Source organism: Chitinophaga sp. HK235, assembly GCF_018255755.1.
Lineage (GTDB): Bacteria > Bacteroidota > Bacteroidia > Chitinophagales > Chitinophagaceae > Chitinophaga.
In genome coordinates, this window is record NZ_CP073766.1 from 4,750,857 (window position 1) to 4,808,527 (window position 57,671).

The 57,671-nt window shown below is 43.1% G+C and carries 48 protein-coding genes and 1 tRNA gene (2 of these 49 cut by a window edge); 8 read left to right on the top strand and 41 right to left on the bottom strand.

Annotation, left to right across the window (positions count from 1 at the left end):
• Window positions 1–686, bottom strand: the 5' portion of a protein-coding gene (locus tag KD145_RS17490) for a SusC/RagA family TonB-linked outer membrane protein (protein ID WP_212000311.1). 2,524 nt of this gene lie to the left of the window's left edge; only the first 686 of its 3,210 coding nucleotides appear in the window; it begins with the start codon at window positions 684–686; the stop codon falls past the left edge of the window.
• A gap of 122 nt (window positions 687–808) precedes the next feature.
• Window positions 809–1,393 carry a helix-turn-helix domain-containing protein gene (locus KD145_RS17495; protein WP_212000312.1) on the bottom strand — a complete coding sequence of 195 codons (585 nt, stop codon included), beginning with the start codon at window positions 1,391–1,393 and terminating at the stop codon, window positions 809–811.
• A gap of 38 nt (window positions 1,394–1,431) precedes the next feature.
• Between KD145_RS17495 and KD145_RS17500 the strand changes: the two genes are divergently transcribed.
• From KD145_RS17500 to KD145_RS17510, 3 genes are all read left to right on the top strand, one after another.
• Window positions 1,432–1,998 carry a MarC family protein gene (locus KD145_RS17500; protein WP_113616409.1) on the top strand — a complete coding sequence of 189 codons (567 nt, stop codon included), beginning with the start codon at window positions 1,432–1,434 and terminating at the stop codon, window positions 1,996–1,998.
• 48 nt (window positions 1,999–2,046) lie between these two features.
• Window positions 2,047–2,121, top strand: a tRNA-Arg gene (locus tag KD145_RS17505).
• A gap of 756 nt (window positions 2,122–2,877) precedes the next feature.
• The gene (locus KD145_RS17510; RefSeq protein ID WP_212000313.1) at window positions 2,878–4,218 is read left to right on the top strand and encodes a reverse transcriptase domain-containing protein; all 1,341 of its coding nucleotides are present in this window, start codon (window positions 2,878–2,880) and stop codon (window positions 4,216–4,218) included.
• A gap of 178 nt (window positions 4,219–4,396) precedes the next feature.
• On the opposite strand, the gene KD145_RS17515 is transcribed toward KD145_RS17510, so the two are convergent.
• Window positions 4,397–4,651, bottom strand: a complete 255-nt coding sequence (locus tag KD145_RS17515) for a helix-turn-helix domain-containing protein (RefSeq protein ID WP_212000315.1) — start codon at window positions 4,649–4,651, stop codon at window positions 4,397–4,399.
• Window positions 4,652–4,971: 320 nt separating this feature from the next.
• Here KD145_RS17515 and KD145_RS17520 point away from each other — a divergent pair, with 320 nt between their 5' ends.
• Together KD145_RS17520 and KD145_RS17525 are read left to right on the top strand one after the other, a co-directional pair.
• On the top strand, window positions 4,972–5,181 hold the full coding sequence (locus KD145_RS17520; RefSeq protein WP_212000316.1) for a hypothetical protein: 210 nt from the start codon (window positions 4,972–4,974) through the stop codon (window positions 5,179–5,181).
• Window positions 5,178–5,588 carry a hypothetical protein gene (locus KD145_RS17525; protein ID WP_212000319.1) on the top strand — a complete coding sequence of 137 codons (411 nt, stop codon included), beginning with the start codon at window positions 5,178–5,180 and terminating at the stop codon, window positions 5,586–5,588. The genes KD145_RS17520 and KD145_RS17525 overlap by 4 nt, the downstream gene beginning before the upstream one ends.
• 1 nt (window position 5,589) lies before the next feature.
• Here KD145_RS17525 and KD145_RS17530 read toward each other — a convergent pair whose 3' ends face one another.
• From KD145_RS17530 to KD145_RS17565, 8 genes are all read right to left on the bottom strand, one after another.
• Window positions 5,590–5,895, bottom strand: coding sequence for a helix-turn-helix domain-containing protein (locus KD145_RS17530; protein WP_212000321.1), 306 nt, complete (start codon window positions 5,893–5,895; stop codon window positions 5,590–5,592).
• A 137-nt stretch (window positions 5,896–6,032) separates the two neighbouring features.
• Entirely contained in the window at window positions 6,033–6,518 is a 486-nt protein-coding gene (locus tag KD145_RS17535) for an antA/AntB antirepressor family protein (protein ID WP_212000323.1), read from the bottom strand.
• Between the two features lie 31 nt (window positions 6,519–6,549).
• Window positions 6,550–7,605: a hypothetical protein gene (locus KD145_RS17540; RefSeq protein WP_212000324.1), complete on the bottom strand. Its 1,056-nt coding sequence runs from the start codon at window positions 7,603–7,605 to the stop codon at window positions 6,550–6,552.
• Window positions 7,606–8,007: 402 nt separating this feature from the next.
• Complete coding sequence (locus KD145_RS17545; protein WP_212000327.1) at window positions 8,008–8,349, bottom strand: hypothetical protein; 342 nt, start codon at window positions 8,347–8,349, stop codon at window positions 8,008–8,010.
• Complete coding sequence (locus tag KD145_RS17550; protein WP_212000331.1) at window positions 8,342–8,635, bottom strand: helix-turn-helix domain-containing protein; 294 nt, start codon at window positions 8,633–8,635, stop codon at window positions 8,342–8,344. Before KD145_RS17550 ends, KD145_RS17545 begins: the two co-directional genes overlap by 8 nt.
• Before the next feature lie 70 nt (window positions 8,636–8,705).
• Window positions 8,706–9,656 (bottom strand): hypothetical protein, encoded by a 951-nt coding sequence (locus KD145_RS17555; protein WP_212000332.1) that lies wholly within the window; start codon window positions 9,654–9,656, stop codon window positions 8,706–8,708.
• A gap of 28 nt (window positions 9,657–9,684) precedes the next feature.
• Entirely contained in the window at window positions 9,685–10,959 is a 1,275-nt protein-coding gene (locus tag KD145_RS17560) for a site-specific integrase (protein ID WP_212000333.1), read from the bottom strand.
• 357 nt (window positions 10,960–11,316) lie between these two features.
• Window positions 11,317–12,246: a hypothetical protein gene (locus KD145_RS17565; protein WP_212000334.1), complete on the bottom strand. Its 930-nt coding sequence runs from the start codon at window positions 12,244–12,246 to the stop codon at window positions 11,317–11,319.
• A 232-nt stretch (window positions 12,247–12,478) separates the two neighbouring features.
• Between KD145_RS17565 and KD145_RS17570 the strand changes: the two genes are divergently transcribed.
• Window positions 12,479–13,342, top strand: coding sequence for a hypothetical protein (locus KD145_RS17570; protein ID WP_212000335.1), 864 nt, complete (start codon window positions 12,479–12,481; stop codon window positions 13,340–13,342).
• 78 nt (window positions 13,343–13,420) lie between these two features.
• On the opposite strand, the gene KD145_RS17575 is transcribed toward KD145_RS17570, so the two are convergent.
• The 19 genes from KD145_RS17575 to KD145_RS17665 all read right to left on the bottom strand — a co-directional run bounded on the left by KD145_RS17575 (window position 13,421) and on the right by KD145_RS17665 (window position 36,607).
• Window positions 13,421–14,101, bottom strand: coding sequence for a carboxypeptidase-like regulatory domain-containing protein (locus KD145_RS17575; RefSeq protein ID WP_212000336.1), 681 nt, complete (start codon window positions 14,099–14,101; stop codon window positions 13,421–13,423).
• Between the two features lie 41 nt (window positions 14,102–14,142).
• Window positions 14,143–14,868, bottom strand: a complete 726-nt coding sequence (locus KD145_RS17580) for a carboxypeptidase-like regulatory domain-containing protein (RefSeq protein ID WP_212000337.1) — start codon at window positions 14,866–14,868, stop codon at window positions 14,143–14,145.
• Window positions 14,869–15,162: 294 nt separating this feature from the next.
• Window positions 15,163–16,350 carry an acyltransferase gene (locus KD145_RS17585; RefSeq protein WP_212000338.1) on the bottom strand — a complete coding sequence of 396 codons (1,188 nt, stop codon included), beginning with the start codon at window positions 16,348–16,350 and terminating at the stop codon, window positions 15,163–15,165.
• Window positions 16,351–16,483: 133 nt separating this feature from the next.
• Window positions 16,484–17,479: an aldo/keto reductase gene (locus KD145_RS17590; protein ID WP_212000340.1), complete on the bottom strand. Its 996-nt coding sequence runs from the start codon at window positions 17,477–17,479 to the stop codon at window positions 16,484–16,486.
• 73 nt (window positions 17,480–17,552) lie between these two features.
• On the bottom strand, window positions 17,553–19,457 hold the full coding sequence (locus tag KD145_RS17595) for an ABC-F family ATP-binding cassette domain-containing protein (RefSeq protein ID WP_212000342.1): 1,905 nt from the start codon (window positions 19,455–19,457) through the stop codon (window positions 17,553–17,555).
• A gap of 253 nt (window positions 19,458–19,710) precedes the next feature.
• Window positions 19,711–21,282 carry a hypothetical protein gene (locus KD145_RS17600; RefSeq protein ID WP_212000344.1) on the bottom strand — a complete coding sequence of 524 codons (1,572 nt, stop codon included), beginning with the start codon at window positions 21,280–21,282 and terminating at the stop codon, window positions 19,711–19,713.
• A gap of 110 nt (window positions 21,283–21,392) precedes the next feature.
• Complete coding sequence (locus KD145_RS17605) at window positions 21,393–22,520, bottom strand: acyltransferase (RefSeq protein ID WP_212000345.1); 1,128 nt, start codon at window positions 22,518–22,520, stop codon at window positions 21,393–21,395.
• A gap of 119 nt (window positions 22,521–22,639) precedes the next feature.
• On the bottom strand, window positions 22,640–23,722 hold the full coding sequence (locus tag KD145_RS17610; protein WP_212000346.1) for a mannose-1-phosphate guanylyltransferase: 1,083 nt from the start codon (window positions 23,720–23,722) through the stop codon (window positions 22,640–22,642).
• A gap of 1 nt (window position 23,723) precedes the next feature.
• Window positions 23,724–24,659 (bottom strand): GDP-L-fucose synthase, encoded by a 936-nt coding sequence (locus KD145_RS17615; protein ID WP_212000347.1) that lies wholly within the window; start codon window positions 24,657–24,659, stop codon window positions 23,724–23,726.
• 1 nt (window position 24,660) lies between these two features.
• Window positions 24,661–25,773, bottom strand: a complete 1,113-nt coding sequence (gene gmd, locus KD145_RS17620) for a GDP-mannose 4,6-dehydratase (RefSeq protein WP_212000348.1) — start codon at window positions 25,771–25,773, stop codon at window positions 24,661–24,663.
• A gap of 52 nt (window positions 25,774–25,825) precedes the next feature.
• Complete coding sequence (locus KD145_RS17625) at window positions 25,826–26,557, bottom strand: WecB/TagA/CpsF family glycosyltransferase (protein ID WP_212000349.1); 732 nt, start codon at window positions 26,555–26,557, stop codon at window positions 25,826–25,828.
• Window positions 26,547–27,635, bottom strand: a complete 1,089-nt coding sequence (locus tag KD145_RS17630) for a glycosyltransferase family 4 protein (RefSeq protein ID WP_212000352.1) — start codon at window positions 27,633–27,635, stop codon at window positions 26,547–26,549. Before KD145_RS17630 ends, KD145_RS17625 begins: the two co-directional genes overlap by 11 nt.
• A 1-nt stretch (window position 27,636) precedes the next feature.
• A complete protein-coding gene (locus tag KD145_RS17635) occupies window positions 27,637–28,584 on the bottom strand; it encodes a hypothetical protein (RefSeq protein ID WP_212000354.1) in 948 nt (315 codons plus the stop codon).
• Window positions 28,581–29,834, bottom strand: a complete 1,254-nt coding sequence (locus tag KD145_RS17640) for a hypothetical protein (protein WP_212000356.1) — start codon at window positions 29,832–29,834, stop codon at window positions 28,581–28,583. The genes KD145_RS17635 and KD145_RS17640 overlap by 4 nt, the downstream gene beginning before the upstream one ends.
• 9 nt (window positions 29,835–29,843) lie before the next feature.
• Window positions 29,844–31,373: an oligosaccharide flippase family protein gene (locus KD145_RS17645; RefSeq protein ID WP_212000358.1), complete on the bottom strand. Its 1,530-nt coding sequence runs from the start codon at window positions 31,371–31,373 to the stop codon at window positions 29,844–29,846.
• A gap of 167 nt (window positions 31,374–31,540) precedes the next feature.
• Window positions 31,541–32,485 carry a glycosyltransferase family 10 domain-containing protein gene (locus tag KD145_RS17650; RefSeq protein ID WP_212000360.1) on the bottom strand — a complete coding sequence of 315 codons (945 nt, stop codon included), beginning with the start codon at window positions 32,483–32,485 and terminating at the stop codon, window positions 31,541–31,543.
• Between the two features lie 56 nt (window positions 32,486–32,541).
• Window positions 32,542–33,465: a glycosyltransferase family A protein gene (locus tag KD145_RS17655; RefSeq protein ID WP_212000361.1), complete on the bottom strand. Its 924-nt coding sequence runs from the start codon at window positions 33,463–33,465 to the stop codon at window positions 32,542–32,544.
• A gap of 24 nt (window positions 33,466–33,489) precedes the next feature.
• On the bottom strand, window positions 33,490–34,572 hold the full coding sequence (locus tag KD145_RS17660; RefSeq protein ID WP_212000362.1) for a Wzz/FepE/Etk N-terminal domain-containing protein: 1,083 nt from the start codon (window positions 34,570–34,572) through the stop codon (window positions 33,490–33,492).
• A 13-nt stretch (window positions 34,573–34,585) separates the two neighbouring features.
• On the bottom strand, window positions 34,586–36,607 hold the full coding sequence (locus KD145_RS17665) for an SLBB domain-containing protein (RefSeq protein WP_374223537.1): 2,022 nt from the start codon (window positions 36,605–36,607) through the stop codon (window positions 34,586–34,588).
• A 1,031-nt stretch (window positions 36,608–37,638) separates the two neighbouring features.
• Between KD145_RS17665 and KD145_RS17670 the strand changes: the two genes are divergently transcribed.
• Both KD145_RS17670 and KD145_RS17675 read left to right on the top strand, forming a co-directional pair.
• On the top strand, window positions 37,639–38,139 hold the full coding sequence (locus KD145_RS17670; protein WP_212000364.1) for an RNA polymerase sigma factor: 501 nt from the start codon (window positions 37,639–37,641) through the stop codon (window positions 38,137–38,139).
• Window positions 38,140–38,210: 71 nt separating this feature from the next.
• A complete protein-coding gene (locus KD145_RS17675) occupies window positions 38,211–39,332 on the top strand; it encodes an acyltransferase family protein (protein WP_212000365.1) in 1,122 nt (373 codons plus the stop codon).
• Here KD145_RS17675 and KD145_RS17680 read toward each other — a convergent pair.
• From KD145_RS17680 to KD145_RS17730, 11 genes are all read right to left on the bottom strand, one after another.
• Window positions 39,317–40,534: a sterol desaturase family protein gene (locus KD145_RS17680; protein ID WP_249219421.1), complete on the bottom strand. Its 1,218-nt coding sequence runs from the start codon at window positions 40,532–40,534 to the stop codon at window positions 39,317–39,319. The genes KD145_RS17675 and KD145_RS17680 overlap by 16 nt on opposite strands.
• Before the next feature lie 219 nt (window positions 40,535–40,753).
• Window positions 40,754–42,166, bottom strand: coding sequence for an RtcB family protein (locus KD145_RS17685; RefSeq protein WP_212000366.1), 1,413 nt, complete (start codon window positions 42,164–42,166; stop codon window positions 40,754–40,756).
• Window positions 42,167–42,182: 16 nt separating this feature from the next.
• Window positions 42,183–42,926: a hypothetical protein gene (locus tag KD145_RS17690; protein WP_212000367.1), complete on the bottom strand. Its 744-nt coding sequence runs from the start codon at window positions 42,924–42,926 to the stop codon at window positions 42,183–42,185.
• 122 nt (window positions 42,927–43,048) lie between these two features.
• A complete protein-coding gene (locus KD145_RS17695) occupies window positions 43,049–44,113 on the bottom strand; it encodes an AAA family ATPase (RefSeq protein WP_212000368.1) in 1,065 nt (354 codons plus the stop codon).
• An 834-nt stretch (window positions 44,114–44,947) separates the two neighbouring features.
• On the bottom strand, window positions 44,948–45,514 hold the full coding sequence (locus KD145_RS17700) for a DinB family protein (protein WP_212000369.1): 567 nt from the start codon (window positions 45,512–45,514) through the stop codon (window positions 44,948–44,950).
• A gap of 541 nt (window positions 45,515–46,055) precedes the next feature.
• Complete coding sequence (locus KD145_RS17705) at window positions 46,056–47,066, bottom strand: hypothetical protein (RefSeq protein WP_212000371.1); 1,011 nt, start codon at window positions 47,064–47,066, stop codon at window positions 46,056–46,058.
• Between the two features lie 55 nt (window positions 47,067–47,121).
• Complete coding sequence (locus KD145_RS17710) at window positions 47,122–48,204, bottom strand: PA0069 family radical SAM protein (protein ID WP_212000373.1); 1,083 nt, start codon at window positions 48,202–48,204, stop codon at window positions 47,122–47,124.
• Window positions 48,205–48,289: 85 nt separating this feature from the next.
• On the bottom strand, window positions 48,290–50,071 hold the full coding sequence (locus KD145_RS17715; protein WP_212000374.1) for a hypothetical protein: 1,782 nt from the start codon (window positions 50,069–50,071) through the stop codon (window positions 48,290–48,292).
• 84 nt (window positions 50,072–50,155) lie between these two features.
• Window positions 50,156–51,586 carry a glycoside hydrolase family 125 protein gene (locus KD145_RS17720; RefSeq protein ID WP_212000376.1) on the bottom strand — a complete coding sequence of 477 codons (1,431 nt, stop codon included), beginning with the start codon at window positions 51,584–51,586 and terminating at the stop codon, window positions 50,156–50,158.
• 63 nt (window positions 51,587–51,649) lie between these two features.
• Window positions 51,650–54,127, bottom strand: coding sequence for a beta-propeller fold lactonase family protein (locus KD145_RS17725; protein ID WP_374223484.1), 2,478 nt, complete (start codon window positions 54,125–54,127; stop codon window positions 51,650–51,652).
• Window positions 54,128–54,314: 187 nt separating this feature from the next.
• A protein-coding gene (locus tag KD145_RS17730) for a methylmalonyl-CoA mutase family protein (RefSeq protein ID WP_212000380.1) crosses the window boundary here: on the bottom strand, window positions 54,315–57,671 show its 3' portion. The gene runs 45 nt beyond the window's last position; the window shows 3,357 of its 3,402 coding nt (coding positions 46–3,402); its start codon lies off the right edge, out of view; it ends in the stop codon at window positions 54,315–54,317.

Here is a 57,671-nt window from a genome sequence, read left to right on the forward strand (position 1 = left end):
CCTTTTTTAGTGGTGATCATGATAGCGCCGTTTAGGCCACGGGAGCCATAAAGGGCGGAGGCGGAGGCGCCTTTCAGGACGGTATAACTTTCGATATCATCCGGAGAGATGTTCCAGGTGTCGGAGTTAATGGGTACACCATCTACCACGTAGAGATTGATATTAGTACCGCGGAGCTGTACCAGCGGAGCGGCCAGCAGTTCGGCAGAAGCACCTACGGTGAGACCAGCTACCTTACCTACCAGACCGTTGATGGGATTGGGTTCCCGGGCTTTCACGAGGTCGGCGCCTTTTACTTCCTGTACGGCGTAACCTACACGTTTTACTTCTTTTCGTATACCCAGCGCCGTTACCACCACTTCATCCAGTGCTTTTTTGTCCTGCTGAAGGGTAATAGTGAGGCTGCTGCGGTTATTTACGGGATATTTAACAGGGAGGAAGCCGATAAAGGTTACTTCCAGCACGTCGGTGCCGGTGGCGGCGATGCTGAAGTTTCCATTTGGATCGGTGACAGCACCTTTGTTGGCACCTGAAACTTTGATGGTGGCGCCAATGACTGGCTGATTATCACCTGCGGAAATCACTTTTCCATTGATGACCTGTTGTGCTGTGGCAGTTGTTACAAAAAACAAAAGCAATAGCAGGGCACATAGCTGAGCTAGTACCTGGCGTAGGTTTGATTGCATAGCAATTTAGATTAGGATGTAATTTTGATTACCGTGCAAAGGTTAGGTTCGAATATGATGGAAATGTTAAGTTATACTAAATTTAACGTTAAGTATTTGTATATAAAGGTCAGGAAGGTTTACTATTTATCACTTTCGAGGAAGAAATACACGACGAGGATTTGAGCGGTATCCTCGCCGATATTGGCGGGTTTGTGTCCAAGGCGGCCATCGAAAAAGAGGGAATCTCCTTCTTCCAGGATGTATTTTTCGTTATCGATGAGGTATTCGACGGTGCCTTTGATAATATATTTATACTCGTAGGCGTCGGTTTTAACGACCTGGGAGCGGCGGGCGCCTTTTTTCAGTTCGAGGATAACGATATCCACGGGGAAGTTCTTCACATTTTTGGTGAGGACTCTTTTGTACTGAAATCCTTTGGCAGGTTCTTTTTCGAATTCCTGGTAGGATGATTTCTGTTTGATGATGACCTTAGCCTGCTGGGAATGCTGGTCTATTTCATTGAAAAACTCGTTCATGTCCAGGTTGAGTGCCCGGATAATGTTGATAAGCACCAGCAGGGATGGCACGGTACGGTTGTTCTCTATCTGGGAGATGAGTCCTTTGCTGACATCTGCTTTGTCTGCCAGTTCCTGGATGGTAATGCCTTTGGCTTTCCGTTTTTCCTTGATCTTGTTACTGATCTGAATAATGATATCCTCCGTCATATAGGTCGCGCTTAGAGACAAAGATATATATTTGCTGCATGTTCAGTATCGACCAAATCCTAGCCATCGCTTTTACTCTTTTTGCGGTTATTGATATTGTGGGGTCTATCCCCGTGCTGGTGTCTCTGAAGGAAAAGCTGGGGCATATAGATGCCGGCAAGGCCACACTGGCATCCGGATTCCTGATGGTATTATTTCTGCTGGTAGGAGAGAAATTCCTGCGGCTATTCAGCGTAGACGTGCATTCATTTGCGGTAGCCGGTTCCATCGTCATTTTTGTGATCGGCCTGGAGATGATCCTGGGACTTGAACTTTTCAAGAGCGGCCAGGACGTTAAATCGGGTAGTATCGTACCGATTGCTTTCCCTATGATAGCCGGTTCCGGGACCCTCACCACCATTATGTCGCTCAAAGCCAACTTCGGGGAGTACAATATCCTGGCTGGTATCCTGCTCAATCTGATCATTGTGTTCATTGTGCTGCGCAGCCTCAACTACATAGAACGCTTACTGGGCAAGGCCGGACTAATGGTATTGCGTAAGTTCTTCGGGGTTATCCTGCTGGCGATTGCCGTCAAGATTTTTAAAAGTAATATCAATCTTTAATGTAATTTGGGATTTTAGAAGGGAAAATGTAACTTCGCGTTCCCTTATGGCCTCGTAGTACAATGGATAGTATAAGAGTTTCCGAAGCTCCAGATTCAAGTTCGATTCTTGACGAGGCTACCACCAGATGACCGTAAACGCAATACAGTAAAGCGTTTGCGGTTTTTTATTTTTACCCCGTTGTCATTTTTGTTGTCAAAACTTACTGTCATGTCTATATGAATCTGACAAGATGGACTTCACACAGAAACTTTATGTCGGTTCACTGTGTCCAAATGACAGTCATTTTACTTTGGTTCACTTATTGCTACCACCACTGCCAGAGTAACTTGTCAAGAGAAGTCGCAAGGCTGCTGTTGGCACGATTGCCCAAAGAATCAATAGACTGCTGTTGGTTATCAGAACACTGATATATGGCATCAAGTTTATCTGTTCCTTGTGCAACCTATTACAACCCACTTTGCATGACAGCATACCCATGGATGAAGTGGTGATAGGGGCCTTAAAAGAAGGCCAGCGCGGGCACTCGGTCGATGTGGATAAAAAATTTGGTACTTTCAAAAAAATCATCATATTTGCTTATGCAGGATTCTATGAAGTCTGAAATTGGTATCCGACAGACTCAAAAAACGCGATCGGTAGTACCCAGCCCAATTCAAGTCTTCCTTTAGATGTGAAGACGGTATTTGTCAAGAGAAGTCGCAAGGCTGCTGTTGGCACGATTGCCCAAAGAATCAATAGACTGCTGTTGGTTATCAGAACACTGATATATGGCATCAAGTTTATCTGTTCCTCTTATGTAATGCTGTCATGCTGGTAACATTGTTAACAATCCTGGGACATTACAATAATATTCCCCAAACGTTTTCTTAAAATTTTATGATCGAATTAGATAATAATTGTGAGCTGCTCGACATACTCGCAACAGAAGACTTTTTGCTAAAAGAAGCATGGGCAAAAGTTAACAAGGAGAACAAACAGTCATTCGGCATTTCCGGTGAAAACATCGAAAAATTTGCCATGAACCTTGAAACTAAGATACCCTCCTTATCTAAAAAGTTAAAAGGAAAAATATTTCATTTCTCACCTACTCGACCATATATTATTCCCAAAAACAATGGTAAACCCAGACCCTTACAAATTCCTGAGGTAAAAGACCGTGTGGTACTAAAAGGAATAGCTCTGTTACTGGAAGAATGTTTATCAGAACAGCTTGCGCCTAGCCGTGGATATAGTTTTGCATATCAGAAAAAATGGGGCGTTAAGGATGCGGTGCTACAAATGGAAAAATATTACAATGAAGGCTATACGACTGTATTAGAGGCGGACATTATAGATTTCTTCCCCAGCGTAGATAAGCAATTACTGTTGAATTCACTATTCAACTTACTCCCAGATCAGAGCCTAAATGATCTTATCACTAGTGCGCTCTGTCAGCCGATCGGCGAGCTAAACGAATTAATTCTACCCGAACATCACCATTTATTTCATAATAGAGGTATTCCACAAGGAAATTCAATTTCACCGATTCTTTCTAACCTCTATTTGGCCCCATTTGATAAAGCCATGATCGATGGGGGGTTTAAACTCATAAGATATGCGGATGATTTTATTGTGATGTGCAAAGATGCCGATGAGGCTAAAGCAGCATACCAATTAGCAATTGATATACTGGAAAACTCATTAAATTTAAAACTGCATCCACTTAGCGATAAGCATGATTCAAAAACCAAAATTCATGCACTCCCTGAAAAATCTTTTTCCTTCTTATCGGTAGCATTTGATGGAAAAAAATTATATCCGAGCCTTAAAGCAGTGACGCAATTACAAAAAGCGCTAACTATCTTATGTCATACCCCTAAAGAAACCCCCAACGTACTAAAATTGCTCTCAAGAGTTAAGAATACGGTAGACGGCTGGCTTTCATCATATAGCTATACAGACGTTGAACGCTATGAGAAAAAAATTGACAATATGATCAATGAACTCCTTCTCGATGGCATCACCAGACTTGGATGGAAACCCAAGAAAAGCAGTCTTGAAAACTTGCCTGTTAGAGATAGAAGTACAAGAAAATCTGGCGAAATGTTATCCAAAAAGCAGCGTGAGAACTCAGGCGTACCAATGAGCATGGACACACTTGTTACCAGAAGAACGAAGCAGGAAGAAAAAAAGAAGCAGGAAGAAAAGAAAAAGCAGAAGAAAACAGAAGCAGCATAGATTTATAGAGCGATTAACTCTCATGCAAACGACCAGTCCGTTGCAACAAGTAATGACAGAAGTCCAATAACTTTGATGGGCTACCAGCAAAAAGCCGTAAATGCAGTACAGATAAGCATTTTTCGGCTTTTTATTTTAAGCACGTTTTTATATTGTCGGAACTTTTAAAAACGGGCTTTTAACTTTCCTTATCTTCTAAGCCTTTCAAAAGTTCCTCTACCTTCATATCAAAGGCCGCGGCTAATTTCCTCAATGTGGCAATTTCCATATTCCTGCCCTTTTCATAGTTCAGGTACTGCGTGCGATTCATCCCTATTTCACCGGCGAAAGATTCAGCAGATGCATAATCCGCGTCAATCCTCAACTTTTTGATTCTCGCGCCCAAACGCTCAAAATATTTCGCATCATCAATTCTATGTTTATTAACCGCCATGCAGGAAAATTACAAAAAGATGGTTAATATAATACCGCTTTAAGTATGGCATATTAAAATATGGCTGCATTAAAGCATCTTTAATAAGAAAGCATTATATTAGCATATCTTTGCCTCCCTTAAATTATTCGAGGCATCGCTTTGAAATCCTGTTTCAGACCGCCAATCAAGAGCACAGGACGAGAAGTGAGGCCCGGCACCTTAGTGCGCGGGCTCTTCTCTGTTCGTGCTCATACCTGGCGGTCTGAAGCGGACGAGTTGAGCGCCGCGCCTTTTTTATGTATTATGACCGGCGTTCCATCATCATAACAACCCTGCATATGGAAGCTAAAACCGCCGAAAAAGCAAAAGAACTCAAATCCTATTTTGACATATATAATATCGCGCTAGGATTCTCACTAGGTCTGACTTTTGGCCTAATCTTATTACTTGCCTATTGCATGTTAATCATCAACGCACAAGACGCAACGATTCATGGTCTTCTGCTCAATTGCTCTACTCTTCCAATGCCTTCAACAACAAGACCATGAAAGCTAATATTCTATGGGTCAACATGGAGCCTACACCGCAGGTAAACAAAGCTATTTCCACCTTTAAGTACGTAGGATACAAGGTAACACCATGTGACAAAAAACAGGGGTGGAAAAAATTCACATCAAGCTATTATGATTTGATCATTATTACCATTGAAACGCTTGATGTATCTGGCTTTCGTCTCATTTCCAAAATCCGGCGGGAAGACAAAAAAAGACCTATACTATTAGCGGTGGCAAATGATCGCACTTGTGATGGTGGCAGAGGACTAAGACTAGGGGCTAACTTCTTTTTTACCACCGCAATGGCGGATATTTATTGGATTGTTTACCTCATTGAACAACACATTTATATAAGCATCTACGGGGAGCCAGAAAGCGACGCCCTCACCAGTACGCCCTAATCTATTGCTTACTTACCTGCTGAAGTTCCTTTAAGTAATTATAAACGGTTGTTCTACCTCTCCCGATGATACCGGCAATTTGCCGATAGCTATATCCCTGCCGGTATAGCTCCGCCGCCTGTAGCTTTGTTTTTTTAGGGAGTGGGTTATTAACCCGCTCCCTTTTTATATACCGTTGTACCGTGCGAGGGGAGACATTCAACAGTTTACCTATTTCCGGCGCATTTAAGCCCATTAAATGATAAGCGTAAGCCCTTGCCTCTATCGCCTTATTATCCTTTGCCTTATGGCCTGTATTCTCTTCCATTTAATACAACTAAAATTAACCTAAATTGTACCTGTGGTTGTCGCAATCACAAACAGTGATACTGACGTTTTTTTGAACCGGTTTTTAAACCTACCCCCCTCTACGTTTTCACCTACTTCAAACGCCTTACCGGGCAATTAAGCGGTAAATAATGCCATCTGATGAAAAATAGGCAGATAACGTGAGACAGGGGCTTGCGCTGTCTTATGCAGTCTGTAACGGATATTAGCCAGTTCCCTATTGATGGCACACCGTTGTAATACCAAATCACCATAACGGGCTTTTAGATGCAAGTTCTTATCCTCCGTTCCTGCTTTCATATAAAGTTGCTTTTCACATTCAATAAAGTATCCACGTACAAAACGCCCCTGTTCCGTTTTTTCCAGCATAGACAATTCTTTGGCGGTATCCAAGGTTAGAGCATAATCTGTACGCGGTCTGCCGGACGATAGGGGTTTTACTGAAATTTCAGTAAAATCAATTCCCTGCCGGAATTGGTACTCCGCTAACCGGTAAATTATCCAGTCATTAAACCGGGTTTTTACATTCAGCAACTGGTGCAACTGCCTTGCTGATACGATGTTTCGCCCTTCCCGGCGTTCAATTTTAATTAACTCATTCATATATTTTGTGATTTATTGATTATACAATTCCCTACACCCTGCATCCGGTGCGGGCTGGCGGGTTATTTCCTGTTATTGTTGGTATTAATTCAATATTGACGATCCGGTCTAACCATGCCTTTGTTAGTTCCAGGTCAGTGGGTGGCAGGTTGTCTGTACATGTTTTTCCCTCTATCTGATACGTTACTACTATGGCATATTGTGAGTTGATGGCGTGCGTAACGATGCGTTTTAGATCACGGCGGCGGTTACTGTCCTGGTTCCGGCAGACTTTAGCCGTAGGGCCATAAACACGTTCACTGCAAAACATACTACCGGGCCGCTGGCTGGCAATACTCCGCCCACAACTTTTACACTGACGTTGTGCAGTTTTCGCACAATTTTTTTGTGCATTTTTTGCGCTATATATTTCTTTACAACTATCCCTATTTTCCTGCTTATTTTCTTGCAAGGGTTTACCTGTTATCCCTGCAACTATTTCCCTTACATATTCAAGGTGTGAAAAGGTTGCAGATAAAGGCGCTTCAATCTGCCCGGCAGACTGGTGAAATGGTTGCAGTTTTTTGGCTTCCAGGTAACCCGTAAACAAACCTTTCCAATTTTCTACTATAAGCCCATGTATCAAGGGTTTTAGCTGCTGCCGGGAATGTTTTGAAAGTAGATCAGTTAACCGCTGCCGGTTCCTGGTAAGCTGAAACTTATTCATACCCTGCCAGGAAACGGAATTACCCAGGGTCAGGTATTGGTTTAACTCCCGCTTGCTTAGTGCCTTCTGCTCTATTGAGTAATCAAAGAAGACAATGTTTTGCAACGCATCTGTAAGCAGCTCAAGCAGCCTATAAACCCGGCTTATATCCATCAGGTCTGCCATTGTAGCAATATGAAAGGGCCGTAGGTGGCGCATTTTCTTTGCCTTCACTTCAAACCGCAATACATGCCCGCAACGCTGGCCACTTTGGGCCTGCTTGTCATATAACTTTACGTCATAGTCATGCAGGCAGCAGATAAGCCCCAAACGCTTATTGCGCTTATCTATTTGGGTAAATGGTTTATTTCGGTAACAAACTATCTGCTTAAATATCCGCAACGGGGAAAAAGGTAGTTTTATATTAACCCCCACTTCCAGCCCGTGTAAAGAGGATTGGGCCGGTATCAGCCCAAAATCAGCGGAAAGCCCTGTGATCGTGTCTACAAGGGCAGGAAATGAAAAATCGTTCGCGTTATGTACCCCGTCATTGTAGTACTTATGTAGTGAGCCGTTAAGTAAACACGTATATTCCCCGTTGCCGGCAGATGGCCGTATCTCAAACCGCAGCCCCTTGTAATGGGCCATCTGTACCCCGTCCATTATTTCACCGGTTTGCATGTCAACGGTAACACCCATACCCAGCAGCCCGGAACGTTGCCACGTTGCCGGCTGCAAATATGGGTGCAGGCTTTTAATACCGTCAATCATTGTGCGGGTGTTTTAAGGTGAGAAGGTTGCTGGTTAATGGCTACCTGTGTATCGGGTTAAAGCGGTTTGAACATGGCCCAATGCAAGGCACAGCATATCATCAATTGTTTGCAGGGCATAGGCGGGGGCTTGCCTTAAAAGACATAGCTGTAAAAGGTTTTCCGCCACCGTTAGGCAATGATCGGCCACCTTTGTGCATGGAAACCCGTGTACCGGCTTTCTCGCATCGCCGCCGGAATGCATACAAAGCACATCTAACAAGGTTCGTAGGCTTTTACTGTCTCCACAGCCGGTAACGCGAATAGTGTTTAATTCATCAAAAGCGGCCATGATAATCCATTGCCTACGATTTAATGCAGCAACTTCTTTACGCATGGCCTACCTCCTTTCTGGAAATATCCTTTGCCGCTGCTAACACTTCACTACGTAGAAAGCGAGTTTTATTGGCTATCTTATATGGTTTGAATATACCGGCCCTCTCCCAAGCATAGGTGGTAGGGAGGGTAATTTTATAGAGGTCTGCTACTTCCTGCCGGGTCATGAATGTTTCCGGCTCATTGGCCACCGGCTGCTTATGCGTTTGCAGGAAATAGTCTATTTCACCAACCTTGTTCTGAATTGCGTTAAGCCTATCGTTAATTACATCGAATGGATTCACCATAATCTTTCCGTTTTTTAGCAAAGATTCATGGTTATATAGGGCGTACGGGGGTATACAGGGGTACAGTTATTTAGCCAAAATACTTATCATACTTTTTACTCAACTCATCAAACTCCCTTTGAGCAAGGATTGCAGCGGTTGGTGCTTGTATTTTAAGGATGGGAATAATTCTTTCAAAGCGTCTTAAATGCTCTGATGCTGATTTCTTGTTGCTTGTATTTATGTTTACTCGCTCCGAATCCTTAAAGTACTTGCAAAATGTGAGATAAAGATGCCTACCACTAGTTGCAGCGGTAAGGTGATAGGTTGCTGCTAACTCATCTTGATTCAACTTAGTAATTGGCCGTCCGCCAACTTTTGACCAATATACATGTAGCAAAGCCGCCTCTGCTAAGGTTAATTTCCTATCCTGTTCAGCGGATGCAACTGGAGTAGCTGTGGACAACTCCACAACCTCTTCAATCTGGTTATTAGCCAAACTATCAAGATAATGAGCATAATCAAACACACAAATGTCCATCATAAACTCCGTCAGGATAGTTGGACTTGGCGGTAGTGGCTGGCCTTCAATATAGAATTCCAACCGTGCCGGCAACTTTTCAGTACTTAGCGTTCTCAATTCCCAGTTTACCAAATCATTCACTTCAAGTATGCTCCTTTGCTGTTTTTCTTGAAATAGCTCTACATCATGATTCAAAAAATGGGGCCGCGAATATCTAATAACTGACCAATCATCAAAAGAAAATATGGCGTAAATGCTTCTTAGCTCCGGTGCTGCATAGTGTTTAATTTTCTCCAATTCTATTTCCAACCTCGCTCCTTCTTCCTTAAAACTTTTGGATAATTCTAATGATTTCACATTTGCCTTATTAACTATATAGCGGGTATGTAATGAATAAGAGGCTAAAAGGTAACGTTTCATCTTATCCATTTTCACGGGTAATAGCTCTATATCTACAGTTAACCTAAAATACCAATCTATATATCTATCAATGTTGACTTTCGCTAGTTCAATCTGCATTTTTTTGACTTTAAATAGTCTTTAAATCTCACTTTACGGCTTTCAATGCTGGTTCAGCGCTCCACATTTCACGCAGCAGGTCTGCATGCTCTTTATTGTCGAGCCGAATGTACTTTAGGAAAGCCGCCTCCGTTTTGTGGCCGGTAATTTTCATAATGGTTTGCGCCGGTATGCCCTTTAGATAAAGGTTCGTTGCAAATGACCGGCGGGCGGTATGAGAACTAACCAGCTCCCATTTTTTAAAAGATTGGATCACACGCAGACCACCCTTTGTATTGATCACCTCTACCTTTTCCTTTATTTCAACCGCTTTATAAACCTCTTTTATATACTCATTCAGCTTTTGATTAGAAATACTTTCCGGTGTGTTGCCATCATATTTTTTCAGTATTTCTTTGACAATTTTATGAATGGGAATAATCACTTTAGCACCTGTTTTTTGCTGGAACAGCTCTATATTATCACCCTTGATATTTTCCTCCCTGATATTGGTAAAGTCACTAAAGCGCAGGCCCGTAAAAGCTCCCAGGATAAACAAGTCTCTCACCCTTTCCAGCTTCTTATTGTCTGAAAAATCGTGATCGTAAACCTTTAGTAGCTCCGCTTCAGGTGAATAAACCGCCGTACTGTCTTCCATCAACACTTTAAAGCGCTTGCTTTTGTGGTCAGCACGGGTAGTTAATCCTTTAGCCTCTGCTGCATTTAGGAAACTTTTCAAGGTGGAAATATACTTCCCTACAGTATTGACTTTATACTTTTTGGTGGTGGTGAGGTAGTTTAGGAAGTCCTGGTAAAAATCCAAATCAATGGTATCAAAATCCACTTTCCTGGTGTATATCTTGGTAAAATCCTTTAATACCGTTAGTGTAGTGTTATATTTCTGGATAGTCCGGGGATTGGTCAGACGACCAGTATTAGCGTTAGTCCTTTTATCAGCATTATTGATAAAGTCCTCAATAAAGGGGAAAAAGCCGTTAACGGCGCTGGACTTATTGGTGAACTGGTCTAAACTTTCCTTGATAAATTCCCGTGTAATGGGGGTACGGTTAGCCACCCCTTTGGTATAAACACCGATCACGTGTTTTTTAATATCTGACAGGTACTTGTTTATATAGTCCTTTTCCGGTTCCGATATAATATTTTTCACGCACTGTTGGTCAAAATTCCAGCTTTGAGGGCGGATTTTCAACTCCAGGGGATAAACCAGTTTCTTGCCGGCCCATGTTTTATGCCTGAAAATAAGGTAGATGATCTGCGGGTCTTTGGAATCCTTTTTTCGGAGGTTGAAGTTAACGTTCGCCATTTAACTGCTTTATGAAAAGCAAATATACGGCGTTGTCATTTTGGTTGTCACTTTTCCTTTATTTTCTTTTAAACTATTTTATACTATTTAAAAAATAAGCTATACGAAAAGAGGGCTAAACCCTTAAAAATAGGACATTGTAGGCATATAAATTACCACTTCCCAAAAAAAAGCCACAAAGCGGGTGATAGTTTTGACGAGGCTACTAAAAACTTAATCCGCCCAAACTTAGCTTTACTAAGTTTGGGCGTTTTTCTTTTACGGACGGGGGTGATTTTATTGCAAAAGCAGTAAAACGTTGGCAAGATCTGGCATTTCCTGACAAACCGGGACCGTTGGTCATATTCAATTTATAGTTTATTGATTTTCTACTTTTCGCAGTCTGGTATTCAGCTCAGCTATTTCCTTCTGTTGTTTGATAATATCCTCCTGTTGTTTGATAATATACAGTGTTAATTCCTCTACCTTTTGTAATAACCGTTTGTTCATATCTCCCAGATCAAGTCCATTTTTTTCAGCTTCTTTTGCAGAAGGAATATCGGGCAGATGTTTATTAATATTCAAATATTTCTTCAGCTCACTCAGGGATGGCAGACTATAATTCTCATGGAATACAAAATCAGGCCAATCTGCAGGGTTGATAGTTACTCTCACTCTATGGGCAGTAATAGTGCCAGCAACTGCCAATTTAGACTTGGGGCTTGTAGTACCTATTCCAACATTTCCATTATTTAAAATAGACATTCTTACATTATAATTAGTGCCGTTGTAATCTCCAAATGTTAATCTTCCGGAATTGGCAGAAGGAAAATATATGCTGTGTTCATATGGTCCATTATCCATATCAGTACCTAATCCCATCCATGCTTGTGGATCTATGTCCAATCCAAAAAGTTGTAATCGGGGGCTGCGAGCATAATTACCCCCTATCATAATAGCAGGTTGCAAAGATGTTTTTTGGATTTGTAAATTATACTGAGGATTCATGGTGCCTATACCTATATAACTATTACTCCTTCTTATAGTCAACGCATCTGCTGTTGTGCCATAGTTATAAACGTGAAAGTTACTATCTCCCACTTCCCTTAATCCCAGAAAAAAATCATTCCCGCCATTGGTTTGCCATTGCAGGCCAAAATAAGAATTTGGGGCAGATCTGTTTAAAAATAAAAACTTATTATTTGCAGAAATAGTATTTCCACTATCAAATGCATTTTGGAGTGTTTGGCCATTTACTATTATTACAGCAAAAAAAAACATCACAATGCTCAGACAGAATATTTTCATAGATACGTTGGATTTTAGCCCCACAAGATAAATCATAAAGACAAAGAATAGACTGTCCGAGCCTCATAAAAGCCTTCCCTTATGTCCACAGCCGGCGGTTCCTTCTATCCCTATAGTATATACGCATTGTTATTCATTATTTTCCAGCTTGCCCCTTTGTCCGCTAGTTGAGGTTGGGGAAAATCAATCTTTATCATCATCTTCATGCGATATTTTAAACCCAACTTTAGCTATGAAAAAAACACTGTCCCTTTCCCTGCTGCTGTTAGCATTTGGATTTATTGTTAAAGCCCAGAATCTCCAGGCTGTCACGGACATAGGTAACACCACCAACAACGCCCTCTTCATCAATGGATCCGGGAAATACAATACCATTGGTAATTACAACGGATTGATGCTGTACTTCTATAACGGTGCAGGTTATGTAGATGTGATGAACCCGAGTACTTCGGTATTTTCCCCGCTGTGGCTGAGAGGTTCTACAATACAAACCAATAACCGTTTACTCATAAACAATGCCACAGATGATGGCAACACAGCCTTGCTGGTGAATGGCAATATAAAGACCAACGGTTATAACTACAGGGCATTCACTGCAGATCTTGTAAGTGGATATACTACTATAGATATCTCTGAAAATAATAACAGGCGTGCTTTTATGGGTTACTCTACAGGAAGCAACATTGTCACTTTTGGAGCCGTTGATGACAATGGAACGGAGAGAGGACTGTATTTACACCGGTTATCGGGAAATGTAGGTATCGGTGCCTATAATCCCCAATCTAAATTAGCCGTAGCCGGCACTATTACTGCCCATAGAGTGAGAGTAACTACCAATCCTGCCGATTGGCCTGACTATGTATTTCATGAAAACTACTCCCTCCCCTCCCTTCAGGCAGTAAAACAATATGTCAACACCCATAAACATCTGCCCGATATCCCCTCCGCCGGCGAAGTAGAAAAGAACGGCCAGGACCTGGGAGAGATGAATAAACAGCTGTTAAAAAAAGTAGAGGAACTGACCCTGTATATTATTCAGCAACAGGAACAGATTACAGCACTGAATGAAAGATTAAAGAAAGTAGAAAAACAATAAATAAACGTATATACGTGTCCGGTAGTTCATTCACCGGACATGCTTTTTTAAGTACTAATCCTTTCCAGCGTAATGATTTTATTTACGGCGCCACAGCCGTTTCCAAGTGCGTTTTACTTTTTGCCAGCGGGTAAGCTTATGCACTATTACCAGCTCTCCCGTGAGTCTATTATCCTGATCCTTCAACTGCACCTTCACGGGCTGTCCTTCTTCATAATTGGCTGTCACAGGCATCTCTACGGTCTTAAATCCAATAAATGCAAAAACGAGGGTCAGGTCTTTTCCCTTCAGTTCCGGAGGTATGGCCAGTTTATAATTTCCAAAATAATCCGCTGATACACCGGTTCGTGTGCCTTTAAACATTATGGTAGCACCCTGCAACGGATTGCCGGACTTATCTGCTACTACACCAGTAATATAATTGGCGGTATCTGCCACCGGAATGTTAGTTGCAGCAGATGCTACAGTTACGCTTCCACTGGCTACTAGTAAAGCAGTGATTACCATCGCCGGTAATAAGGAAGTAGCCGGTTTTCCGGCCACCATTATGCGATCCAGCTGTGTGGTATTAAAATGTCCGCAATATTTGCGGGAAGTATCCGATAAGATCTCCACAATCTGATTATCGGAAAGACGGGTGAAATCCACCACTACTTTGTTACAACTGCCGCAGAAACGGTCGGTTCCCTCCGGAGACATGCTGTCCCAGGATTGGGAACAGGGCTGAGGAACAGATACTTTAATCGGCACAGGGCGCATATACGAAGATTTTATTCAAAGAGGACTACTTATCCATGATTTCATAATTGGTTCCAGGTGTATTTTGCTTTTTGCCAGGGCCCTTGCCTGACAGCTGCAATCCCTCCTAATATAACCTCTTCTTCATCCAGTGATTTTGGATCGTCCTGCAGTTGTATATCCAAACGGGCTTTTCCCTCTGGCAATACTTCCTTCGTTTTGTACCCAATAAAAGAGAAAATCAGTTTCAGCGGCTTTTTGCTCAGGTTATTCGGAACAGAGAGGCGGTAATTGCCTTCAGCATCAGCAATAACGCCTACGTGGCTTTTTTTAATCCTTACCGATACAAATGGAATCGGGGTTCCCTTCATATCCGTTATTTTACCGGTAATGACAACAGCCGTATCTGCAATTTCATTTTCAGCTATTACCGCAGCATGGTCTGCCGCCCGTGTTTCTAATTGGTAAGGTTCCCGAGGCATGGCAGATGCTTCTTCCACGGCGATGCCTGCTGTCAGGACAGCACCCAACATGGCGGCAGGTATAAAGGCAGGAGATTTTTTATCCTGTGTCAGCACACGTTCCAGTTGTGAAGCTTTAAAACGGCCACAGTGGCTTTTGGATGTATCGGTCAGCATACTGATGATCTGACTATCGGATAACTGCGTGAAATCTATGACTGTTTTATTACAGCTACTGCAAAAACGGCCCGTGCCATCGGGCATCATCTCATCCCAGGATTGCTGGCAGGGATGCGGAACAGATACAGATAGGGATATTTTACGCATAACGTACCATTATAAAGATAAGATACGCATTTTACGTAGAAGTATACACGCAGTAGGCACCGGCAGGGCATAAAGATACTGTCAGCTGATTTAAACAGGATTGTTTTCTCAATACCAATTTATCCGGTTTCTTTTTATAGATGTCACGCCTATCGGATAGCAGGCAGGTATCAGGATCTTTAATTACCTTTTCTTTTTCACAGCACCACTTTTCACAGGTTACATCCCATCGTTTGATACAGCATACCTGAAATATAAAAAGTCGGGCCTTGCATGAGATTAGCAGAAAGAATCTCATTTTACGCTGCCTTGAAGCACCGGTATTATTTCCGGGTCTGGTGTGCCCTTTTTTGAAATGTATTTTTTAATAAATTCCTTCCCAAGACGAATTCCTCCTTTTTCAAGGAAGTAATAACAGAAAGAAGAAATAACTAAGATTATTAAAACGACAGGGATTAAAAACAACCAATAATTTAGTGCGTTTTGTTGCGTGATAGTTTTAACAATTTGTGTGTGTGAGTATATATATAATATTGGCATGTGAATAAGGTAAACACTATAACTTATGTTACCTAAACGATGCGCCCCTTTGAACGACAACATCCCAAACAAATCACTTCCATTAGAGATCAGCAAAAATGATATGAACATCAGGAAAACAGCAACAGGCCCAACTGCAGAGTTAAAGCAAACAAATACCGATACTATACAGGCAAGTGCAATTGCGGAGCCAAGATTGTTATCTAAGACTGGTACATATTTTTTCCTGGTCAATGTTGCACAAAGCATCCCAGCAAAGAACAATGCCCATGTTGCAACAGGAGGGTGATAGATCTGTAAATGAACCAGACTAACCAGAAATCCTGCTGCGGTAAAAAGCAGAGGAATTTTCTTTCTTATAAAGAATGAAGTAAATATCAATGAAAAATATAAAATCCATTCTCCACGTAAAGTCCAGACAACCCCTAAGAGAGGTACCATATAAAATCCATTTAGATCTATCGGGCCGGCAAACCCCAACCACATCCATTTAAAGAAGGTAAATAAAAAATGGCCGGGTTTATCCTGTAATTGAAATCCGGTTTGCACGCCCATAATAACTATTGCTCCCAATATTACCAGATAATATACGGGTGCAATACGAAATATTCTTCCTACATACAGTGCCCTCCAATCAGTTCTCCCTTCCGCTTTCAATAGTTTCCCCCAGAAAAGAAAACCTGTAATCATAAAGAATAAGGCAACTCCCACTTCTCCTAACATTCCATTAAAGATTACAAGGGTATCCCATTTATCCCTGGTGACCACACTAAAGTTTGAATCCAGGTGATTAGCTACTACCGCAAACGCCAGGTATCCTCGTAATCCATCTAATGTGCTAATCCTTCCTCCTTGCAATTCATCCAATTTCCTGAAAAGGGGAAGAGACACTGTAGAAAGCATTAATAGAATAAGTACAAAGAAAGGCAGGATTAATATCATAAAATAGAAAATGATAAGCGGCAAATATAAATAATATTTGTACTTACCATACATATATGGATAAGATCCACTTTTTTATGCTGAAAGACCAGCAGTATGCCATGCTATACTGCCGGCCCATTAAATACAAGAATTATTTCTCCAACACCAGCTTATTGAGTGCATTGGTAATAAAGCTGATCTCTTCTTCTGTTAGCTGTATCGCTGCAGCTCTGGCATTCTGCAGTGCCTGTTCGGCATTTCGCGCACCTACCAGGGCAATGGTGATGCCAGGCTGTTCGATGGTCCAGCGGATAACCAGTTGTGACAGGGAAGCATTTTTTGCTACTGCCAGCGGGTTTAGTTTTTCCAGGAAAGCGTTGGTCCTTTTCAGGTTTTCATCTTTGTAGAAATAGATACCTGCGCGATGATCTCCCGGTGCAAACTGATGTCCCGGCTTCATTTTACCGGTCAGCAACCCTCTCTCCAGCGGGCTGTAAGCCAGCACCGATAAACCGTTATCTATGCAATATGGCAGATCTTCCGCTTCGATACCCCGTTTCACCATACTGTACGGCACCTGGTCTGATACCACCTGTACATGCCGGCGGGCTTCCTCCAGCTGGCTGGCATTGTAGTTACAAACGCCGGCGTAACGCACCTTTCCCTGTTTGATAAGGTCGGCGACGGTATCCATGGTTTCCGCGATGGGTGTGGTAGAATCCGGCCAGTGTATCTGGTAGAGATCAATATAATCAGTGCCCAGCCGGCGGAGGCTGTCCTCACACTCCTTGATAATGCTGGCTTTGCCGGCATATTTGTAGATATCGATGTCTTGGCCCTGGTTATTCTGGCTTTTGAAGGCGAAGTCGCCTTTAGCGAGGTCCCAGCGCATCCCGAACTTTGTCAGGATTTGTACCTTATCGCGGGGAATCCCTTTGATAGCTTCTCCCACAATCTCTTCACTGGTACCCTGTCCATAGATTGGAGCGGTATCGATGGAGGTAACTCCTTCGTCGTAAGAAGCCCGGATAGCTTTAACAGCCTCCTTACGTTCTGTACCGCCCCACATCCAGCCACCAGCAGCCCATGCTCCGAATGTTACTACTGATACATTTAAATCTGATTGCCCTAATTGTCTGTATTCCATAGCCTGTGTTTTTATTCCCAAAAATTAAAAAGTCCGAAGTTAACCTTCGGACTTCTGATATATAACCTTTGTATTATCCATTCAGTTCACTGAGTTCCAGCCAGCGCATGCCTTTTTCATCCAGCAGCTGAATTACCTCCCCGATACGATGTGTAAGCGGTTCCATTTCTTCATAAGGCAGTGTCCCACTGGATAATTTTGCTTCAATAGCGTTCTTTTCTTCTTCCAGTGCCTCCATTTCCTTTTCCAGTGTTTCAAACTCCCGCTTTTCCTTGAAGGTCATTTTTCTGGTAGCATTGTCAGCAGTGGCTGTTGCAGTTGCGATGGGAGCAGCCACTGGTTTAACTTCTTTTTTCTCTTCCGCCTTGCGTTTATCCTCTTCCTTCTGCCATTCGCGGAACTGGGTATAGTTACCAGGATAATCCCTTACAACGCCATTACCTTCAAACACAAACAGATGGTCCACCAGTTTGTCCATAAAATAACGGTCGTGGCTCACAATGATCACACAGCCCTGGTACTCCTGCAGGAAGTTTTCCAGAATACTGAGAGTCGGCAGGTCCAGGTCATTGGTCGGTTCGTCCAGTACCAGGAAGTTGGGGTTGCGGAACAGGATAGACAACAGATGTAGCCTTCTCTTTTCCCCACCACTTAATTTGGAGATATAGGTATATTGTTTATCACCCGGGAACAGGAACAATTCGAGGAACTGAGCAGCACTCACCTTGGTACCATCCGCCAGCGGGAAGTTTTCGGCAATATTTTTTACAAATTCGATCACCCGCATATCTTCTTTTACCGGCAGGCCAGACTGGGAATAGTTGCCAAATACGATCGTCTCTCCCACATTGATTTTACCGGAATCAGGTTGTTCCGATCCCAGCAGCATGTTCAGGAAGGTAGACTTACCCACCCCGTTTTTACCAACGATACCTACACGCTCTCCCTTTTTGAAGGTATAGTCGAAGCCTTTGAGAATCACATGATCTCCGTAAGCTTTATATACTTTTTTGAGTTCCAGTATTTTACCACCCAAACGGGTCATTTTTACATTGAGCTCCAGCTGTTGGTCTGCTACCCTGGTGGTAGCTTTTTCCTTTACTTCATAAAAAGCGTCCTGCCGGGATTTGGACTTGGTAGTACGGGCTTTAGGCTGCTTACGCATCCATTCCAGCTCTTTGCGGTAGGTATTACGGGCTTTTTCCACGCTGGCCTTGTCCATCTCTTCACGGGTGGCTTTCCGCTCCAGATAGCTCTCGTAATCGCCCTTGTAGATAAAGAGTTGTTCCTGGTCCAGCTCCATGATTTCATTACACACACTGTCGAGGAAGTAGCGGTCGTGGGTAACGAGCAGGAGGGTTACCTTTTCCTGATCGAGATAGTTTTCCAGCCACTCGATCATGCTAACATCGAGATGGTTGGTGGGTTCGTCCATGATGAGCAGTACATGCTTATGTTCGAAGCCAATGTCTATCAACACTTTAGCCAGTGCAACCCTTTTTTGCTGGCCACCGGAGAGGGAACCGATAGGCTGGTCCAGATTGTGGATATTGAGTTTACCCAGTATCTGTTTTACTTTGGAATCGAAGTGCCAGGCGTTGAGCTCGTCCATACGGGCGAAGGCGGCCGTGAGTTTGTCTACATCCGGTTCATGCCCTTCTTCTGTAAGGAGTTCATATTCCTTGATAGCGTTCAGGATAGGGTTATCGTAATTGAATATATTTTCGATAACGGATTTGGACAGGTCAAAATCGGACTGCTGCTCCAGCATTACTACGGTAACATCCTTGTGTATCCATACTTTTCCTTCATCAGGCGCTTCTTTTCCCAGGATAATCTTCAGGAGCGTGGATTTACCTGTCCCATTGAGCGCTACCAGCGCTATTTTATCGCCTTCTTCTATATGAAAGGAAATATTCCGGAATAATGGCTTGATACCATACGATTTGGTGAGCCCTTCTACTGTTACGTAATGCATAAGTGCGAAGTTATACATATTCAGGAAAACTCTTCCGGGTCCGGAAATATGTATTTGATATTATGATTTTTTTCGTATATTCAGTATAGGAATGGATGGCTGGACAGATATCCTACACCTAATGATACATCTTTTTGTTGTTCGTTCTTTTTCGGCCTTTGTCCATTATCCTTGCCCCTCTTTTGCGTTAAAATAAAAAAAGCCCTTGCGCGTATAGCGGAAGGGCTTGTGTGTTTTTAGACTCAACAAATATCTAAAAATCGTAATACAATTGTCTGAAGGAGCTACGGAGGCCGAAATTAAATATCAGCTCTTTATTATCGCACAATTTATTATTTTCTCTTCGTGCTGTTACAGATAATTCCAGTCTTAGATTGATTTTAGGATTCAGGAGAAAAGCAACGGTCCCCTGCACATAGGTAAGGGTTGTTTTGAGTCCCTGACCGATATGGTTACCATACTCAACATTTCTGGTCTCATAAGACTTAAAAATGTCCTTGCCATAGTTGATACCGGAAGAATCAAGGCCATATTTTGCGAACATTACTTCACCTTTAAAGAACCACCTTTTATATTGATAATCTGCCAAATTTACCCACTCTACGAAATTAGCTCCTAAAGGATGGGCTAATGGCTGGTTATAATGCCCATAATTGTTCAGCGTAGTTCTTTGTGAATAGGTATATGGTCTGGCAGCATTTACCTCTGTCAATATGTTCAGATGAGGGACCTGAAAAATGTTATTGGAGCGGAATCCTATTTGTCCACCGAATTTATTCGCCCACCAGCCTTTTCCCTTGGTCATTTCACTGAACTTAAACTCGTCCAGGATAAATTGGCCATAAGCAGTGGAGTTCGATGAAATAGCATATTTCAGGTTCAATCCCATCACTGCATTGTCCGGAGATCCTACAGAGAATTCGACAGGACGCAGGAAAACAATAGGATTTGCATAACTCATGTCAAATCCTCTTTTCCCGGTAGAATCGCTATCTGCCCAAATTACTGATTCAAACAGGCCAATTGACAGTTTTTTTGACACATTCCAGTCCAGATAATTAAATACGCCCCATTTTTTTCTATAGCCGACATCATAAGAAGCGCGCGGATAACGCATATCAATAAACTGGGCCCACATTGTTGTATACTGCACACGTCCTACGGTGGCAATTACTTTCAGAAAAGGATAATTAAAAGAGTTATCAGATAATAACATGGATCTATAGCCATCTCCGATAAAGTTTTTATCATATCCCAGTTGAAAATCAAGAAATTTCCCTGCTTTATAATCGAGCAAAGCAGAAGCAATGGCAAAATCAAAGCCTTTGCCATTGCCATAATCTTTCCATTCACCCTGCCCTGGCACTACTCTTCCATCTCTTCCAAAATTCTGAATATACTCGGGAAACTTTGCCTGGTTTTCATAAAACTCTGCCCTGAAATGAAAATTTTTACCCAGGCGTCCTCCCGCTATCGCACCACGGGAATTCAACCATGTTGTGCCATTATCAGAAGATCTGCCAATTGTGAAGTCGGGCAGAAAACTTGCGTAAAACGAATAATCTTCGTTTTGGTATTCCAAAAGATGTTCACGAAAAAGCTTTCTATATAACCAGCTTTTTTTAACACTTGTGTCTCCCTGAGGCAAGTCAAACGTCGGTTGTACCATATAATCTCTTAGAGATGAATGGTAACTTAATGTATCTGATGTTGACTTATAAAACCCAAGTGAGAATTGTCTTCCGGCATTCTGTCCATAACATACGACAGACAAGGTTAACATACATAAAATTCCAAAGAAGGAGGTAGCGTATAATCGTAACATAATCATGTTGTATTACTAATAATAAATACAATATTCCCTACTGCTCAGCACCAAAACCATCGTAAGTCGTCCTAATAATATTGCAGAAAATATCTATAGAAGGAAAGTTACTATTCATTATTAATCAGCTTCAATTTCGATATTTTCTGGTCTTTTACACGTTTAATAATTTGTTTACCCAAATTCTGGAAGGGTACTTCGACCAGATGATAAAAGAAAGTAGCCAGAATAGCAGATAAAATAACTACACAAAGATATTTGAATGCAACACTTTGTATAGCAGTACGCATATCAGTAATCTGTCCTTCATTAAAGACGCCTGATTTGGTTAGCCAATGGATCACTGCAAAATGGACCAGGTACATACTATAACTGATCTTCCCGAAATATCTGATCAAAGGATTAACAACTATCCGAAAATCCTGTTTGGCAAGTGAATACCCCAAACCAATAAAGAGTACGGAAAAGACAACAGGAGCAGAAATCAGTACTGAATCACCAACGGCAAAATTCAGAATAAAAAGAGTCGTAATGGCCAGGATACTCCGTGGAGAAACAGCCCATTCATTTCTGGGAGTAGAAATGAGGAAATACATAATTATACCACAAGCAAATACAGGCAACTGAGCCGGCAAATACAGGGTTAAAAAATCTCCCCATAACCTCGGATCGGATATAAGGACAAATTTTTTAAAGACTATATGTAGCAGTAGCCTTATAAAACAGGCAATAAGGAAAAAATTAACTGCTTGTCCGAGGTTTTTAATTCTTTGATACAGGAAAGGAATTAAACAATAAAACGCCATTTCTACTGTGATCGACCATCCACCAGGAACTAAGCTATTAATCCAATATGGGTTTATACCATGAACAAAAAAGAAGTTAGAAACAATATTTGCTGTCGAAATACCTGCAGCATCACCTAAAAAGTATCTGGGACCATAACCATCCTGAAATAAATAGTAAATGATTCCCAGCCAATACATAGGTGCGATTCTAAAAAATCTCCTGATAAAAAAATTCACATAAGAAGTTTCCCCTGTATTCGTTCTATTATTGAGCGAAAGAAAGAGAGTGAATGCGCTTGCCACAAAGAACAACTGAACCCCTCGTGCCCCGCTACCTAATAAATTCTCAAGTGGTGCCGGGAAATGAAATGCTTCGATCTGACAATGTACCAAAACGACGCCCAGGATAGCAAGTCCTCTTAATGCATCAACGTATTCAAGTTTTTTCATCAACATTTAATTTTCAACAGAGGAAACAATCAAAAAGGTAAAAATAAAATGTTTATATGGAGGAGTCCCGGTCTTCCGCCATCTATTTAATTAAACACATATATCCTAAGGGTGATCATCTAGAGATAGTTGGCATGCTCTCCCTTATTGAGCATTTCCGTCACCTTCTTGATCTCCTGTTCCATTGCTTTAGGATAAATCAACAAGACATTGTTATCATCTACTATAATAAAATCCTGGAGGCCTCTGATAATAGCTAATTTCTCTTTCTGTAAAGAAATCAGACAGTTACTGGTCTCTTCCAGATACACCCGGTTGGAGGAGACGGCATTGTTACCCAATTCCTTTGGCTGATGTTCAAATAAAGAGGTCCATGTTCCCATATCACTCCAACCGAAATCAGCGGGGATCGTGTAGACATTATCCGCCTTTTCCATAATCGCATAGTCAATAGAGATTTTAGGAGAAAGGGGATAATGTTTATCAATAAAAGTCTGTTCTTCCGGGGTATTATAATACGTCCATCCTTCTTTAAACAAATCAAAAACCCCTTTCTCCATTTTTTCAAAGGCGTTTACTATTGCCTGGGCCTTCCAGATAAAAATACCGGCGTTCCAGACATAGTCTCCACTTTCCAGGTATTCCTGTGCCTGATTAAAATGGGGTTTTTCCTTAAAACAATTAACCTTGTGTACACCATTCCTCCCTTCCTTATCAAAGTTAATATAGCCATATCCGGTATCCGGCCGGGTGGGAGTAATGCCTAATGTGAGCAAAACATCCTCTGTTGCAGCCAGCTCCAGACCCTGTTTTATTTTCTCGAGGAAAATATCTTCATAGAGAATAAAATGGTCTGATGGAGCAACAACCATGCGGGCATTGGGATCTTTGGCCAGCAGTTTAAAAGCGGCGTATGCAATACATGGAGCAGTATTGTTACGTGATGGTTCAGACAGTATATTCTCAGCTTTCAGTGATGGCAATTGTTCCTGCACCAGTGCCTTGTACTGCACATTCGTGATCACATGAATATTATCTGCAGGGATGAGCTTTAAAAAGCGCTCATATGTCAATTGCAACAACGATTTACCGACACCCAACATATCGATGAATTGTTTCGGAAAATCATTCCGGCTCTTAGGCCAGAAGCGGCTTCCTACGCCGCCTGCCATTATCAGAACGTGGTTTTGGGAATCTATCATTTCAATTCGTCCAGTTTGAATTTTTTACTTCATTATAGACTTTCTGTATACCTTCTTCCAGCTCAATTTTTGCCTTCCATCCGATACCATCTAACTTGCTTACATCCATTAATTTTCTGTGGGTGCCATCTGGTTTTGAGGTATCAAATACCAAAGATCCGTTAAACCCAACAATTTTTTGTATAAGACAAGCCAGATCTCTGATACTAATATCATGACCCACACCTATATTTACCAATCCGGATTCGTTATAGTGCTGCATCAGATAGAAGCAGGCATCTGCCATATCATCCGCATGCAAAAACTCGCGCATAGGCGTTCCCGTACCCCATATGACAACTTCGGCTGCACCATTCACTTTTGCCTCATGCATTTTACGCAGCATAGCAGGCAATACATGTGAGTTGGCCAGATCATAATTATCATTAGGACCATATAAATTGGTAGGCATCACGGAGATATAATTACAACCGTATTGCGCCCTATAAGCATCACACATCTCAATGCCGGCAATTTTTGCGATTGCGTATGGTTCATTGGTAGGCTCCAATTTACCTGTAAGCAAGTACTCCTCCTTTAAAGGCTGCGGTGCGAGCTTAGGATATATACAGGAAGAACCTAAAAACATCAGTTTTTTTACGCCATTCAGATACGAGTGATGAATAACATTACTTTGAATCATGATATTGTCGTAAATAAACTCGCCTCTTAAGGTATTATTTGCCATAATACCCCCTACTTTGGCAGCTGCCAGAAATACGTAATCCGGCTTATTTTCAGAGAAAAAAGCAGCGACGGCTGTCTGATCCCTAAGATCCAGTTCTTTGGAGGTACGGGTAATAATATTATCAAAACCAGCCTGACGTAATCTTCTAACAATAGAAGATCCAACCATTCCTCTATGGCCTGCTACATAAATTTTATCTGTAAGGTTCATACTATTCAAATTGGTTTAATACTTTATAACCAGCATCCTTTAACAGCTTTTCTCTGCGGAACAGCTCAACGTCAGCAGCCACCATTTCCTTCACCAGGGCAGGTAAATCATACTTCGGTTTCCAGTTTAATTTGGATTGCGCTTTGGTCGGGTCTCCTATCAACAACTCAACTTCAGTTGGTCTGAAATAACGGGGATCTACAGCTACAACCTCCATGCCCTCTGTCAATCCACAATCAGGGTTAGTGCTATTGAGAACATATCCTTTTTCTTCTACACCGGTACCACGGAACTCAACTGTGATACCTACTTCCGCGAAGGCCATGGTGATAAAATCCCTCACAGTGGTTGTTATTCCTGTGGCAATCACGTAGTCTTCCGGAGTATCCTGTTGCAGGATCAGCCACATTGCTTCTACATAATCCTTTGCATGTCCCCAGTCGCGCTTGGCATCGAGGTTGCCCATATAAAGCTTATCCTGTAATCCCAGAGACATCTTCGCAACTGCTCTTGTAATTTTGCGTGTTACGAACGTTTCACCACGTAAAGGGCTTTCATGGTTAAATAAAATACCATTGCTGGCGAACATTTTATATGCTTCCCGGTAATTCACTGTTATCCAGAATGCGTACATTTTGGCTACGGCATAGGGGGAGCGAGGGTAAAATGGTGTTCTTTCTGATTGAGGAACCTCCTGTACCAAACCATATAACTCTGAGGTAGATGCCTGGTAAATTCTGGTTTTTTCAGTCAATCCCAATAATCTGACAGCTTCAAGTATACGCAGTGTTCCGATTCCATCCGCATCTGCAGTGTATTCCGGAGCTTCGAAGCTTACCTGCACATGACTCATGGCACCCAGATTATATATCTCATCCGGTTGTACTTCCTGGATTATACGAATGAGATTGGTGCTATCAGTCAGATCACCATAATGGAGTTTAAATCTAACGTTCTTCTCGTGCGGATCCTGGTATAAATGATCAATTCTATCAGTATTGAAAAGCGAACTACGACGTTTAATGCCATGAACCTCATAACCTTTTTTCAATAGAAGCTCCGTTAAATATGCACCATCCTGTCCTGTCACTCCTGTAATAAGGGCTTTTTTCATAATCTGGGTAAAATTAAAAATATATTATATTATTTTTCAATAAGAAAGGAAGCTATTTTTTCAGTACGTATCTAAAGACCAAAAAGCTTTTCAAAATCCTTTTCATTCTGAACCATTTTGGCTCCATTAAAAATCTGAACAAACTTTCCATGCCAACTTTCTGAACTATAACCGGCGCTCTTTTAACTCTGGAGGATGCCAATTCGAACGTTCCTCCACAGCCCACCACTAATCCAACTCCCAGTTTTTCCAAAGCATCAAGATGATCGTCAATCCAAAATTCCTGCTTCAAAACCCCAAACCCTACAAACAAAAAATCCGGCTTGAATGCAGCTATTCTTTTTATCAAATCAGCATTTAGTGCTGGCGGGAATGGATAAGGATGAAAATCCGGTGAAAATCCATCAATCGGTATCCCATACACGCTTTTCAGGCGTTCCTGGGCCATTCTGTTGCTGTCAGTACTTCCACCCAGCAAAAATAATCGTTTATTATGCATCCTGCAATACGAACACACATCATATATTAACGAAGAGCCGGATATTTTGTGAAACGTCTTCGAACGATTAGCCAATTTCGCTAACACATATGGAATTTGTCCATCAAAAGTCGAAATATTATTGTTAATAATGTTCCTTAAACGCTCATTTCTCCCTGACTCTACAATAAACTCTGCATTAACAGTAACTACAAATTTGATCTTGTCAAAATCCTTCAACAGATCCTCTTTATTAAGCCCCCGAAAGGTTAAGCCTGCAAAGCGAATATATTTATTATCTTTCATTAATCACTCCCTTAAAATGCCCTGCCAATTGTTCTGCGACATGATCACTATTAAAAGCCTCCGCAACATTTCCGGCATTTTGCCGCATTAAATTATAGGCATGATTATCTTTGAATAACTGATATGCTGCAATAATCTTCCTGCTTAATTCAGCAGCATCCCCTGGCTCAAACAAAAAACCATTATAAGCAGGACGAATATATTCAGGAATTGCGCCAACTTCACTTGCAATAACAGGGACCTGACATGCCATTGCCTCTACAGCCACTAACCCCAGGCTTTCCTGAAGCGTAGTAGGGAAAACAAAAAAATCCATTTGCCGAAAATAGCCAGGAAGCTGAGATTGTGGCACTCCGCCCACGTATTCAATTGAAAACCTGCTATTCATCTCCTTTATCATTTTAGACAGGGCACCGGTTTCTTTACCATCTCCAACAATCACTACCCTCAGATCCGAAATTGCATGATCCTGTTCAAGTAACTTAACCGCCCCTAGCAATACATCCCATCCTTTTCCCCAATCTATTCTTGATACATAGCCCAAAGTAAATACAGTATTTACCTGCCCGGGAGCTAAAGAAAAGATATCCGTATTAATACCTCCTGAAGGGGAAACAAATATCTTTTGCGGAGATACACTAAAAGCACGGGTCACAGCATTTCCGAAAAAAGCAGAAGGTACGATTAACGAAACAGCCCGATTAACCAGTGGTTTACTGATTGTTTTGAAAAATGACGCGAGCCGGGAAATGGTAAACACTTCACCACCATGAAAATTGATAACCAACTTATGGGGCCTGAATAAAGTTACCAATAGTAACGGCAGAGCACTAAACGAAACAAAATGTATATACAAGCAATCAAATTTCCCAAACATGCCATGATATATAATAAGCGCGTAAAATTTGATATACTTGAATATTTTTGTAATGGTACTATCTGTTCTTCCCCGAATGACGATCTTCTTATCAAAACTTATTCCATGCTGCTCTAACTGACCAACAACGTTGTGTACAAATATCCCATAATACTTATCATCTTTGCTTGGATAAAGATTGGAAATCAAACAACATTTCATACTAATTTCCTTTGTCGTTACACAAGTGGTTCTCTGTTATAAAGTCAATGGGAAGTTCCTCATGTGGTGATTTCGGAACATACTTATACATTTTTTTAAAGTCAATCCTCATTCCTTTCTGCCATACCGAATGCAGGTATTCGGCGGATATATTCCCGCTTTTATTCTGTATTTCATTTTGCACCCTGTTGCACGGGTTATTTACCAGCCTGGATGTCTGATAAGCCAGCCCCCTTCTCTTTCCAAACAAAACATTGAATACCTGCAGATTCAACTCCAATGTATTGGGAGCTTTAAATGAGATTGTCTCCATCATGGCTCTTATCTCTTTTGTTTTGAAAATGTTCCCATCTACAGACAAAGGATAGCCCCAATCAAACAACCCATCTTTCCAATACCAGTCAATCATATCACCCTGTTCTTTAAGGGAACTGGGCAATGGTATAGCCGCCTGCCCGGTGTAGGAATAAGCTATGTTACTTCCTAATCTGAGCGATACAATCACCCCGTTATTCACCAGGGCCCGAAGGGGGGCTAAAGCAACTTTATCCAGGAAAACAATATCATCTACCAAAAAGAGTACCTGATCTGTCGTAATACCTCTTAAAAGTTTTTTTAAGTCCGACTCAAAAACATTTTCTTTAATAAAAACTGCACGGTTACCGATTTCCTTTTCCAGTTCACGATAACTTTTCATGTAAGCCTCATCTGAAGCATTATATAACACAACTATATTCTGATAATCACTGACACAGGAAAACAAAGAGTAAAGCAAGGCATGTAACTGTAACACTCTGTCTTTGGAGAAGATGACAATAGTATTTCCCTCAGACAACTGAGTATTATCACTATGATACATGTTATAGTAATCCTGAATCAAATCAACATTAGTTCTCCTAATTAATTGATACCCTCCCCTACTTATTAAACCACTTAAAATCTTTTTCATTTCAACTGTTTTGACGTACCTATTTCTTTATCGCCTCCGTTCTTCACCTTATTGCTTGTTTGAATAAAGTAAAAGGAAACAAGACATAAGTACAGCGCATTCAATGCACTATAGAGTATATGTCCTCCGAGTGCAGAAAGAATAAAATATATACTAATGTAAAATATAAAAAAAGGATAGGCTTTAAAATTGAAAATCGTATTAAAATATAATATCATCATTAAAATACAACCTACAATTCCAAAAAAGAAAAACAAATCCAGCACATCCATTTCCAGTAAATACAGGAATTGATTCTGTCCACCAAATAATACGTTCCAGAAGGTCCAGTTTTCAAGGATAATCGGAATTTTGATCGCTGCCAGGACGTCTCTGCTGCTTAGCAACATAGACCAGACACCATCTCTCTCCATCATTGAAATCATAAATGACAGGGCTGCCTGACCTTGTTCTGACAAGAAAAATATAACGATCCCGGTTAGTGCAATGGACAGCATCACAAAAAAAATGACCTTAGCCAATCCCCGGGCTACAAAAAAGACATGATAAAAAGCCAACGACAGCAGGAAAAAATAATATCCTTTTGATCCAAGGAATAATGACCCCGTCGCAACAATATAGAAACACCACTTATCTCTCCTGGATGAATTTCCAAGTAGAAAACATTTATAATAAAAATAGCATACCGCTAAAAAATAAAATACAACCGCTTCATTGTTTGCAAATATTAATCCATTATATCCAAAACGGTATGACTGACCGGGAAAAGCTTCAAAAATGGGAGCCCTTGTGAGCACCCCAAGAATACAACAGGTCGAATTAATCAGAAAAATCAGCTCCAGTACCTTTAATACCTTATTCAATGCAGCGGGATTATTGATTAATTTATACCCTGTATAAAAAACCACAAACGCGTATAGGTACTTATTTAAAATAATAATATTCTGAAAAAAGGGATAATCCGTTTTTTGGTAAAATGCAAATGAATAAACACCTGCAGCCCAGCACAAAATCACGAGCAGTAAAAAAATCAAAAAAGCCCGTCGCCGTGTATCTATAAAATATCCTATTGTAAAAAAGAAAAGTACCTGATAAACAGAACGAATAAGGATGGAAACACGACTGAACTCAATATTTTTGATCATAAGCAGTTTGGTGATCCCATCCGCTATGAAAAAAAGATAAAGAGCAGAGGTAAATAACATCAGTACCCACCCCTCTTCTGCTATATTTTTCTTATTCGTTTGCATTTAGTCACATTAAGCACGCTGGTATTTATGAAATACTTTCTGTACTAACCCCAGTAAAAACTCCCTTTCGCTTTTTGAAACTACTCCTGTTACTAACATTAGTATAGCCAGTACCATAACATATAAAACCGATAAGCTTATTAAAGACAACCATGTCAGATGAAGCTGGTTAGTGAAATAATAAAATGGCAGTGCCGCAACAGAAGCACATAAAAGAGGTTTCAAAATTGTTTCGAATGCCACAGGGAAAGGGGACATACCTAAAAATCTCTTTGTTACCACTATAAAGTAGGCAATATCAATGATGCAGGTAGATAACATGGCTAAACCTGCTCCAAGAATCCCGTAATTCTTTATTAAAAGCAGGCAGGCAACTCCCATAACAACTCCTCTCGCAATAACGTATATCGTAAAGCGATTCAACTTGCCAATACCAACAAAACAACCGGTAACCACAATGGTTGTCACCGCATTAACAAAATAAGCACCACTTAAAGCAATTAATGTAACTGTTGCTTTAGCACTTACATCATTTCCTACCCACAAACGCAATATCTCGTGCGAGAAAATAATAACAGGAATAAAAGAGCAGATTGCCATCACTGAAACAAATTTCATATTGCGTTGAAAAAAGACATTAAATTCATCCTTTTTCCCTGTAGTCAATAATTCAGTTGTTTTAGGGAAGACATAATGCGTGACACTTCCTATCAACGCACTAATAGAACTCGCTATTAACAGTGGAATAGAATATATCCCTACCTCCGAAACACCCAGCCAGATACCTATTAAAGTCTGATCAATTCTCGAGAAAAAAAGGCTCCCTACCCGCAGAATAAACCCATACCCAAACTGCCCCTTTAACAAACTCCAGACATGGGAATTTACACCTGATAAAAGACTGAACTCCGGCACCTCCTTCTTTATCAAAAAGACATAGGCACAAAAACTAAGCAAATAGAAAATTACACGGATGAACACAAACCATACTATTCCTCCACCACTTAAAACCAGAATAATACCGAATAAAATAGACAAGAGATTCTGGAGTACGTTTAGTCCATTAGATACTTCATATTTCTGCAGACCATTAAATACCGCTTTTGCAAAAAGATTCAGAATACTGAATAAGAATCCAACCCCTGCAAGAATAAATATCAGCCTGGCCTCCTGTAAATGAGAATCAGGAATTTTAAAAACATTCCGGGATAAAATACCTGAAAAAGCAGCAACCAGGATCATTCCACCCAAACCGATCCTGATATAGATCTGCAGGGCCGAATTAAGCAGTGATTTTAACTTATCCCGGTTATTCCCGGCGTTATACTCCGCTACGTATTTAGTAATAGGTATATCCAATCCCATATCACTAATAATAAGGTAACCTATTATCAGATTAACGAGATTTAACAATCCGTAAGCCTCATTACCCAATTTGTTTAATATTATTGGAATCGAAATAATATTAAGCAATATTGGAATCAGATATCCTAACCCTCCGGATACTATATTTATTACAGATCTTTTACTTAAGCTCATAAATTCTCCAGATCCTGCTGTATGTAATCAATTTCAGACTCTTTATTCAAAAAGATATCCTACATTATTGTTTTATCTTCTATACTATCGTTGTCAGAAATATATTTGTGCATAATTTCTTCTTTTTCAAGAAGCGTACCTTTACACAAAGTAACTCCTGTTAAAAATCAGATCCTTTTAATTATTTTTTTAGCATATCCCTTTATCAGTGGTTTAATATCCTTTCTCAGATAAACAGCCGTTTTGGGTCCGACACTCTCTCTCAGTGCACTATCCATGATCCTTGTAAGCATCGGGAAAATATTATAATAATGCAGGCATTTATCTCTGGCTTCGATCAGGGCCTGCAACCTTCTTTCATAATGATCATCATCTTCAAGCAATTGCTCTATCACTTTAACACTACCTGCAAAATCATTAATATCAATCCTTTTGAATGCTTCCTCATCAAAATAATTCTCCAGATTAGTGCAACCATAATATACCGGAAAACTATAAGCCAGATAACAATCAATTATTTTCTCTGTAAAATAATATCTGGGAGCAGAATTCTCCATGCAAATGTTATATCTGTAGGCTTCCAGTGTATCCCATTTATCATCAAAATCCTTTATTCCTCTGCCAAACAGATCAACCGCATCCCCGAAATGTGCTTTCAGCTTTAGCGCAAAGTCCAGCCTTTTACGATGCCCCTCTGTAAAGGTTTTTGTTGAGGTGATCATAGAAATTTTCTTCGTCTTTTCTATGGGTTTAATTTTAACCAACTCATCATAGCTTTTATTTACAAACCAGTGCTGGCATTGCGGAATAAGCAGCTTATTTGTATGAGGCATCTTCTCGTGGCTGGTAATCACCGTATTAAACTGATTAACAAAACGAGCTGAATATGTTTTTATCTCTGGTGGCTCTCCTGTTATGAAAATAGTATTGGGTTTCGGGAGAATTGTTTTCTCAATTGGCTCAGTTAAATTCTCGTATACAACCCAAAAGTCAAATTCCTTCTCAATCTCTGTATCCAAAAAGAATTTATAATTGTTCCACTCTCCTGTCTGGCCAGGTGTTTGCCTGAAAATCGGCCAATTATCAGGAAACGTTAATCTCACCTTTACCATACATTTTATCACAATTTTTGAAATCTTTCAGTTCCATGCAAAATCGATCAGTCTTGTTAACGCTGCTTCCTGTTAAAAGGATTATAAATCGATATTAAATAAACCAAAGATGTAATATTTATTAAAAATGAATTATACCAGCTTAAGGATTTACCAAAATACAAAGCACTCAGTTTGAAGTTATTTTTTCTGTAATAAACAGAACCAAAATAACGGTAATACATTCCCCAGCTTGTCCTGGAAACAGGGTCAATCTTTGATGCCGGCGAATATTTTTTTAAGAGTGATTTATATGCTCTTTTGTACTTTCCTACATTACTCATCATCCCATGGGGATTGATACGATATCTGGCCAATACCTGGGGCAGATATCCAAAATGAACGCCTCTCCTCGCCAATCGGATCCATAAATCCTGATCTTCAAGCCCCCAAAGATTAACATCGAATTTTCCTGCTTCCAGAAAAACATCCTTTCTCACCATAACAGTCAATACCCCAATTGTATTCTTATATAACAACTGAGGTAATAAACTACCTTGTTTTTTATAGAAATATTCAACGAATCTGTTTGCCCAATTTTTGTGTAATATGGTTTCCCCCGTGAAATTCTCAAATCCGGTATGGCTAATCAATACATTGGGGTATTTTTTATGGTAAGCAATCTGTTTTTCCAGTTTATCAGAGAGCCATATATCATCAGAATCAAGAAAGGCTATAAAATCTCCTGTCGCCATACTTCCTGCGGTATTTCTCGCATTTGAGAGCCCCCCATTTTTTTCCAGTCTGACAAATTTTATCCTTTCATCCCTTTGTTCGCATGCAAGGGCTAACTCAGCTGTATTATCCTTCGAACCGTCATCAATAATTATTAACTCCCAACATGGATATGTTTGCGCAAGAACACTTTCAACAGACTGCGTCAGTGTCGACGCAGCATTGTAAGCAGGCATAATTACAGAGACCTTAAAAGAGAAATTCACTGCTTTAATTTAAATACCAAAAATTTATGCCATTACAGTTTTGTACAACCTTCTGATCATCACTAACATCAAAGCCAAAAAGCCTCCGGCAAAACCTCCCAGGACAATGCCCTTCGCTTTACCCAGCTTTTGCTTTCTTAAGGGTAAAATAGGAGTATCAATAATCTGAATCACGGGTGTTTCCTGCAGCATAGCCATTTTACTCATCTCCAGATTTTTTAATACTTCCCCATACATTGTCTGCAAGACAATCTTATCCCGATTATCCATTTCAAGCCCAACAGTAGCCATTCTTTTAGCCGGATTAAGATTCAGGTCCTGAGTGATGGCGCTGGCATATGTCTTTTTATTCAACAAATGCTCTATTGAATCAGCTTTCTGCTGTAACTTATCTACATTCGATTTAGAACGCTTGGTTTTGGTTTGCACATAAAAATCAGTAGCTTCCTTAACTAAATGTTCTGAAAAATATTTAGCAAAAAATTCGTCTTCGGAAGAACAGGTCACAGATAAAAATCCGATCTTCTTATCTATCTTATCGATTATCAGATTACTCTTCATCACCTGTGTTCTAATAACATTCAGTATACTGTCCTTTACCAGGGGAAAAAGCTTCCGGTCTTCATTAACAGGAAAAGTAATGTTACTTAATGCAGGTAGTTTCTTCCATGTCTCATTCAGATGTTTAAAATTTATATAATGCTGCACCAACGTAGTCGCTTTACCATTGATAGTAATAGATGATAGTAATGTCCTTTCAACTATTAACCTTGACTTTAAAAACTCTACAATATTGTCTGCAGCAAATACGCCACTTCCTGATCCACCACCACCGATATCAATTCCAAACTGACTGGCTAAGCCGGCATAACTTCCCAATCCGCCTGATTTATTATCTTCCAAAACAAAAGTAAGCTCAGCCATATATTTAGGCTCACTGAGCATTGAAACTGTCAGGCCTGCCCCACCTCCCAACAATGCGACAGCCAATATTAAAAACTTCTTTGTCCATATATATCTACTCCAGTTAATGAGTTTCAGAATAAAACCTTTTAACGACAACTCATTCTCCTGTATCTGTGCACTATCTTTTTGGGATAAATCCATTTAATTCAGTTTTCTATTTATTGATCGTATTTAAAATGGTAACTATCACCAGTGCTACTGAAGCCAGGCCACTTGCCAACCCAACTGCTTCTCCTCCAGTCAACCCTTTCTTTTCTTTACGCGATGGTATATATATCTCGGCTCCCGGTTTGACTTTAGGATATGTATTGAAGAAGAAAACCTTCCTGGTATTCTTCACCTCCCCATTCGCATATACGATATAACTTCTTCGTCTCAGTGCCTGAGCGGTAAAACCACCAGCGCCATGTATATAATCCCGGAATTTATACCCACCATCATATCTCACTTTTTTGGGGAAATAAATTTCGCCAAACAGTTGTACGGTCTGCAATTTTTTAGGCACTTTAATGATATCTCCTTCTTCCAGCAGGAGATCATATTTAGAGCCCGGATGTTTCATGATCTGCTCGAGGTTGATACCCAGCAGCTGCTCTTTTTTGTCTACAGCAGCCTGTACTCTTACGATGTCAGTGCTATCCTGCAGTTTGTTATAAAACACCTGCAGTTTATTGGCCAGCAACATACTGTCACCCTCATTAATAAACGTCTTACGCATCATTACCGCACCTTCCGGATAAGCTTCCGAACGGAGCCCACCGGCTCTGTTAATCAGGTCGGAAATTCGCTCGGAGCGGCTGTTAATCGTATAATCGCCTGGGTATATCACTTCGCCGCTGATCAATACGTTGGATTGGGTAGCATATGCCGGCGAACGACGAACGACGATTTCATCAAATGGTTGCAGCACAAAAGCTTTTGCTTCAGGATTGTTACTGAGGTCTGCATTGATGTCGAAGCGTTGAACAATAGCTTTGGTACTATCCTTCGGATCATACATACCACCACGTTTTCTGCGGGAAATCTCCACCTGCTGAATAGAAGCGGCATCTGTCAGACCACCGGCCATCATGATCAGGTCTTCCAGATGCATATTGTCGGCATAGTTAAAGTAGCCAGGCTTATTTACTTCTCCATCTATTCTCACCTCGTATTCTTCCCGCAGATCGAACTTGGAATAGATCATCACACTATCTTCTTTCTGTAAGCGCACCTCAGATCTTCCGGTTAAAGCATCCTGTACATTGAAGTTGATGTAGGAAGGGGTATAATCAGCCTGCAAACGGCGGATGAGTCCTCTTGATAAAGCGGCAATTTCTTTTACCCCGTCGGCTCTTTTAATCAGGTCTTTCACGGTCATATTGTCCTCCAGTGCATAGTTGCCAGGATGGAACACAGCTCCTGAAATAGTCACCCGATTACTGAAACGGTTCAATACAGAATCTATAAAAAACTGGTCACCGGATTTTAATTTAAAGGAAGCTACTTCGCTGGCTTGTACATTCACCACCTCCCGCTCTTTATTATTCACCCGGTAGGCCCTGATCACATCTTTAAAAGACAAATCCGTATAACCGCCAGCGTAATCAATGATGTTCTGCAGACTCTCATTCTCTTTCGCTTCAAATATGGCCTGACGTTTTACTTCACCCGTCAATTCCACGCGGGTTTTGTAAGGGTTTACCTTTACAATGTCCTGGTCCTGCAATACAATATTGTTGGTAAGGTCGCCATGGGCGAGAAAGTCATACAGGTCAAATGTAACTACCGGCGAGCCGTTGCGAATCACCTGGATATTACGGAAAGAGCCATTTTCACTGGGACCGCCGGATACATATAACGCATTGGCCACAGTTGCCAGGGATGGAATAGTATAAGATCCGGGATTCACCACTTCCCCAATCAGCAGCACCCGAATGCTCCGGATATTACCCAGAGAAATCTGTACAGATGTATTACCGGAGCGGATACCACTGTAAATGGTGGATAACTGCTTCGTAATTCTGTTTTTAGCCTCTTCCATTGTCAACCCGGTCACGTATACAGGTCCCAGGTTGGGAATACGGATATAACCGTCTGGTGTTACCTTCAGCCGGTGCTGTACCTCAGAATAGCCATAAACATCTATCAGGATCTCATCATCTGCTGCCAGGCGGTAATTGGGAGGGGTAGGCATTTTGAGGTTGGGCTCAAACGTCAGGTTTTTGTTATTGAAGAGCTCGGAACCAAAAATCTTTTTACGTTTTTTCTCCAGCTCCCGCTCTTCACGTGTTTTCTGCCTGTCCTTTTCTTTATCCCTTTTATCAGATATTCGCCCTTCAGTACTGTCATCGTCTAATTTGCGGGTCCCGTTCTCATCATCTTTATCTTTGTTCTTTTTGTCCTGATTCTTCTGGTCCAGCTCCTTGTCCAGCCCCAATTGCTGAATACGGCTCTTCAGTTTGCTCACCTCAATATCCGGAATGCCCTTCTGCTGAGCATAAGAATCTATATCCGAAAATGCAATGTTATTCTTTTTCATTTCAGCCACCAACGCCCTCACCTGATCATCACTCAGGTTGTCTACTTTCATCTGCCTGATTTGTTCTTTGGATAATGCTGGATTCTGGGCAACCGCACAATAGCCAATAAACAGGAAAAGCTGTAACAGCAGTAATTTTCTGAACATGTATTAATAGGATAAAAAACTTCTCGAATATCTTTCTGGAAAACAATTGTAAAGCACGATCCCTCCAGGGTACCGCCAAACAAGTTGCAAATCTATTAAAAATAACATATAAATGTTACCAGAATCGCGTTATCTAACCATTTTGTTCTTAAATGGTTAGACAATTTTCAATATGCGTTTAAACATTTAAATCAGTTGCTTTATAACAATAACGAAAATAAGTGTATATAATTGAGATTAAAATTAGTTTTAAGCAAATTATAATATAAAATAATTTATAATACATTATATTTTACATAACTCCAACATTTCCAATCCGTTTTTATCTTTTTATCGTTAATTATATCAGAGAGTCATGCGGAAAGACCTGTTGTTATATTGATCCACCCAAAATCGAGCTATTGTCATCAGAAAGGAAACTCAGAAAAACCATGTTCGAGAACGGAAATGCTATCCTGAAACCATTATAAATCAATTCATTGCACTACAAACGTCTGACTCATATGTGAATTTGTTTAATTAGTTAAACCTTAAACATTATGTCATCTGTTGAATTTAACACCTTGCTTGTCGGAAACGCTGATTTCCTGAAACCCTTTGCATTCACCCTTACCAAAGACACCGAACAGGCAAAAGACTTATACCAGGAAACCTTGTTCCGCGCCCTGTCCAACCAGGAAAAATACCTGGAAGGAACCAACATCCGGGCCTGGCTCTTCACCATCATGCGAAACATCTTCATCAACCACTACCGCAAAAAAGCCAAAAACAGGATGATAGCCGAACCCACCGTAAGTGACTTCTTCCTCAACTACCAGCAAAGCCCCTCCATCAATAAGGCCGACACCAACCTCCGCATGAAAGACATACATGTCGCCGTTTACCACCTCCCCCAGATCTTCAAACAACCATTCCTGCTCTATTACGAAGGATACAAGTACTTCGAAATAGCCGATATCCTCCAGGAGCCCCTCGGAACCATCAAAAGCAGGATACATTTTGCCCGCAAAATACTCAAGACACAGGTACCCCGCCACTAAGAAAGCAGTTGTGATGATTCAGCTTTAATAATTATCTTGGCGAATTACCAAACAACCAAATATTCATTATAGTGTCTGCTTCACAACGTTTTTTATCGCTGGATGTGTTCCGTGGCCTGACAGTGGCCGCGATGATCCTGGTTAACAATCCAGGGAGCTGGGAGTATGTATATGCCCCCCTGGAACACGCCAAATGGCATGGCTGTACTCCTACCGACCTGGTATTCCCCTTCTTCCTCTTTGCCGTAGGCAATGCTATGAGCTTTGCCATGAAAAAATACGCCGATGCCGGCAACGCTGCCGTCATCCGCAAAATACTGACCCGTACCTTGCTGATATTCGGTATCGGCCTTCTGCTCAACTGGTTCCCGTTTGTAAAATGGTCTGACGGACAACTGGTAGGTAAATCGCTCAGCAACCTCCGTATCCTGGGGGTATTCCCCCGTATTGCCCTCTGCTACGGGGCTGCAGCCTTCATTGTACACTATCTGAAAGATAAAGGCGCCTTCGTAACAGCCTGTGTCATCCTGCTGGCATACTGGTTCATCCTCATCGCCTTCGGTGGCAGTGATCCTTACAGCCTGGAAGGGTACGCAGGCCTACCCCTTGATAAGTTAATACTGGGAGAAAATCATATGTACAGAGGAGAAGGAGTACCCTTCGATCCGGAAGGTATTCTGAGCACCCTCCCGGCTATCTGTAACGTTATCTTCGGCTACCTCGCAGGAAAATTCATACAGGAACAGGGCAAAACATACGAAATGCTGGCCCGCCTTCTGATCATGGGCTGCATCCTCATCTTCGCCGCCCTCTGCTGGAACATGGTGTTCCCCATCAACAAAAAAATATGGACCAGCTCCTACGTACTCTACACCGTGGGCCTCGCCCTGCTGATCCTCTCCATACTGATGTATATCATAGAATTCAGAGCATACACCAAATGGACCACCTTCTTTACCGTATTCGGTAAAAACCCGCTGTTTATCTACGTGCTGTCCGGCGTGGTCGTAAAACTCTACCTGCTTATCAGGCCGGTACCCGGACAAAATATGTACACCTGGCTGTATCAAACCGTCTTCCAGCCCATCGGTGGCAACATGGTAGGGTCGTTCCTCTTCGCCCTCTTCCATGTATGTGCCTTTGCCGCCATTGGCTACTGGATGGATAAAAAGAAAATCTACGTACGGGTATAGCCGTATACCAGCCGGTAATACTCCTCCCGCAGGCGCGACTGGTAATAAATGGCTGTAGCCAGTACCAGTCCCGCCAGCGTCACTAACGACGGATGCGGCCAGCAGTAAAACAATGCAAAACACAACACGGCGTACCGGGCATACTCCAGATAAAACACCCAGCGCTTCTGCTCCAGGATAGCACCGCAGTTGATCAGTGTCAGTAATATGAGCAAGGTCACACATACCTGGATAAATACCGGTGCGTAATATTCCAATAGTAAAAAGACAAACAATAATGTGAGTGTGGTAGCCATCTGCCACACCACATAATTATTCAGTTTAGGCGTCTCCGTTATACTCCGGTTACGCAACAAAAAATTTTCCTCCAGCACAGTCCTCGCCGCAGGGTCCACGTTGTCCGGCTTCCCGAATATCACCCGCAGTCTGTTACGCCATCCCCTGGCCGCCCTCACGGAATACAGCATCTCCAGTATAAAATGAAAATGCTGCCACAGGAAACTGTTACTCTCCAATGGCTTGGTTAACCCATACACCGGCTCTTCTTCTTCCTTCTGAAAGGTGCCAAACAATTTATCCCAGATGATAAATACATCTCCATAGTTTTTGTCGAGATACTTAGGATTACTGGCATGATGCACCCGATGATGGGAAGGCGTTACCAGTATATATTCCAGGATGCCCAGCTTACCAATGGTACGGGTATGAATAAAAAAGGGATAGAGCCCATGTACCAGCAGCATACTGGTGATCATCGCCGGCGGAAAACCAATCACCGGTAATATGGCCCAGAAACCTGTCCGTATAAACGCCTGAAATACCGTGATCCGTGCAGAGACGGTATAGTTAAACTCCTCGCTCTGATGGTGCACCACATGGGCACACCACAATACTGTTACTTCATGCGCCAGCCGGTGATACCAGTACCAGATAAAGTCTGTACACACCAGCAAGGCCACCCATAATAACACACTGGCTTTGATATCGAAAAGGGCATAACGCCGATACAGGTAGTCGTATACAAAATAAAACAGCCCTACCGTAAAAGTGTCCAGCAATCGCTCAGCTATCCCTACGCTGATGTTGGCCACTGTATCATTGAACTTAAAATAACGCTTCCCTTTTTTTTGCGCCACCAGATACTCCAGACCCATGAATGTCAGGAAAAGAGGAACCGCCAATGCCAGATAATTCAAATGCACTTGATAAAGTTTTAAATACAGGTAAAAATGAAAACACGGGTTTCCCTGCATGGTGCCAGCCCATGCACAGGGATAGATACTGCTTGTTATTGGTGGTAACTGATGACAATATTAGAAAATATATTTCTAATATCCTACTAAATTTGTAGACTATAAAACACAAAAGGCGAAAAACAGCTGTTCGCCGTCTTCCGCCTTTGTTTCATTGCATATGTATATTTAGTCTTCTGCTGGTCCGCCGTCTGCCATCCGCACCATTTTGGGCTGGAACCGGCCTACTGTTTCCACGAGGTCTGACTGTGCCGACATCACAGTATTGATATCCTTATAAGCACCAGGTGCTTCATCCAAACCACCACCAATCAGCGTTACGCCATTATCCTGCAGCATCTTCCTCATTTCCTCCTGGGTAATAGAGGCGATTGCCTTGGTACGGGACATCTGCCGTCCTGCTCCATGAGATGCAGAATGCAGGCTGCTTTCCTCTCCTTTACCCCGCACGATAAACCCTGGCGCGGTCATAGAGCCGGGGATAATACCCAACATGCCTTTACCGGCAGGTGTAGCACCTTTACGATGTACAATCAGCTCTTTACCGTGGTGTATTTCCTTCCAGGCGAAGTTATGATGGTTTTCCACCCTCGCCAGCAGCGTGGCGCCCATTTCGGCGATCATCCGCTGATGGATCAGGTGGTGACAGGCGGAGGCATAATCACCAGCCAGGTTCATTGCCAGCCAGTACTCCTGCCCTGCCTCTGTATTCAGATCCAGATATGCCAGGTGTTGTGCTTCTTTAGGCAGTACACACAACTCTTTGGCCAGCCGGGTATAATGACCGGCTACCTGGGCACCCATCCCGCGGGAACCGGAGTGCGACAGCAGCCCTACATAATTGCCGGGTGCCAGATTCCATTCGTTATTAGCATCGAGGATGGTCACAATACCCCACTCCACAAAGTGGTTTCCGGAGCCGGAAGTTCCCAGCTGGCCGGCAGCTTTATCGAGCAGATTACGCAACACCGGTATCTCCCTGAATTCGGACCGTTCCAGCACAGGGTCTGCGTCATTGTGTTTCCATTCTGCGCCGGCGCCGAACTTTGTTTTATTCTTCAGTGCTTTCTGATAGCTGGAGGCCTGCGTTTCAAGGCTTGCTTCCGGCAGGTCGAGGATACTCAGGCACATGCGGCAACCGATGTCCACCCCTACACCGTAAGGTATCACCGCGTTGTCAGTGGCGAGTACCCCGCCGATAGGCAGGCCATATCCCTGGTGGGCATCCGGCATCAGCGCGCCAGCCACGGCCACGGGTAAACGAATTGCGCTGTTCAGCTGTCTGATAGTACCTTCTTCAATAAACTCAGCGCCAAAGATGGCGTAATCCACCGGGGTATCCCGCAGTGCTATTACTTCCGGTTTTTCTTCCACAATCAGATGAGCTGCGATAGCGCCCAGCACCGGATCGTCCTGATAGGCAACGGGGTCTTTCAATACGCTGGACAGCACAGCCTCCGCTTCTTCCAGGGTGGCGTCAGGATAATGTTCAGCGATAACATCCATGGCCACACGAATTACCAGACCTTGCGGATAACCCAGGCCCAGCAGTTGTTTACCGGTAATTTTCAATTCAGACATAACGATTAAAGGGGGTTCATTCAATGTTGTAATATATTTCCTGCAGCAGTTGCGGCAGGGGTTTCTTTTGATATTGGTATTTTTCTTTCGGGCCAAACAGTTTTTTATTCCACGAACTATGCCTGCTTTGCGTCAGCCAGCGCATCCTGGGTCTCAGATAATGTTTGTCCATATAGTTTTCTATCTCCTGGATCTGAGAATCTAATTCCGGATTGGCCTTCCGCACATGAGTCAAAAGATGTGGTCGTATCCGCAGCACAAAACGCCAGGGCTCCGTAAATACCATCTGTGGCACTTCCCCCTTCCAGCCGACCTGCACCATCCGCTCTTCAAAATAGGTCATTTCATCACGCGTTAGCTTAAGTTTGTTAAACTCATCACGATAAAAGGTCCGCACACCCTGTTCTTTCACGACCATTACCTTTTTACCTTTCTGGCGCTTTTTCACCTTAAAATCCTTCCGGTGAAAATACTGCACCGTATTGATTTTGTCCAGTATGCCCTGAAAAAATGATGCCTGTTTTCCGCGGGCTACGTCGTCCCTTAATATAAAGAAACGTTTGTAGCCCTTTTGCACCGGCGGTTCCAATGGTACATATTCCGGATGACGGTCTTGTCTCCAAAGTACTTTTATACGTTTGTCGAGCTGTATCAGCTGTTTGTCTTTTTCTGTTTTTACTACGCGCAGGCGCCTCCTGGCCGTCCTGATACGCATGGTATCGATATAATATTGTAATTCGTCGGGTAATAACTTGTCCATGACGGATGGTCTGTGATCGTTGTAAATGCCTGCACCAGCTGGTGGAGGTTGTTTTCCATTCGGTTGTATATGGACAAGTGATTCTTTTTCATGATAGTACTTTTTTAGATAGATGAACAATATTAAACAGTCTCTCCCACCATGGTGCGACGGAATCCGATCACATTTTTCGGCGCTTCAAAAGAAGGCTCGTGCTGGTTGGAGATTTCTGCAACACTCATGGGTTTGTTGATCATAGTATCAAAGCCCAGGTGAGCAGACAGCCGTTGTGCTTTTTCAGCTGGCAACTTTTTGAATTCGTATTTGGCGATCAGCCGGCCTTTACGCAGCAGGGCACTGTCGATGGAAGACAGATCACTGTTGAAGGAACATACCAGTTGTATATTCAAACAATCCGCCAGCAAGCCATCAGACAGGTTTAACAGATTAGACACGGATGAATTACCGGTAAATTTCCTGTCCATGATCACGTTTTCCGCATCTTCAATGATCACTACACAGTTAGGATTGTCAATCAATAACTGCATAAATTCCGGGCTCATGATATTGTTGGCCAGATCAGGTGAAACAAACAGGATACGTTTCTTAATTTTCCCGATCAGGTAACGCAGATAGGTGGTTTTTCCGGTTCCGGGCATACCATGCAGGAGCACAATACCCTTGTCTTTTTCTTTGCGTAGCCGTTGTTGTATCACCTTATCCACTTCCCTGAAATCATTATCGTAAAACAGATCTATATCCAGTTTGGTACGTTTGATTTCCATGCTCTTCAGCTCCAGTCCTCTGCGACCACTCACGATCAGATTAATTTCATGTGGTTCACGGCGTTGTTTTTCCTTATATCGTGTAACCATTTCCGTTACCTTTCCTACAAACTCCATATCTGATCCATCATGCAGGATCTCACACCACGAATGCCAGAAGGCCACTATACTGCGGTTATTCAACACCATTACCGTCTGTGAGTGTTTGTATTTTTTCTTTTTAGTGTCATAGTCAGTGTATTTGTAGGTATTTACAATCATGCTCTCAAATGCCTTTACAAACGCCACCGATGCTTTATCACCATCTATATCGTATATATTGTTGATATTGGGTATTCCGTTGAAATGAACAGTATACACCCCTTTGGGCGCAAAGTATTCACCATCGGTAATATCTATCTGGTTATTGACCATTGTTTTCATTTACAAATTGATCTTTTAAAATTAATCCACCCTGATAGAGATTTACCGGAGCCCGGAATAGGCTCCCGGCAAATCATGCTTATCATTTGAAGTACTTTTTGCAGTACTTGTTTGGGGGGAAGTTACAAGTTATCCTCTTGATAACCTGAAGATGGGGGTTAATTCAAACAGAGACGAAAAAAAATATCGTTAAAGGAGCAGATTTAGCGGAGCAGGATTACTCCGCTACCTGATTATTAATTGTACCTCCTCAAATAATCTTTTCGTTATGAGCACAAAAAAACCCGGTCAGTTTTTACACGGACCGGGCTACTAACGTTAACGCATACACTACGTTAAGACATGCCGGGTCCGTTTAGCATCCATGTTTTGAATGCTATCCTGAAACCATTTACTGCAGCGGTTTTCAGCGCGCAGTGTCCGGATATTTGTTGTGTTCAATGGTAATTTCATTACAAAAACTATAACAAAAAAGCCCGGACCAATTGATCCGGGCTTCAGTTATATTATACAAATATTTTGCACTACCTGTAAACATAAAACGCCCGGAACCTGCCACTGCCTTGCTCTGAGCAAGGAACTGTGCGATCCATATTTAAGTTAAAGCGTTTCATTTTTATAAGTGTTTACCTATTATCAATTTTTACGTTGCAAAGATAATAGGATAAATACAGATTATGCAAATTTTTAACAGACTTTTTTCAGATTTTTTTTCTATGTAGATAAATATGTTTTTTATTTAGCTGCATACAAAAAAGCCGGGAGTGTGTATACTCACGGCTTTTTGCAATAAGGATAACAATAATAGATGCGTTGCTGGTCGACCAAAAAAAATCAGATCAGGATTGCGCTTTCTTCAAATTCTTTTTCCAGTCTTTTCATTTGACGGATATGACGTTCAATATGTTTGGTCAGGAAATAGATGTACTGATAGATATCGAGCTTACCCAGGTGGTTAACAGACATGTTGGTGAATACCAGCACGCCTTCACCGTTTTTGAGCAAAGACACGTTGTACATGCATTGTGCATACTGTTGTTTCAGTAATGCTTTTATTTCCTCCATATTTTTAAAGCCTGTAGGCTCCATATGTTCTGGTCTTACCCAGCCGAAAGACTTGCTACTGATCACGTCGATCTGGCTGAATTTTTCCTGGTAATCTGCCGGCAATACAACAGCATGACCATTACGTTTACGGTCAAGTGCACGGCGGGTGCTTTTGTTGATAATCAGCAACAGGAAATAATTAGTGAGGGTGATATGTTCCAGCACTTCCCGTATGCTCCATTGGTCACGGTCCGGCTTAAAGTCCAGTAATGCCGTGTCTTTTTCGAACCACTGGTCCAGCTCCCTGAAATTGGTGAGTAAAGCCTCTCTTACAACTTGAATAACGTTCCTCATATACTAACGTTTTTGGGGTTATGCACTGTACCTGTTTGTTATAAAATCAGTAGGGTTTAGTACATAACATAATTGAAAATAGTGTTTGCCATTATTGTGCCGGAAATTCTGCAACAAAAAACCCGACCGTATTTACGGACCGGGCAATAATGTAAAGGGTTAGCTTACATCACTACATACCAAGTCCGTATGGCTTTTTTAAGGCAAAGCCATTCCGTTTACACCATTCGGTGCATTGAATAAATTGATCAGTTATCGTCTGAATCTCTTTCAATGTCGTCATTTCAGTACTGCTTCAAAAGCAAAAGGTCCCGCCTGTTAGTGCGGGACCTTTGTTTGTATCGTTTGATAACTTTTTTCGTTAACAATCGGTGCAACGTGCCCGCCATCCGTCATTGACCTGCTTTTGCTTGCAGGCCATCGCTGAAATCGTATATATTGACAGAAGTTGCACTAAGAAATTTTGTTATTTTCAACAAAGGTAGATTTTATTTTTTTTATTACACAATATTACAGCCTACTTTTTTTGTAGAGTTAACAATTAGTTTATACGTGCAGGTGGCTGTTTCGGTTGTTGTTGCAACTGTTGCTGTATTTCCCGGTTTTGCTGCTGTAATTTTTCGATCTCTTCGTGTTGACGGATGAGATGCAATGTCAGCTCCTCTACTTTTTTCAGCAATCTGGCATTCATATCACCGAGGTCCAGCCCGGTGCTGTCTACCTCTCCGGCAGACGGCATTTCCGGAAGATGTTTATGCTGCTGTATAAAAGCGGCTGTGCTCTTCAATGACGGTAACGGATAATCTTTTTCAAATACGTAATCCGGCCAGGTACCGGAGGGCTTTACCTTGACGCGCTCCGCGATCATAGTACCGGCGACAGCTAACTGATAACCCGCTGTCTGATTGGTTCCTATGCCCACGGTGTTGTCGAGTGCAGATACAAACACAGCTGGCTTGGAAGCGTATTTCGATTTCAGGCTATCATAACTGTCTGCCCGCCGGGCGCCAACAATAAACAAACCATGACCAAACCGGTCTAAATCAGCCCCCATCTTAATTCCATAAGACTGCAAGTCACTACTATGATTTACAAACTCCAATGCATATGCACCATTATTGCCGTCTTTTCCAATAATAAACCGCTCAAAGTTATATGCACCAGGAAAAGTCATCTTACCATCCCGCTCCATCACTACTTTTGACCAGGGCGTAATAGGACTGTTATTGGTTTTCCGGAAATAAAGATCCTGGTCATAGAAACTACCAGCAAACTGCATTGCCAGGTTATTTTCGGGATTAGAGTGCCTAACATCCAGTAAATGCCACCAGCTGCTGGCCCCTGCTGGGTAATTAACAGGAGTAACAGTCTGAAAAAAACCAGATACAGCTCCGGCATCCCCTCGCAAACCGGCATCATTCCTATATTCAGTACGGGAGCCAAAATCACCCCATGATAAACTGTCCGTTTGCAGGGCCTGCAATTGCCGGGTTTGCGCCACAGCTGCTACAGCACTTCCCAGTGCCAGGGCTAACATACATATCTTCTTCATAGATATAGGATTTTTTAAAACAGGTAAAACAATAACGCTCAAGATAAAATAAATCCTAAAATAAGCTCAGCTGGCTGGTAGGCCTACGAAAGGATTCTGTATTAAACTCGAAACGTTCCTGGTTCAACCCATTCTTTTTGGTATGCACTCTGAACTGTTGTCTGATCAGGTCAGCAATATTACCGTCTCCTCTCTTCCGGCGGCCAAATTCGCTGTCATTCACATTACCACCATGCATACTTTCAATCTGGTGCCATACCTTATCAGCACGATCAGGGAAGTTCTTATAGAGCCAGTCATTAAAAATTATCTTGACCGCGTCATTCAGTCTTACTACCGTATAGCCGGCATAACGGGCGCCATTGGCTGCGGCCGTCTCCAGGAGATGAGGCATCTCGTGGTCATTTAGTCCGGGGATCATAGGGGCCGTCATAACGCCAACGGGTACACCCACTTCACTCAGTTCCTTCACAATCTTAAACCGTTGCGCGGCTGTGGTGGTTCGGGGCTCCATTTTCTGCCGCAGCTCTTCCTGCATGGTAGTGATGGAAACATATACACAGACCAGTTTTTCCTGTGCCAGCTGCTGTAACAGGTAGCGGTCGCGTAATACCAGCGAATTTTTAGTAATGATGCCTACCGGCTGCTTATATTCCAGGGCTACTTCCAGCAACTGCCGGGTCAGCCACATTTTACGTTCCACCGGCTGGTAGCAGTCGGTGTTCCCCGAAAGGGAAATGGGTTTGGGCACCCAGTTCTTATTGTCCAGAAACTTACGCAGTAGTTCCGGCGCATTATGTTTTACAATGATCTTCCGTTCGAAGTCAAGCCCTGCACTCAGTCCCCAGAACTGATGAGCATTACGGGCATAACAATAAATACAGCCATGTTCACAGCCCTGGTAGGGGTTCATGGAATACCACATCCCCACATCCGGACTGTCTACCTTATTGACCAGGGTTTTGGCATGTTCCTCAAATATCTGGGTGGGAACATCTGCCTGCCACCACTCATCAATACCTTCAATATGCTCCTTCACATACTCCTCTTTCAGGTACTTATTCCTGGGATTGACCTGGGCGCCACGTCCTTTGTAATAGGGCGTTTCTGCGCCACCTTCCTGGAACGGCAATGTCATACACTAATATTTTTAGTAAAACTACTAAAAATATTGGCATTTAGATTTTTTTTATTTATTGATGGGCCTGTTGATTTGTACAAGTCTAGATGATCTCCATCTGCTTCATCAGGAAAGTAGCATTCTTGTTTCTCGCAATACCAGCTCTGATGCGGTAATCAAAGAACAGATGATTGTCCTGTATAGTGCTTTCGAAACAGTAGTTCTTTATTTTTTCGGGGTAACTGTCTTCCAGATGGCCCAGCTCCAGGTCATGCGTAGCAATCATCCCCAGGCAGTTATAGGCCAGGAAATGCTCTATCAGGCTGCGGGAGCCGGAGAGCTTGTCTTCCGAATTGGTCCCCTTCAGGATTTCATCCAGCAGAATAAACACCTGCCCTCCTCTTTTCAGCTGCAGGATGATATGCTGCAGGCGCAGCAGCTCAGCCTGGAAATAAGAGGTATGGCTGGCGATAGAATCCTTGATACGCATAGATGTCATAATGCGCATGGGGGTAAACACAAAACGTTGTGCACATACGGGCGCCCCACACATGGCCAGCAACAGGTTGGAACCAATACTGCGCAGAAACGTACTCTTTCCTGACATATTAGATCCTGTAATGATCAGGAAGCTAGCCGGACGCCCGATACTGCCATCATTCTTCACAGACTCATTATCGGGGATCAGCGGATGACCCAGGGCTTCGGCCTCCAGCACCATCGGTGCTGCCTGTGGTTGCGGATAGGCATACTGCGGATGATTGTACGCATAGGTGGCCAGACTATTCCACACCTCCAGTTGGGCAATCACCCCAAACCAGCGCTCCACATCTGTTTTATGTTTCGATTTCCAGCGTTCCAACCGCAGAATACAATGCAGGTCGTACAGAAAAAGAGAGTTCAGGATAACAGCCACCAGCAGGTTCAATCGCTGATCAAAAGCAGATCCGATGCGGGACAACTGATGCAGCGCCACATCTGCCTCCCTTGCAATTCCCTGCTGCTCCTTCAGTAATGCTGACTGCTCAAAGGAACCGTTGCGGATCAGGTGCAACAACAAGGAAAACTTCTCCAGGATACGCTCCTTATGAGATATCAGCTTGTACTGCTCCATCATCTTTCCCTGGATGCTGCCCAGCAACAACCAGTTCAGTATCACCATACCGATAAAAAGATAATAATGCCCGGTATAAGCGTATACTCCCAGCATTAGCAATGCCAGCGCCGGGAACAACCAGGAGGCTATCTGCATGAATTTGTTGTGGATAAAGGAAAAGGGCATGCCTAACCACAGCGCCAGCTCCCGACGGTCGCTGACCTCTTCTTTTGCCAGCATTGCATTAGCCGTCAGATGCTGCCGGAAGTCGATCTCGGGCGCCAGTACCTTCAACGCTTCTTGTGTAGCCAGAATGGTCGGTACATCCTCTATAGGACTCCGCAATGCGTTCGCCAGCTGTTGTTTGCCAGACAAAGTACCCGTACGGTTGATGGACTGGAAAATAGAAGCAGGACCAAACACGTCCAGATCGTTGCTGTAATCATGCTGGTCATCGATAAACTCTCTGCCGTCTTCAAAAGTGGATTTCCATTCAGTAGCCTGCAGCAGCTCTTTCTGATTCAGCTCCAGCAAGGTTTTTAACAATGCGAGCTTCTGCTGCGACTGGTTATGCTTCTTCAGAAAAAAAGCAAAAAACACCACGCCCACAGCGGAAAGGAGCAACCATCCCCCCATCCATCCCTGCCGGAAATAAAACACAACCCCGGCAATAATCAACAGAAAACTCAATAATCTCGCCCACGACAGCAGAGAAGCCTGTCTCCTCTCTTTATCAATAGCCTGCTGAAAATCGTTTATACGTTGCTGATATATACCGGCGTGCTGCATCTGGATCGTTTTTAAAAGTGAAATGCAGCGGAAGATAATCATCTCCGCTGCATTTCAAATATCAAAATAAAAAATCAAAAAATGCTAAGCATATTGCCTTTTCAGCAAATCAGGATACTCCTGGCTTACTTTCAGAATAAGCTCTCCGAACAAGGTACATGCCCAGGCAAACCATTTACGGGTGAACTTACTGGGATCGTCTTTATGGTAGGACTCGTGAATAAAGCCGGTATTTCCATCTGTATTACGCAGTGTTTTGATACATTCGGCTATTTCCTCCTTGTTATGGCTGGTCAAAGCTCTCATGATGATACTCATCGGCCAGATGTAGTTTTCTCCGGTATGCGGACTACCTACGCCATTGCCATACTTACCTTGATAGAACCAGGGATGGAAAGTGCTCCATACAAAATGTCTGGAGGCCTGGTAAAGCGGATCATCCGCGGTAGTATATCCCAGATAGGGAATAGACAGCAGGCTGGGCACGTTGGTATCGTCAATGAATAAACGATTACCATAACCATCTACCTCAAAACCATACATGTTACCCAGCTTAGGATGTTCTACGATTGCATAGGCTTTGATAGCGCGGTCCACTTCATCAGCCAGGTCGGTGCACTCTTTCGCAAAAGCAGCATCTTTATAGATCTCCGTGCTGATTTCCGCCAGCTGGCGCAGTGAAACCACCGCGAACATATTGGACGGGATCAGGAAAGGAAATACGGTGGCGTCGTCAGACGGGCGGAAGATCGAAACGATCAGGCCTACCGGCAGCATGGGTGCACCGTAACCGGAATTAGGTACGGTATCTGACTGCCAGGCAGTTACCCGCTGAAATTTATAAGGACCTTTCCCTTCCTTACGCTGTTGCTCTTTGAACGTTTTTACGATCAGGCGGGCAGATTGTTTGTATTTGTCGTCAAACACTTTGGTATCTCCACCTTGCTTCCAGTAGTGATAAGCCAGACGCACGGTATAACAGAGCGAGTCTATTTCCCATTTGCGTTCATGCAGCTCTGGTTTCATGTCCGTGAGGTCTTTCTCCCATTCACTGCCGGTAGGGCCGTCATTGAAAGCGTTGGCATATGGGTCTATCAGGATGCATTTCACCTGGCGGTTGATCACACCGGCGATCATCTGCTCCAGTTTAGCATCTTCCTTAATCAGCGGAATATAAGGCCATACCTGTGCAGAGGAGTCACGCAGCCACATCGCATGGATATCGCCGGTGATGACAAAGGTATCGGGCCTGCCATCCTGTACTTTAAAGTTCACAGTGGTGTCAAGGGTGTTCGGGAAACAGTTCTCAAACATCCAGGCGAGTTTGTTGTCCGCAATCTGCTTTTTAACGCCGGCAATGGCCTTTTCTACAGCATCACTGCTGAATTTGCGCTGGGCCAGCGGCGGACGTTGGGAAGTATAACCATTCCAGCCTAAAACCGTTTTGGGCATCCCCAGCCCTACAGCACCTGCCAGCAGTGCGCTGTTCCTGATAAAATCTCTCCTTGCTACCATACTGTTTTATTACGTTTAGATGGCTAAAATAGAAAAGTTTCCCGGATTTGCTTAATCGATTTATCAATCGTCATCCTCTTCCTTCGCCTGCAGCTTCACAAACGCACTTCTGCGGGGTGCCGGCATCACGGCATTTTCGCCATGGATGGCCTTCCACACCACTTCATTCAGTTCCAGGTCCGGCGCGCGGTCTTCATGCGCCAGATCAAAAGCCGCAGAACGGCGGGCACTTTCATTCCAGGCAGTATTACGTTCCCGGATGTCTACATTGGCGTCCAGTGCCACATAAGGTGTGAGGTCGGGCGTAGCGGTGAAGAGTTCCCACATAGGTGTGGCAGCTGCGTCGTACTGGCTCATCGGCGGCAGTCCCAGGATCAGCTCCATGGTACGCAACATCCCGGAGGTGGAATACATGTTATGATTTACAGCCTTGCGTTTTACATAAGGACTTATCACATAAGCAGTAGAACGGTGTGCATCTACGTGGTCCGGGCCATTCTGCGCATCATCTTCCAGAATAAAAATGGCGCTCTCTTTCCAGATTTTGCTGTGGGAAATATATTCTATCAGTTTACCTACGGCCAGGTCGTTATCAGCCACAGATGCATAAGGCGAATAGGCACCTTTGCGCATACCGCTGGTATGGTCGTTGCCCAGACGGATGGTATTGAAGTGAGGTACTGCATCGGCAGCCAGCAGGGAATCGAAATCACGCTGCCAGATCTGCTGCCTGTCCACATCCAGGATAGTGAGATCAAAGGCAGGATAATCTTTGCAGAAATGCCCTTCCAGTGATTTAAGGGTAGCGGAACCTTTGCCGGTAAACTCGCCATAGCTGCGATAGCTTACCCCTGCCCGCTGGCAGTAATCCCAGATAAATCCTTTTTTAGGATAAGCGATTTTGCGGCTGCCTTCATAATCGTAAGTGCCTCCGCGGCCACCATAACTGGTAGGCCAGGTTTTTTCCGTATAGTCGGTAGCGTAAGCAGCAGTACTCCAGTTGTGTCCGTCTGCGCTCACTTCTGCATCTACATAAAAATTATCCAGCAGTACAAAATCCTTCACCAGCTTATGCTGATTTGGTGTGATACGCTCAGGGAAAATACACAGGCTGCTGTCTCCGTTACCTTCTTTGATATCGCCCAGCACCTGGTCATAGGTACGGTTTTCCTTGATCACGTAAAACACGTATTTAATAGGCGAAGGTTTTCCTACTTCTCTGGGGATAGGGTTGCCCTCTTCTCCGGCAGCGCGCAGCTCCTTGTTTTTGTTATAGGGAGTATTATCATACACCAGCTTAGACCATTGACCCAGTACCTTTTCACCCGGCTCGCGGAACATGGAAAGCGTACCTTTGAACAGTCCGGCAATATACTGTACCGGACGGCCCTGACGGGTATTGGCCGCATGTGAACCGCTGGCATCTTTACGGCTGATCGGATTAGGTCCTTCAGGATTAGCCATAGAGGTGAATCCTTTACCATTGGCCACCAATACTTTTTTACCGGTGATACGCACGCAGGTAGGATACCATCCCACGGGGATAAAGCCTTCAGAATGGCTTTTACCTGGTGTGGCTACATCAAACACAGCGAGACAGTTGTTGTCGGCATTAGCGATGTACAATGTTTTGTTATCAGCAGACAATGCCAGACCATTGGTAGTAGATCCAGCAGGTGCATCAGGATACAGCGCTGTCTGCAGGGTCTCAATCACCTTACCATCTGCAGTGGTGATCACAGACACGGAGTTATCATTGGCATTAGCCACATACAGATACTTCCCGTTTTTGGAAAGAATAACTTCATTAGGATGGCTGCCCGTTTTAATTTCCTGCACCACTTTATCAGCAGCAATGTCATATACTGCAATCGCATCACCGCCCCATAAAGAGATATACAGCGTTTTGTTGTCTTTCGACAGCACACAGGTATACGCCTCTGCAGACAATGGAATACGCTTAATTACTTTCCTGGTGGCAAGATCCAACAGATAGAGACTGTTGTCTTCTTTGGTAACTACGTATAACCGGTTACGTGAGTTATCCAATGCCATACCGGTAGGACAAATTTTTTCTTTCGGCCATGACAGTCCCAGGCGGATACTGTCTGCCAGTTTCAACTTATTGTCCTGAATACGGTATTGCCAGATCACATTATCATTGGCACCGGAAGCGTATAATGATTTTTCATCTTTGCTGAAAGCAAGGCCCAGCCATGATTTAGGGATTGTCACCTCATCCAGCAGTACTTCCTGTTGCGGATCAATCAGCTGAAGCGTGTGTTTGCTCTGGCCGTTATTATTTACCACCAGGTATTTCTCAGAACCGGAAAGGACCATGTTCAGCGGAAGATCTCCCAGTGGCAGGGAACGGCCTGCTGGCGTAAGTGCCCAGCCATTGGGCAACAATATCCGTGAAGCCACGGTATCTGTTGTTTTTTGTGCGACCGCCTGCAGAGAGGCCAGCAGCAACATACTGAAAACCAGTTTTTTCATATGCATATCAGGTAATAAGCCGGTAAAAATAGCGCAGCAACACAAGCAGATACAATAGCCCTCACAATTGATAATACTAATATAATATATGAATTCCGTTCTTTTAAGTGTTTACAAAAAGCGAAGGCCCCATTGGTGTAGAAACCAATGGGGCCTTCGCTTTATATACATTTCTATGTTCGCTCCTATCTCCTCACATCAACATCATCACTAAACATCATCACCATCACCGTTACATGTTTCTGCGATATTGTCCACCTACTTCATAAAGCGCATGAGTGATCTGTCCAAGTGAACAGTGTTTCACGGTCTCCATGAGTTCTGCGAAGAGGTTGCCATTGTTGACAGCCACCTGTTGCAGTTGTTTGAGGGCAGCCTCGCTCTTGTTCCTGTGCCGTTGCTGGAAGGCTTCCAGGGTATTGATCTGGAAGGTTTTTTCTTCTGTGGTGGAGCGGATCACTTCTGCCGGGATAATGGTGGGTGAACCATTTTTATTCAGGAAGGTGTTAACGCCTATGATAGGGTATTCACCAGTGTGTTTGAGTGATTCGTAGTAGAGACTCTCTTCCTGTATTTTGTTGCGCTGGTACATTCTTTCCATAGCGCCCAGTACGCCACCGCGTTCTGTGATACGGTCAAATTCCGCCAGCACGGCCTCTTCTACCAGGTCGGTCAGTTCTTCAATGAAGAAGGAACCCTGTACCGGGTTTTCGTTTTTGGCGGTACCCAGTTCGCGGTTGATGATCAGCTGAATAGCCATCGCCCTTCTCACACTTTCTTCTGTAGGCGTGGTGATGGCTTCATCATATGCGTTGGTATGCAGGGAGTTGCAGTTATCGTAGATAGCATACAGGGCCTGCAATGTGGTACGGATATCGTTGAAATCAATCTCCTGAGCATGGAGACTGCGGCCGGAAGTCTGAATATGATATTTCAGTTTCTGGGAACGGTCGTTGCCTTTGTATTTGTATTTGATGGCTTTGGACCAGATACGGCGGGCTACGCGGCCGATCACCGAATATTCAGGATCCATACCATTACTGAAGAAGAACGAGAGGTTCGGCGCAAAATCGTCGATATTCATGCCTCTGCTGAGATAGTACTCCACATAGGTGAACCCGTTAGCCAGTGTAAAGGCCAGCTGGGTGATCGGATTGGCGCCGGCTTCCGCGATATGGTAACCGGAGATACTGACAGAATAGAAGTTACGCACCTTCTGATGGATGAAATACTCCTGTACGTCTCCCATGAGCTTCAGTGCAAATTCTGTAGAGAAGATACAGGTATTCTGTGCCTGATCTTCCTTGAGAATATCTGCCTGCACAGTACCTCTTACTGTACTGAGGGCATAGGCACGGATCTTTTTGTATACATCTTCAGGCAGTACTTCATCGCCGGAGATACCCAGGAGCTGCAGTCCCAGTCCGTCGTTACCTGCGGGCAGGTCACCACTGTAATGCGGCAGCGGATGGTCTTTGAATTTTTTCTGGATGGTGGCTTTTACCTGTTCGGTAAGACCGTTTTCAACAATATATTTCTCGCACTGCTGATCGACGGCGGCATTCATGAAGAAAGCCAGCAACACCGGCGCAGGGCCGTTGATAGTCATGGATACAGAGGTCTTCGGATCGCAGAGATCGAAGCCGCTGTATAGCTTTTTGGCATCATCCACAGTTGCGATGCTCACGCCGGAGTTTCCGATTTTGCCATAGATATCCGGGCGAACGGCAGGGTCTTCCCCGTAGAGGGTTACGCTGTCAAATGCAGTAGACAGGCGTTTGGCCGGCTGATCGATGGATACGTAGTGGAAGCGTTTGTTGGTCCTTTCAGGGCCACCTTCACCGGCGAACATGCGGGTAGGATCTTCCCCTTCCCTTTTGAGCGGGAATACACCAGCTGCATAAGGAAATTCACCTGGTACATTTTCTGTGAGCTGCCAGCGCAGGATATCACCCCAGTCTTTGTATTTAGGAAGGCTAACTTTCGGTATGCGGCTGTGGCTGAGGCTTTCTGTAAAGAGCGGCAATTTGATCACCTTATCCCTAACCTGGAATTCGTAGAAGTCGGCTGCATATTTTTTCAGCAGCGACGGCCATTCGTCTACCAGTTTTTTGCATTCAGGATGCAGGGAGGCCTGCAGCTGTGACTGTATATCTGCCAGCATCGCAGCTTTTGACGGATCAATATCTATCACGCCCTGGATCTGATACAGCTGCGTAGCTATTTTACACTGTTCATCTACCCACTTACTGTAGTCAGCAATCGCTTCCCCTATTTCGGCGAGGTAGCGTACCCTGGCAGGCGGGATGATCTGCGATTTGGTAGTGGTGGATTTGAGGCTTTCATGTACCAGCGGTCCAAAGGGAGCGCTGGTTTTTTCCACTACTTTTTCCATCACCCTTTCAAAGAGCAGGTTGATGCCTGCATCGTTGAACTGGGAAGCGATGGAGCCTACCACCGGTAGTTCCTCGTCTTTAGCAGTCCAGAGGCTGTGGTTACGTTTGTATTGTTTGCGCACATCGTGCAGTGCATCGAGGGCGCCGGCTTTGTCAAATTTGTTGATAGCAATGACGTCTGCATAGTCCAGCATGTTGATTTTTTCCAGCTGGGATGCTGCACCGTATTCAGGCGTCATTACATACAGCGATACATCACAGTAATCGGTGATGGCAGTGTCGCTCTGACCGATACCGGAAGTTTCGAGGATGATGAAATCGAAGCCTGCCAGTTTGCAGATATCGATGGCTTCCTGGATATGTTCGCTGATAGCTTTGTCGCTTTCCCGGGTAGCGAGAGAGCGCATATAGGCCCGTGGGTGGTGGATGGCGTTCATGCGGATACGGTCACCCAGCAAGGCGCCACCGGTTTTCTTTTTGGACGGGTCTACCGATATCACGGCTACGGTCTTGTCGCTGAATTGGGTCAGGTAGCGGCGCACTAGTTCGTCTGTCACGCTACTTTTACCAGCGCCGCCGGTGCCGGTGATACCCAGCACAGGGGTTGCATTGTCTTCTGCAGGTGTATTGGTAATCTGAGTACCTGCCTCAACATCCACTGTTACTGCTTTTCGGGCTTTTACGCCGCTCAGCAGTGCTACCGGCATGTCATTTTCCGCCAGGCTGATGCCGCGGGCGATGATCTTAGGATTCCTGCTTTTTTTCAGCTGCGGGATATCTTCCACATTACTGCCGCTGGCCAGCGGTTTAACAGGGATGTCACACTGACGGATGAGGTCTTCGATCATACCTTCCAGCCCCATCTGACGGCCATCATCCGGAGAGTACAGCCGGGCAATACCGTAAGCATGCAGCTCTTCTATCTCTGTAGGCAGGATGGTACCACCTCCGCCACCGAAGATCTTGATATGTCCGCACCCTTTCTCCTGCAACAGGTCGTACATGTATTTAAAAAACTCTACGTGCCCTCCCTGATAAGAGGTAACGGCAATACCCTGTGCATCTTCCTGAACAGCACAGTCTACTATTTCTGCAGCGGAACGGTTGTGACCCAGATGGATCACTTCGGCGCCTTTTGCCTGCATAATCCTCCGCATGATATTGATGGCGGCATCATGCCCGTCAAATAAAGC

What these genes read in the sequence shown, in the direction of transcription:
- KD145_RS17625 (WP_212000349.1), bottom strand. Translation starts at nt 26,557, where the DNA reads ATGAAAGATAATAAATATATTCGCTTTGCAGGCTTAACCTTTCGGGGG.
- KD145_RS17670 (WP_212000364.1), top strand. Translation starts at nt 37,639, where the DNA reads ATGTCATCTGTTGAATTTAACACCTTGCTTGTCGGAAACGCTGATTTC.
- KD145_RS17710 (WP_212000373.1), bottom strand. Translation starts at nt 48,204, where the DNA reads ATGACATTGCCGTTCCAGGAAGGTGGCGCAGAAACGCCCTATTACAAA.
- KD145_RS17570 (WP_212000335.1), top strand. Translation starts at nt 12,479, where the DNA reads ATGAAAAAAACACTGTCCCTTTCCCTGCTGCTGTTAGCATTTGGATTT.
- KD145_RS17535 (WP_212000323.1), bottom strand. Translation starts at nt 6,518, where the DNA reads ATGAATGAGTTAATTAAAATTGAACGCCGGGAAGGGCGAAACATCGTA.
- KD145_RS17665 (WP_374223537.1), bottom strand. Translation starts at nt 36,607, where the DNA reads ATGCCTACCCCTCCCAATTACCGCCTGGCAGCAGATGATGAGATCCTG.
- KD145_RS17495 (WP_212000312.1), bottom strand. Translation starts at nt 1,393, where the DNA reads ATGACGGAGGATATCATTATTCAGATCAGTAACAAGATCAAGGAAAAA.
- KD145_RS17585 (WP_212000338.1), bottom strand. Translation starts at nt 16,350, where the DNA reads ATGATATTAATCCTGCCTTTCTTTGTACTTATTCTATTAATGCTTTCT.
- KD145_RS17565 (WP_212000334.1), bottom strand. Translation starts at nt 12,246, where the DNA reads ATGAAAATATTCTGTCTGAGCATTGTGATGTTTTTTTTTGCTGTAATA.
- KD145_RS17550 (WP_212000331.1), bottom strand. Translation starts at nt 8,635, where the DNA reads ATGGTGAATCCATTCGATGTAATTAACGATAGGCTTAACGCAATTCAG.
- KD145_RS17650 (WP_212000360.1), bottom strand. Translation starts at nt 32,485, where the DNA reads ATGGTAAAGGTGAGATTAACGTTTCCTGATAATTGGCCGATTTTCAGG.
- KD145_RS17515 (WP_212000315.1), bottom strand. Translation starts at nt 4,651, where the DNA reads ATGGCGGTTAATAAACATAGAATTGATGATGCGAAATATTTTGAGCGT.
- KD145_RS17630 (WP_212000352.1), bottom strand. Translation starts at nt 27,635, where the DNA reads ATGAAATGTTGTTTGATTTCCAATCTTTATCCAAGCAAAGATGATAAG.
- KD145_RS17605 (WP_212000345.1), bottom strand. Translation starts at nt 22,520, where the DNA reads ATGAAAAAACTTGAATACGTTGATGCATTAAGAGGACTTGCTATCCTG.
- KD145_RS17555 (WP_212000332.1), bottom strand. Translation starts at nt 9,656, where the DNA reads ATGCAGATTGAACTAGCGAAAGTCAACATTGATAGATATATAGATTGG.
- KD145_RS17560 (WP_212000333.1), bottom strand. Translation starts at nt 10,959, where the DNA reads ATGGCGAACGTTAACTTCAACCTCCGAAAAAAGGATTCCAAAGACCCG.
- KD145_RS17590 (WP_212000340.1), bottom strand. Translation starts at nt 17,479, where the DNA reads ATGGAATACAGACAATTAGGGCAATCAGATTTAAATGTATCAGTAGTA.
- KD145_RS17720 (WP_212000376.1), bottom strand. Translation starts at nt 51,586, where the DNA reads ATGGTAGCAAGGAGAGATTTTATCAGGAACAGCGCACTGCTGGCAGGT.
- KD145_RS17575 (WP_212000336.1), bottom strand. Translation starts at nt 14,101, where the DNA reads ATGCGCCCTGTGCCGATTAAAGTATCTGTTCCTCAGCCCTGTTCCCAA.
- KD145_RS17615 (WP_212000347.1), bottom strand. Translation starts at nt 24,659, where the DNA reads ATGAACCTTACAGATAAAATTTATGTAGCAGGCCATAGAGGAATGGTT.
- KD145_RS17690 (WP_212000367.1), bottom strand. Translation starts at nt 42,926, where the DNA reads ATGGACAAGTTATTACCCGACGAATTACAATATTATATCGATACCATG.
- KD145_RS17545 (WP_212000327.1), bottom strand. Translation starts at nt 8,349, where the DNA reads ATGCGTAAAGAAGTTGCTGCATTAAATCGTAGGCAATGGATTATCATG.
- KD145_RS17660 (WP_212000362.1), bottom strand. Translation starts at nt 34,572, where the DNA reads ATGGATTTATCCCAAAAAGATAGTGCACAGATACAGGAGAATGAGTTG.
- KD145_RS17635 (WP_212000354.1), bottom strand. Translation starts at nt 28,584, where the DNA reads ATGAAAAAGATTTTAAGTGGTTTAATAAGTAGGGGAGGGTATCAATTA.
- KD145_RS17610 (WP_212000346.1), bottom strand. Translation starts at nt 23,722, where the DNA reads ATGATAGATTCCCAAAACCACGTTCTGATAATGGCAGGCGGCGTAGGA.
- KD145_RS17510 (WP_212000313.1), top strand. Translation starts at nt 2,878, where the DNA reads ATGATCGAATTAGATAATAATTGTGAGCTGCTCGACATACTCGCAACA.
- gmd (WP_212000348.1), bottom strand. Translation starts at nt 25,773, where the DNA reads ATGAAAAAAGCCCTTATTACAGGAGTGACAGGACAGGATGGTGCATAT.
- KD145_RS17600 (WP_212000344.1), bottom strand. Translation starts at nt 21,282, where the DNA reads ATGTTACGATTATACGCTACCTCCTTCTTTGGAATTTTATGTATGTTA.
- KD145_RS17595 (WP_212000342.1), bottom strand. Translation starts at nt 19,457, where the DNA reads ATGCATTACGTAACAGTAGAAGGGCTCACCAAATCGTATGGTATCAAG.
- KD145_RS17685 (WP_212000366.1), bottom strand. Translation starts at nt 42,166, where the DNA reads ATGTCTGAATTGAAAATTACCGGTAAACAACTGCTGGGCCTGGGTTAT.
- KD145_RS17715 (WP_212000374.1), bottom strand. Translation starts at nt 50,071, where the DNA reads ATGCAGCACGCCGGTATATATCAGCAACGTATAAACGATTTTCAGCAG.
- KD145_RS17525 (WP_212000319.1), top strand. Translation starts at nt 5,178, where the DNA reads ATGAAAGCTAATATTCTATGGGTCAACATGGAGCCTACACCGCAGGTA.
- KD145_RS17700 (WP_212000369.1), bottom strand. Translation starts at nt 45,514, where the DNA reads ATGAGGAACGTTATTCAAGTTGTAAGAGAGGCTTTACTCACCAATTTC.
- KD145_RS17645 (WP_212000358.1), bottom strand. Translation starts at nt 31,373, where the DNA reads ATGAGCTTAAGTAAAAGATCTGTAATAAATATAGTATCCGGAGGGTTA.
- KD145_RS17705 (WP_212000371.1), bottom strand. Translation starts at nt 47,066, where the DNA reads ATGAAGAAGATATGTATGTTAGCCCTGGCACTGGGAAGTGCTGTAGCA.
- KD145_RS17695 (WP_212000368.1), bottom strand. Translation starts at nt 44,113, where the DNA reads ATGAAAACAATGGTCAATAACCAGATAGATATTACCGATGGTGAATAC.
- KD145_RS17500 (WP_113616409.1), top strand. Translation starts at nt 1,432, where the DNA reads ATGTTCAGTATCGACCAAATCCTAGCCATCGCTTTTACTCTTTTTGCG.
- KD145_RS17580 (WP_212000337.1), bottom strand. Translation starts at nt 14,868, where the DNA reads ATGCGTAAAATATCCCTATCTGTATCTGTTCCGCATCCCTGCCAGCAA.
- KD145_RS17640 (WP_212000356.1), bottom strand. Translation starts at nt 29,834, where the DNA reads ATGCAAACGAATAAGAAAAATATAGCAGAAGAGGGGTGGGTACTGATG.
- KD145_RS17520 (WP_212000316.1), top strand. Translation starts at nt 4,972, where the DNA reads ATGGAAGCTAAAACCGCCGAAAAAGCAAAAGAACTCAAATCCTATTTT.
- KD145_RS17530 (WP_212000321.1), bottom strand. Translation starts at nt 5,895, where the DNA reads ATGGAAGAGAATACAGGCCATAAGGCAAAGGATAATAAGGCGATAGAG.